Genomic DNA, 57,671 nt, shown 5'->3' with positions numbered 1-57,671 from the left:
TTAAGACAAGTTCAAAAGTTGATATTTTTTTCATTGTTAGACACTCCGTACTTCCAAAGCAGTCAATGCTTTTTCGAGAATCGTTTCTGTTGCTGCTAATGCGCCTCTGCCGAAATCACCGCAAGCCAGTAACGCTTCACGGGGTTCAATCTCTTGGAAGCCGACTTCTTTCAAAATCCCCAAATTTCTTTGAACAATCGGGTTTTCGTACATGACGGTATTCATGGCTGGCGCAATCAAGCGGGGCACGGATAACGGCAACGCTAAGGCAACTGTTGAGATCAAATCATCGGCTATCCCATGCGCCAGCTTGCCAATACTGTTGGCACTGGCTGGGGCGAGCAAGAAAAGATCGGCTTGTTTGGCTAGTTCAATATGATTGATGCGATCTGGTTGACGTTCTTGCATAACATCTACATGGATCGGGCGTTTGGATAATGACTGTAACGTCAAAGGCGTAATAAATTGTGTGCTGTTTTGAGTCATTAAGACATCCACTGCATAGCCCTTTTTGGTTAATTCATTGGTTAGGTCGGCTGCTTTGTATGCAGAGATACTGCCGCTGACGCCAAGCAGAACGTGTTTTTGTTTCATGTTTCTTTCTCCTTTTCTAAAAAACATCTAGCTAAGCACGCAGGTCATTGCGTAATGTGTCAACGATCAAGGTTGCGATCTCAGCTTTTGTGCGGCCAGTCCCGATTTGTCCTTCTTGTGTCAAAAGGTGTCCGACATGCTGGTTTCCAGAAATTTGCGTCAAGTCGTTGGCCAACACATAATCCGCTTGGCTAGCCAGCAGACTTTTTCGTGCGACCGCAAACAACTCGGCTTCCGCTACGTCTACTAATAATTTGAATCCGACTAATAAGGTTGTCGGCTGTAATGCTTTGATGGTTTGGATCACTTTCGGGGTTTTCTTCAACACTAAAAACAAATGATCAGTATTGGAAGAAACTTTGCCTGCCGTTGATTCAGATTGTGAGAGCACGTGTGCCATCAATGCCGGAGTGACCTGGTTGTCATAAGCTGGTAGGGCATCGTTGATTGCTTCATAAAACGCTGCTTCTGAAAAATGAGCAGCAGGGGTGAAATCACTGACTGCCATACTGTGGATCACAGCAGCATACGAATGGGTCGTCAATAAATCGGTCAACTGCGTCAACAAGTCCGTGGTCCCTTCAATGAAATGACAGGTAACGCATGGATCGGTCGGCGGTTGTTTGGCAGTTTTCGTCGTAACGTAATCGATGGCCACCTCAGGGTATTGCAGCCATTCCTTGACAATGGCTTGACCAAGTGAGCCCGTGGAATGATTCGTGATTGCACGGACATCATCGATTTTTTCGGAAGTACCGCCAGCCGTAATCAAAATTCTCATTGCGCTTGTGACACCTCAACGATCGTCCGTCCTTGGTGCGTGCCTGCTAATAAAGCTGCCAACGTTTCTGGCAAGTCTTCCAAAGTGATGGCTTTCGTGTAAAGCTGATCGATCACATTCCACTCACCCGCTAATTTCTCCCATAATGCCGTGCGGATCTCATGGGAAACATTGACCGAATCGATCCCAATTACGCGAATCCCACGCAAAATAAATGGTAAGACAGTCGTTTCGATTTTGATTCCACCAGCATTGCCGCATAAGAAGGCACCGCCCCCATAAGCGATTTGCGGAAGCACTGCCGCAAGCAATGGACCGCCAACTGTATCGATGACCGCTGCAAACGTTTGTTTTGCTAATGGTTTGTCCTTTTCTGGTACCACGTCATCAGGACTGACGATTTTCGCTGCGCCTAGGTCCAACAACCATTGCGCATCGGTTTTCCGAGATAGCGCCACTATATTTGTATAGCCCAGTTTTTTCAATAAAGCAATGCTGACACTGCCGACGCCACCGCTAGCGCCTGTCACCAAAATAGCAGCGTCTTTTGCTAAGTGCAGCTGTTCTAATTCTTGCACCGCTAAAGCTGCTGTGAACCCAGCAGTGCCATAGGTCATACTGTCTTTTGCTGAAAAACCAGCAGAACGTTTCACGAGCCACTCGGCTGGGACCCGTTGAAATTGACTGTAACCGCCTGGGTGAGAAACCCCTAAGCCATAACCTGTCACTAAGACTTGGTCGCCTGGGGCAAAATCAGCAGACTGACTGTCCACGACTTCCCCTGCTAAATCGATTCCCGGCGTCATCGGATACGTGCGGATCACGCCGCCATTTTCTTTTGCTGCCAAGGCATCTTTGTAATTGACATCTGAGTAATCAACACGGACAAGCACATCGCCTGCTGGCAGCTCGTCAAGGGTTGCAGTTGTGAGTGAAGCAGTAAAATTTGGTTCATTCATGACACGAAAGGTAGAGAAATTCGTCATTTCAGACACTCCTTTGATGGTTTGTACTCATAATACCATAAGTTTTATTTTTTTAACCAGTGAAGCAAGAAAAGGCAGGTCTTCTTATCAAAAAATCAGCAAAAACAGATCATTATTAAATCTACCTTTTCTTCGTTAAAATAGAAGTTGTTCTTTTAAACCTTTAAAAAGCGAAAATGCCGGGACCACCAATCGTTTCCTTTATAACACAAGCGTTTAGCGTCACTCCTTTTTTTGATCAGGGAGAAAAGAATTCAAAAAAATGAAGAAAAAAGGCTTGTGTTTTTTGCAATTATTTGTATACTAGAAAAAGTGAAATTAAACATGAAGTTTACTTATAGCAAACTTTTTTATTTGAAGTTGTGTCAATCAAAGGGGGAATGAACATGGAGATTGGCGAGAAGCTGCGCAATTTGCGCGTTCAAAAGAATTTGACCCAAGAAGAATTAGGCGAGCGGACCGATTTGACGAAAGGCTATATCTCACAGTTGGAACGTGATTTGAGTTCGCCTTCTATGGAAACTTTTTTTACGATCTTAGAAGTTTTAGGCGTGACACCAGAGGAATTTTTCCGAGAAGAAAATGCGCAGCATCAAGTGGTTTATCGCGAAGAAGACAGCACGCTTTATTATGATGAAGAAAATGGCTATGAATTGAAGTGGCTGATTCCCGATTCCAATGAAAAAGAAATGGAGCCAGTCTTGCTGACCTTTGATAAAGCGGGCGAATACAAGACCTTTGAACCATCGTTAGCAGAAACATTTATCTATGTCTTAGAGGGCAGTGTGGCCTTGACACTAGGAGAAACGCAGTACAAGGCTCGTAAAGGCCAATCGATTTATTATCAGGCGACTGAGCCGCATCAATTAAAAAATATTGCGGGCAAAAAAAGCCGTGTGCTTGTAGTCGTGACAGATTCTTATTTATAGTACAGGAGGAAAGAGTGTGGGAAAAACAATAATTTCATTCAACAATGTGGTGAAGCGATTTGATGATGATGAAACAGTTTTGAAAAAAGTGAGTTTTGATATTGAAGAAGGTCGCTTTTATACATTGTTAGGTCCTTCAGGTTGTGGAAAAACAACCATCTTACGCATCATTGCGGGTTTTTCGGACGCAACAGAAGGCGACGTTTATTTTGATGGACAAAGAATCAATGACGTTCCTGCCAATCAACGGCAAGTGAATACTGTCTTTCAAGATTACGCCTTATTCCCACATATGAACGTTTTTGAAAATGTGGCATTTGGTCTGCGAATCAAAAAATTACCAAAAGATGAAGTGAATAAAAAAGTCTTAGAAGCGTTGCGGCTAGTACAACTTCCTGGTTATGAGAATCGTGAAATCAGCGAAATGTCAGGAGGCCAACGTCAACGGGTCGCAATCGCACGAGCGATCGTCAATGAGCCCAAAGTATTGCTTCTTGATGAACCATTGTCCGCATTGGACTTGAAATTGCGAACTGACATGCAATACGAGCTGCGGGAATTGCAGCAGCGACTAGGCATCACCTTTATTTTTGTCACCCATGACCAAGAAGAAGCGTTGGCGATGAGTGATGAGATTTTCGTTATGAACAAAGGGAAGATCGTCCAAAGCGGCACACCAGTGGATATTTACGATGAACCAATCAACCATTTCGTGGCGGATTTTGTCGGTGAAAGCAACATCGTCACAGGTACGATGATCGAAGACAACTTAGTGGAGTTTGTCGGCAAGCAATTTGAATGTGTCGATGGCGGGATGCGGCCGAATGAAGCCGTTGAGATCGTGATCCGTCCAGAAGATTTGAATTTGACGACCGTTGAAAAAGGCAAGCTGGTCGTTGAAGTAGACACGCAATTGTTCCGAGGCGTGCATTACGAAATCATTTGTTACGATGAACAAGGCAACGAATGGATGGTTCACTCTACAAGAAAAGCCACTGAAGGAAGCAAGATCGGTCTTTCCTTTGAACCAGAAGATATCCACGTCATGCGTTTCAATGAGTCCGAAGAAGATTTTGATGCTCGTTTAGAGAGCTACGAAGATTAGGAGGGAAAGCTAATGACGAAAATGCGTCGTTTTTATGCGATACCCTATGTCTTTTGGTTATTGCTATTTGTTATTGCACCAGTCCTATTGATCATCTACCAATCCTTTTTTGATATGAACGGCAACTTTTCGCTGGTCAATTATCAAAGCTACTTAGGTTCTGGCAAATATTTGATCATGACCTTAAACTCGGTTTGGTATGCCTTTTTGATCACCGTGATTACCTTAGTGATCAGCTACCCGACAGCCTATTTCTTAACTAAGCTGCGTCACAAAGATTTGTGGCTGCTGTTGATCATCTTACCAACGTGGGTCAACTTATTGTTAAAAGCCTATGCGTTTATTGGGATTTTCGGCATTCATGGCAGTGTCAACAACTTCCTAGAAATCATGGGTGTTGGACCAAAGCAGATTTTGTTTACCGACTTTAGCTTTTTGACGGTTGCCGTCTATATCGAACTGCCCTTTATGATCATGCCGATTTTTAATGCCTTAGAAGAAATGAATCCCTCTTTGATCAGTGCCAGTCGCGATTTAGGGGCAAACAGCTATGATACGTTTCGACGAGTGATTTTCCCTCTGTCGTTAAACGGGGTGAAAAGCGGCGTCCAAGCCGTCTTCATTCCGTCGCTCTCCCTCTTCATGTTGACCCGTTTGATTGGGGGCAATCGCGTGATCACGCTTGGTACGGCGATCGAGCAGCACTTTCTCGTTACCCAAAACTGGGGCATGGGTTCGACCATCGGCGTCATTTTGATCATCGCCATGTTCCTCGTGATGCTGTTTACGGGAGAAAAGAAAAAAGGAGGGCAACGTAAATGAAAAAATTTCGCTGGTCGAATCTTTATCTGATCGTCGTCTTTATTCTTTTGTACGTGCCGATCTTTTATTTGATTTTCTATTCCTTCAATGAAGGAGGCACCATGAATGCTTTTACGGGTTTCACTTTTGAACATTACCAATCCGTCTTTCAAGATACCCGCTTGATGATCATCGTGTTGAACACCTTTATGCTGGCATTTTTATCAGCATTACTGGCAACGATCATCGGCACATTTGGAGCGATGGGCATCTACTATACCCGCAAACGTCGAACGAGAACGGCATTGTTGAGTTTGAATAATATTTTGTTGGTTTCACCAGATGTCATCATTGGTGCCAGCTTCTTGATTTTCTTTACGATGATCGGCAACTTGTTCCGTGGGTTTAGCTTAGGCTTTTTCAGCGTATTGCTTTCGCATATCGCCTTTAGTATCCCGATCGTGGTCTTGATGGTCTTGCCGAAACTGCAAGAGATGAACGATTCAATGATCGATGCTGCCCGTGATTTAGGCGCGAATAATTTTCAAGTCATTAAAAATATCATTTTGCCTTTCTTGACACCGGGCATCATCGCCGGCTATTTCATGGCCTTTACTTATTCACTCGATGATTTTGCCGTGACATTCTTTGTGACAGGCAATGGCTTTAGTACCTTATCGGTAGAGATCTATTCTAGAGCACGTCAAGGAATCAGTTTAGAAATCAATGCATTAAGTACACTTGTCTTCTTATTCTCCATGATCCTGGTGGTAGGCTATTACTTTATCAGTAAAGAAAACGGCGCGAAGAAATTGCGTAAAAACCGCCGTGTGGAGGTGGCAAATCTGCGATGAAACGACTACAATCTCTGATTATCGGTATTGTTGCGATCGTCCTGATCTTGCTCTTTGGTGTCCGTGAATTGGAACGCTCCTCTGGTATAGCAGGCGCTGAGGTCGTCAACATCTACAACTGGGGCGACTACATCGACCCTGATTTGATCAGTAAGTTTGAAGAAGAGACAGGCTACAAAGTCAATTATGAAACCTTTGACTCAAATGAAGCGATGTTCACGAAGATCCAACAAGGCGGTACGTCCTATGACATCGCCATACCGAGTGAATACATGATTGAGAAAATGATGGAACAAAATCTTTTAAAACCATTGGATCACAGTAAAATCAAAGGGTTAGACAATATCGACCCTCGCTTTTTGGACTTGAGTTTTGATCCTGGCAATCAATATTCCATCCCTTATTTCTGGGGAACACTGGGGATCGTCTATAACGATAAATTCTTTGATGAAGGTGAGATCACCCAATGGGACGATCTTTGGAAACCCGAATTAGCAAATAGCATCATGCTGATCGATGGCGCGCGTGAAGTGATGGGATTAGGTTTGGACAGCTTAGGCTATTCTCTAAACAGTAAAGACGACGATCAGCTGCAAGAGGCATTCAATAAGCTACGGACCATGACCCCAAACATCAAAGCCATCGTCGCAGATGAAATCAAGATGTACATGGCAAATGAAGAAGCATCGGTTGCGGTCACATTTTCTGGGGAAGCAGCCGACATGATGTACGAAAACGAGCACATTCATTACGTGATCCCTTCGGAAGGCTCCAACCTGTGGTTTGATAATATGGTCATTCCTAAGACCTCACAAAACGAAGCCGGCGCCTACGCCTTCTTGAACTTTATGCTGGAACCCGAGAACGCTGCACAAAACGCAGAATACATCGGCTATTCCACACCTAACCAAGCAGCCATGGCATTACTGCCTGACGAGATCACCGAAGACGAACAATTCTATCCATCCGATGAATTAATGGAACACCTCGAAGTCTATGAAAACTTAGGTGCTGAGTATCTGGGCATCTATAATGATTTGTTCTTGGAATTGAAGATGTATCGGAAATAAGCAAACTGCCATTAAGCAGGGAATGGATCCTGTTTAATGGCAGTTTTTTTATAATTTACTATGACATATCAAATGAACCTCTAGGAATATGTATTAGAAAAGAAAATTTATAGAGAATAAACCTGCAATTGTTTCAATAATTAGAAAAAATCAACCTCGTTTTATTCAAAATGTTTCAAAAACCACTTGACCTAAAGTCAACTCTAGGTGGTATCTTTTTAGATAGAAGAAATGAGCAGCGATTGTTGAAACTCAGAAAAATTACGATTTCCCTTTAGGATAACTTGCTATTTCACGGTTTGACAGGAATTTAAAAAAGAGCGTCCAGCTCCGATTGCCGCTTTTTTCATTCCAGAAAACGATCCACTCATTTCGACTTCGTGTCTTTTTCCTTGTGAGTAAACACACGAACCATTCAAACATTTTTACAGGAGGTACGTACATGTTATTAGAAAAAATCAAAAGCCCCAAAGCGTTAAAAGAATTGACCAGTGGGCAACTTCAAGAACTGGTAGTAGAAGCACGAACTGCTTTATTGGAAAAAATCAGTCACCATGGGGGGCACAATGGCCCCAATCTGGGGATGGTCGAGATGACGATCGCGTTGCATAAAGTCTTTGATTCCCCCACCGATAAGCTGATTTTTGATGTGTCTCATCAGACCTATATCCACAAAATGCTGACGGGACGCGCCCATGCCTTTCTTGATGCTATGCAGTATGATGCGGTTTCTGGTTACACGAATCCGAAAGAAAGCGAGCACGATCTCTTTACGGTCGGTCATACCTCCACCTCAGTTTCGTTGGCAAATGGTGTGGCGAAAGCCCGTGACCTAAAAAATGAAACGTATAACGTCGTTGCCGTCATTGGCGATGGTTCTCTATCAGGTGGCTTAGCGTTTGAAGGCTTGAACAATATTGTGGAATTAGGCACCAATACTATCGTGATCCTCAACGACAATGACCAATCGATCGCGGAAAACCATGGAGGGATGTATCAGAATTTGCGGGCATTACGGGAAACCAAGGGGCAAGCAGCAGACAATCTGTTCAAAGCGATTGGTTTTGAGTACCACTATTTAGATGAAGGACATGACCTCGCTGCATTGATTGGTTTATTTGAAAAAGTGAAAGACATTGATCATCCTGTTTTATTACACATTCATACGATCAAAGGCAAAGGCTTCAAGTTTGCGGAAGAAAATCGTGAAAAGTTTCATGCAGGCGGTCCCTTTCATTTAGAAACAGGAGAATATATTTCTGCTGGGGGCAATCAAGTAACCTACAACAGCTTAACGACGGATTATTTATTAGAAAAAATGGCGACAGATCCTAAAGTCGTGGCAGTAAACGCTGGTACACCGATGCTGCTTTTTTCTCCAGAACAACGAGAAAAAGCAGGTAAACAATTTGTAGATGTGGGTATTGCAGAAGAACATGCGGTATCGATGGTTGCTGGGTTAGCAAAAAATGGAGCGAAACCTGTCTGGGCCGTTTTTTCTACCTTTATGCAACGTAGTTTTGATCAAATTTCCCATGATTTGGCCTTAAATCATCTGCCTGGAACGATTCTGGTATACGGTGCATCGATTCATGGAATGAATGACGAGAGCCATCTGGGAATTTTTGATATCCCCTTTTTGGCACATATTCCCAACCTTATTTATCTTGCGCCAACCTCTAAAGAAGAATATCTAGCAATGTTGGATTGGTCGTTGGAACAAACCAACGCTCCAGTTGCGATCCGGGTACCGGTTGGACCTGTCAACGAAACGGCAGTGGCAGCCTATACTGACTACAGCGATCAAAAAAATGAGGTGACTCAAGCTGGCACGCAGGTAGCCATCGTCGGTGTCGGAACCTTTTATGCGCTAGCGGAAGAGATCGCAGAACAATTGAAAATGCAACATGGAATTACCCCAACGGTGATCAATCCTAAGTTTATTTCAGGGGTCGACAAAGAGTTGCTGGATGCTGTGGCACGAGCGCATAAACTCGTTGTCACGTTGGAAGACGGCATACGAGAGGGCGGCTATGGACAAATGATTGCCAGCTATCTTGGTGATCGTGAGATTGCCGTCAAAAACTATGGCTTAGAAAAGAAATTTTATGATAACTACCGAGCAGCGGACGTTTTATCCGAACTTGGTATCACTGCTGAGGCAATTACGAAAGATATCATAGAACAGCTGCAGAAATAAGTTCTCTTAGGGTGTCTTGTGTAGCTGATAGGATTGTTAAAAAATGAATGATCGAAGGAAACCTTGCAGAAAAACAGACTGCAAGGTTTTTTCGCAGACAATCGGTGACGGTCTGCAGCAAATGCAGAAGACCAATGCTTTTCAAGCATAAAGCCTCAGCGTAGGAAGCATTGGTCAAATGCTGGCGATCCAGCAAATAATAAAGAGGTAGGGAAAAGATTGCTTTGTTGACTTATTCGGTTGAGCTCAGAGAAACAAAAAAGTATTTTGTAAAAAGAAAAGGGGGAACTATGAAATTTTTTTCAATGAAGTTGCTGGCACTACTGTCGGTGGCAATGGTCGTTTATTCTGCACCAGCGATTTCTGCCAATGTTCCCGCAATTGCGGCAAGCTTTCCAGAAGTAGATGCGGTCTACGTCGGGTTACTGACCACGATTCCGTCATTATTTCTTTTGCTGGGGATTTTTACTACCGGCATGATCGAAAAAAGGATCGGCAAGAAATATACGATGGTCACCGGCTTGGTCATTGTGGCTATTTTTGGCACGCTGCCGGCATGGTATCAAGGGAGCTTTCCCGTCTTGTTTCTTTCGCGCGCGATTCTTGGCTTCGGGATCGGCTTATTCAATCGTTTGGCGATTCAAATGATTAGTTTGTTGTTTCAAAATGAGCTGCAAAAGAAAGCCAAGGCCCTTGGGTTAGAAAGTGCCGTCGGTGGTTTAGGTGGTATCTTTATGACTTTGCTGGTTGGGCAGCTAGTGAAAATCAGTTGGGAAATCTCTTTCTTCGTTTATGGCTTTGCCTTGATCAGTCTCTTTTTTGTTCAGGTATTTATTCCCAACGAAACAAAAACGACCACCGATGCGGCTCTGATAGCGAACGTCACGGTTTCAACAGAACGGAAACAAAAGTCATTTGTTTTGGGTGTGCTCTTGTTTCTAATCGTTGTCTTGTTTATCAACTACAATCTGCAGATCACCCCGTTGTTGTTGGAAAAAGGAATCGGTGATGCGACCGATGGCAGTAACATGATCGCCGCCATTGCGACGGGGGCATTTATCGCCGGCAATGCCTTTGGCTTGATATATAGCCGCCTACATCGCCGGTTGCTGCCCATTGCGGCATTGCTTGCAGGAAGCAGCATCTATTTGACCTATCCCTTGCAGACGGTGGGGCTGCTCTTGGGTTGTTCTTTACTACTAGGCTTTGCCTTTCGCAGCATCATGCCTTTTTTCACCCACTTACTGACGACTGGTGGTGAAGCGGAAGCTAAGTTTGGCACGATCGTCTCGATCGTTGCTTACAATTTAGGGGTCACGTTAGCACCTTATGCATCACGCTTGCTGATACTAGTCAGCGGCAATGAAACAGCAGGAATGCAGATGATCCTATCAGGGGGCTTGTTGTGCTTGATTGGTGTCCTAGCTTTTTTGGGAAATAAATACTTTCTGTATTTTGAACGAGGATAGGCGAAAGCTAGCTTGATCCTCGTTTTCCGTCTTCATTTCATCCTTCTCATCGCTTATAATAAAAAGAAACAATGATGAGTTGAGCGTACTAGACAAACTGCAGGCGTCAATCAGAGGGGAGAACCAGATGTATCTTTTTCAAAAAATTGAAGAAGCAGCGTTTGAACAAAATGATGCGAGACGAACGATCGGTGACTTTTTATTAAGCAATCGAGAAAAAGTTAGTGAGTATAGCATGGAAGAAATCGCAAAACTGACCCATACTTCCAAGCCGACGCTGGTCCGTTTTGCAAAATATTTTGGCTTTTCTGGTTGGAAAGAATTTGTATATACCTTCATGCACGAATTGGCTCATTTTGATGATGGGTCAGCAGCAATCGATGTGAACATTCCTTTTGATGAAGCTGCAGACACATTAGAAATCATTGAAAACTTGGCGAACTTGCGTATGCAAACGATTAAAGAAACAGCGGCACTTATGACCGTAAAAGACCTGAATCAAGCTGCGAGGCTCATCAATGGCGCTCAAACCATCGTCATCTATGGGCGTAGTCCAAATTCTTATTTCGGACAGCTGTTTAAACGCAACTTAAACACGATCCATAAAAAAGCCTTTCTTGCAGATGCGGATGAATCTGGCTTGATTTCTAATACGCTGACCCCACAGGATTGTGCCATTCTGATCTCTTATTCTGGTAATAATTCAGAAACGTATCCTATGAAAAATGTGAAAACATTGTTGAAAAATGGTGTGCCGATTATCAGTATTACGAGTGGTGGAGAGAACTATTTGCGGGACTATTCGACGATCGTCTTGACGATTGCTAGCCGAGAAAAACTGTATTCCAAAATTGGAAATTTTTCCACAGAAGAATCGATTCAGTTCCTTTTGACAGTTTTGTTTGCTAAGATTTTTTCCCTCGATTATCAGGAAAATATCCAGATGAAAATCACCAATGCTCGTTTTTTAGAGACGAGCCGAAAAACGACATTTAAAGAGATGGCAGAAGAATAAAAGGACCGCACCGAATATGGTGTGGTCCTTTTTCCCTATTGTACATTGTTAGGAGTGGTTGATTTCAATTCGATTGGCTCACCGGCAGCGACAAGACGAATCCGCTTTGGATTGACGATCCGATCGTACAAAGCTTCAGGATCCCCATTAAAGGCATCGATATGCGGAGCATCCACTGTTCCCCAATGGGAGAGGATCAATTCAGCATGCGGATAGGTGTTTGCCAGCTTGACGGCATTCTCAAAGCCGATGTGCCACGCGTTGTCGTTAAAGTCAAACAAGATCGCATCTGGCTGAGGCATCTCTAATTGCTCTGGTAAAAGACGAGAATCTCCAGGAATCCACAAGGAGCCATCAGGTGTATCGATCCAAAAGCCACAATAGTCCTCAATTTGGAAGACACGATCAAATTTTGTCGTTTCATTTTGCCAAAGGTGATACGCCTTTGTTAAAGAAATCTCCAAATTTTTAACGGTGAATGAATCATAGATTTCGTGACCTTGGGCAGCAACTTGAAAGTGCTCTTGCATAAGTTCGGCAACATATTTGGGTCCATGGAAGCTATCGGTAACCGGGACTAATTTTTCAATCGTTGGAATGCCGTAGTGATCATTATCTGAATGGGTGATCAATACCGCATCTAAGTGAGGGACTGCCGCCGGTTTGATTGGCAGATCGATCAGTAACGGCAGGTCAAATCCTTCTAAGACCGGATCGACCATGATACATGTATCACGGCTGTTTAGAAGAATACCGGAGTTTCCTAACCAGCGAATGATCGTTTGATCTGTTTTTTGAAAAGCTTCTTCATGAAAGAAAATCGTTTTTGGGGGTATTGCTTGTTTCGCGTTTGTCATGTTTCTTCGTTCCCTTCGCCTGTTTTTTATAAATCCAACGCAGCATCGCCGTTCGTAACAGGCTATGCTGAATCGTTGTTCCATTATGAGGTGCTTCAACGGTTTGGGGGAAAGAAGCTGCAGTTCCAGTAATTTTAAGAGAGTATTGTGCCGCCTTTTTTTACATGATTATTCTATGGCGTGCGCTCATCGATTGTTTTTGATTGCCACAATTCAAAAGTGTCGCATTCATAGAGTAAATTATACCATTGTTTCTCCTGGCTTCGTCAAGGCAATGCGGGGGCTTTTCGTGGAATAAATTTCGAAAAAAGAGCGGTATTTAATGAAAAGGTGAAATCCATTTCGACTTTAGGAAAATGTATTGGAACCGCTCTCTAAAAATGGTACATTGCTGGCAGAAAGAACAGTATGTTTTACCGGTGAGCACATACAACATAGATTTTCTTTGAAATTTATCTAGGGGTGGAATGTATGAGTGAAAATTATCAATCATTAGCAAAAAAAATCGTCCAGTATCTGGGGGGACAAGAAAATATCACGGATGCCTATCATTGTCAAACACGATTACGCTTTAAAGTCAAAGATGAAAAGCGTATAGATGAAGGAGAACTAGAGGCACTCGATGGGGTTGCCAAATACATCAATAATGCAGGGGTACATCAAGTCGTGATTGGAACCCATGTCAAAGATGTCTATGAAGAAGTCACAAAATTGGTTTCGCTTCAATCATCAGGGACGTCAGATCCTGGGGAGAAAAAAGGACCGGCAGCTGCAGTGATCGATTTTGTGGCAGGAACGTTTCAACCAATTATTCCGGCATTGTCCGGTGCTGGAATGGTTAAGGCAGTTTTGGCTTTGTTGATCGTCTTTGATGTGATCACCGCTGATTCGCAAACCTATTACATGCTGAATCTTTTTGCAGATGGTGTTTTCTTCTTCTTACCAATGATCCTGGCCTTCACTGTGGCACAAAAATTGCGATGCAATCCGATTTTAGCGGCTTCAGTGGCTGCTATGATGATGCATCCTAATTGGGGTGCCTTGGTCACAGCAGGCGAACCCGTTCACTTTTTTGGGGTTATTCCTTTTACATTAGCAAACTATACGGGATCAGTTATTCCGATTCTGATCGTGATTTTTTTCCAATCGTATGTCGAAAAGTTTTTGAACAAAGTGATTCCAAAATCAGTAGAACTGGTTTTTGTTCCAATGCTAACATTCTTGATAATGGGTACATTAGCCTTCTCGCTATTTGGACCGATCGGTAGTATCTTGGGGGGCTATTTGGCAACTTTCTTTACCTTCTTAAGTGTCCATGCTAGCTGGGTTCCAGCGGTTTTGATTGGGGGCTTTTTACCAATCATGGTGATGTTTGGTTTGCACAATGGGATTGCTCCTTTAGGGGTGATGCAAATGGCAGAACTTGGGTATGACAGTATTTTTGGTCCAGGGGCATTAGTCTCAAACATTGCTCAAGCAACCGCAGTAGCAGTTGTCGCATTGCGTACGAAAGAGAAAAAGACTAAGCAGTTGGCGGTATCAGGGGCGATCACTGCCTACATGGGGATTACTGAACCTGCTTTATATGGCATCAATTTGCCAAAAAAATATCCGTTAGTTGCGGCAATGATCGGTGGGGCTTCTGGTGGTTTGTATGCTGGCTTGACCAATACGCATCGCTTTGCGACCGGTTCGTCTGGTCTCCCAGCAGTCTTACTATATATCGGTGATGATACGATGCGCTATTTTTGGAACATCATTATCGCATTGGTGATTGCAGCTGTGGTGAGTGCGGTCGTTACCTATGTCTTAAGTTTCAAATATGAAACAAAAGTGACAATTGATGTTCCAGATATGAAAGCAGTAGTCTTAGAAGATACCCTATTGATCAATCCTGTACCAGGAACCGTGATGCCACTGAATCAAGTCAAAGATGACGCATTTGCTTCTGAAGCACTCGGAAAAGGATTTGCGGTCGATGAACCCATCGGTGAAGTCATTGCGCCTTTTGATGGGAAAGTCGCTGCTGTTTTTCCTACCAAACACGCGATTGGCTTGGTTTCAGACACGGGAATTGAATTGTTGATCCATGTCGGTTTAGACACAGTGGAACTAAATGGTCAGTATTTTGATGCGTTAGTAGAAGCAGAGCAAAAAGTTACAAAAGGACAGCGACTGCTGACGTTCGATGTACAGCAGATAAAAGCTGCAGGATATGTCACACAAGTACCGATCATCGTTACCAATACACCACAATATACCGCAGTCGAACTTGTGAAGGAAGGATTGGTAGCTAAAGAAGAGGAAGTACTTGTAGTCAAAGTTTAGGAGGAAATAACATGGGATTATCAGATGATTTTTTATGGGGTGGTGCAACGGCTGCCAATCAAGCAGAAGGAGGCGTATTAGCAGGAGGACGTGGCTTATCAAATGTCGACCTCTTACCAACTGGTCCTGATCGCGCAAAGGTCGCTGCTGGTGAACTGGAAATGTTGGAATGGCAGGAAGATTCTTTTTATCCAGCCCAAACGGCCATTGATATGTACCACCATTATATGGAAGATATTGCCCTTTTTGCCGAAATGGGCTTTAACGTGTATCGGATGTAACTTTCTTGGTCACGGATTTTTCCGAATGGCAATGACGAAGCGCCCAACGAAGAAGGACTGCTTTTTTATGAGAAAATCTTCAAAGAATTGAGAAAACATCAAATCGAGCCATTAGTTACGATTGCCCACTTCGATGTTCCGCTGCGTTTGATCAAGGAATTTGGTGGCTGGAAAAATCGCCGACTCATTGATTTCTATGTGACTTATGCGGAAACCGTCTTCCAACGCTATCGCGGGTTGGTCAAATATTGGCTGACGATCAATGAAATCAATATTTTGCTACATCAGCCCTTTGTAGGTGGCGGGATCGTCTTTAAAGAAGGGGACAATCGTCAAGAAATCAAATACCAAGCAGCGCATCATCAGTTAGTCGCCAGTGCCTTAGCAACCCAAAAGGCTCATGAAATCGATCCGACCAATCAAGTTGGTTGTATGCTGGCTGGTGGCAGTCATTATCCTTATACTTGCCGACCTGAAGATTACCAAGAAGCAATCAATCGTGATCGCGAAGGCTATTTCTTTATCGATGTGCAAGCCCGAGGCAAATACCCCAATTATGCCTTGAAAAAATTTGAGCGAGAAGGCTTAACAATCAAAATAACACCTGAGGACGAGGCGATTTTAGCGGCTTCTCCTGTTGATTTTGTCAGTTTTTCTTATTACTGTTCTCGAACGGTCAGTGCCCACCCAGAAGACTATGCGCAAGCGACAGGGAATCTCTTTCCATCAATTAAAAATGAACATCTATCATCGACTGAGTGGGGGTGGCAGATTGATCCGTTAGGACTGAGAAATTCATTGAATCAATTGTATGATCGCTATCAAAAACCGTTGTTTATCGTAGAAAATGGGTTAGGGGCGATCGATACCCCTGATGAGAATGGGTTTGTCGCAGACGATTATCGGATCGACTATTTAAAAAAACATATTCAAGCCTTCAAAGATGCAGTGATGATCGATGGCGTGGAACTACTTGGTTATACTACTTGGGGTTGTATTGATCTTGTAGCAGCCAGCACCGGTCAAATGAGTAAACGCTACGGCTTTATCTACGTGGATCAAGACGATCAAGGCAACGGCACCTTGAAACGAACCAAGAAAAAATCCTTTGAGTGGTATAAAAAAGTGATCGCTTCAAATGGGGAAGTTTTATAATATACAAAAAGAATGACACGTTTCCTCGTGTCATTCTTTTTGTATTGTGTCATCTAACATCAGCAAAGGGAAGCAGCAACTCTTTTTTCACGAGCCAATGATTGGCGCTTTGCAACGGCTTGCTATTTCTTCCCTGCAAAATGCGTAAAACGGACAAACTGATTTTGGGCTTCTTCTTGTAAAAATTCTTTTGGTGTCAGCTGAAATTCTTGTTTGAAGCAGCGTAAAAAATGGGTATAGGAGTTGAAGCCGCAAGCTTCAAAGGTGGCGGTGGCGCTTCTGGTTTTACGTAAAATTTCTTTGCTCTTTAAGAGTCGTTTCTTGACGACATAGGCATGAAAGGCGACGCCAGTTTCTTTTTTGAAGGTCCTTGAAAGCGAGTATGGGCTCATGAAAAGGGCTCTGGCGACGGTCTCTAAGGAGAGATCAGCGGTCAAATGCTGATTGATATAGGTAATGGCAGCCAAAATGTCTTTATTTTTGTAAAGTGAGTCGGATAAAAACAGCGGTTCTTTTTCCTGATAGGCAATCGTATTGATGGAAATCAAAAACGCGATCAAATGATTTTGATAAAGTAAGTCGGTGCCATAATTGCTATCCGTTTTTTTGCGCAAAGGACGCAACAGCTGGTCTAGTTGGTCGGCATCGATCGATAAAATACGACTGTTGATGCCGCCGTTGCTACGAAAACAGGCAGTGAGATCTGTTTGGGTAGTGGAGAGGGCAGCGAGATAACTAGGATTGATATACAGGTAGGTTCGCTCGAAAAAATCAGAAGTTTGATGGACGATTCGATGCAAGACATTCGGAGGAATCAAGATGATCGTACCAGGTTCTAGAGGGAATTCTCCGCCATCGATAAAGAAGACCGCTGATCCTTTTAAGGTACAGTGAATCTCATAAAAACTATGGTAATGATAAAGGGTATTGTTTTCTTCTACGATGTCTTTGATATGAAAGGCCTCAAAACGATCGTTGATCATCGTGTCCGCACTTTGCTTCTCCATGATTGGCTCCTTTCGTGCTCGTTTGATTTTATCATACAAGAATAGATAGTAAAGTGTCAATAACTGCTATTTTTGTGTAAATGTAAGCGTGTTACGATCAATCTATCAAAGAGAAATGAGAGGATGAACCAATGGTGATTTTAGAACAGTTATTTGTGGAAAAACGTGTCGTGGAAGAAAAAATTGATCGCATGATCGAAAATTTAACGACGATCAAGGATGATAATGGTGAATTTCTATTAGACTTTGACGGCTTGATCGTTGATGATAAAAGCTGGGGGATTTGGAACTGGCCGCAAGGGGTGGGACTATACGGCATTTATAAAAACTACCAAATCACCAAAAATCCCAAAGCGCTCCAAGTTGTGGAAGAATGGTTTGAGCAGCGGATGTTAGAAGGCGCGCCGCCTAAAAATGTCAACACGATGGCGCCGCTTTTGGCAATGGCGTATCTTTATGAAGACACCAAAGATTCTCGTTACTTGCCTTACCTTGAACAATGGGCGGAATGGGTCATACATGATATGCCACGAACCGATGAAAATGGTCTGCAGCATGCGACCTATGGACCAGAAAATCGCAACCAGCTTTGGGACGATACCTTGATGATGACCGCTTTGCCTTTGGCGAAAATTGGCATGTTGCTGAATCGTCCGGCTTATATCGAAGAAGCAAAACAACAATTTATGATCCATATCAAATACTTAGTGGATAAAAAAACTGGGCTTTGGTTCCACGGCTGGACCTTTGAAGAACGCCACAATTATGCGCAAGCGCTTTGGGCTAGAGGCAACTGCTGGATCACCATTGCGATTCCTGAGATCATTGAAATTCTCGACTTGCAAGAAGGAGATGCGTTATGTGGCTTCTTGATCAATACCCTCTTAGACCAACTAACTGCCTTGCAAGAAATGCAAGATGAAAGTGGCCTGTGGCACACCTTGTTAGACGATCCTAGCTCGTATGTGGAGGCTTCCGCGACGGCTGGTTTTGCCTATGGGATTTTAAAAGCCGTTCATAAGCGTTACATTGACAAAGCTTGGGAAGATGTTGCCTATAAAGCTTTAGCCGGTTTGATCGAACAAGTCGCAGAAGATGGAGAAGTCCAAAATGTTTCCATCGGTACTGGAATGGGAGAAGACTTGGCGTACTACAAAAACATTGCGATTACGGCGATGCCTTATGGGCAATCACTGACAGTCTTAGCATTTACTGAACTATTGGTTTCATTTTGTTAAGTTAAACACCTTACGCAATAAAGAGAGGAGCAGACAAAGATGATCAAAAAAGCGATTCGGATGAAGCTACATCCTGGTTATGAAGCAGAATATGAAAAACGGCATCGTGAACTATGGCCAGAACTAAAAGAGCAGCTCATAGCACACGGGGCGAAAAGCTACCAGATTTTCTTAGATCCAGAAACCCTTGCGTTGTTTGGCTACCTTGAGATTGAAGATGAAACCCGCTGGCAGCAGTTAGCGGCAACCGAGATCAACCAAAAATGGTGGCATTACATGGCAGAACTCATGGAAACAAATCCTGATGATTCGCCAGTGACACAGGAGTTAAAGGAAGTCTTTACGCTGTAAGCTAGACAAAAATGTTCATTTCTTAAAACGAACACGGACGCATCAGTTGTTTGAAATCAATCACTCGTTAGTCAAAGAGGTAGTTCGCTCACATTCGTGAGCGGACTACCTCTTTTGTTGAAATAGCAAAACAATGCTTTCGTTATAGAAGAAACGTTAAGAGAGAAGGGCTTTTTCTTGCTGCTTCAAAAATTTCTTTGGTGTCATACCAGTAATCTTTTTGAACGTTTGAACAAAATATTCGGGCGCATTGCTAAAGCCCGTCATCGCTGCCACTTCGTAGACTTTGTAGTTTTTCTTCAGCAGTTCTTGTGCTTTTTGGATGCGGTATTCGGCTAATTTTTGATTGAAGCGAATCCCGGTTTCTTTGTAATAGGTTTTTCCTAAGTATTCAGGATTTAAGTACAAAAGATGGGCTGCGATCCATTTCAATGACAATGCTTCATGGTCATAATATTCTTCGATGATCAGGTTGACTTTTTGGGACAGCTGCATGTTCTCGCTATCATCTAAGCTGCCCCGCATCAAATCGATACAGTGAAGCAGCATAAACTGGAGTTCGTGCCAATTATTCAAGAGCATGATCTTTGGGGAATAGTCATCAAAGTAAATGTCTTTTTTGATGCGATGGTTTTCAAAAATTGCCGATAACAAATCGTTGACCTGCAGCCGCAATAGTTGGACAGGGTAAAGCTCCATGCGACAGGTAGAAAAAAAGTTTTCCGTAAGAACTTGGGCTAAAGTCAGTTCGCCTTTGTCGATCAATGCCAAAAGTTTTTCACGGTATTCCATATAGAGACTATTTTCATAGACATTTTCTTGTGAGATTTGGGCTTCTTGGATGACTTCAAAGGTATCAAAATAAAACTCCTTATCCAAGTTCCGCTTGCCTAAATGATAACTGAGTAAAAATTTTTCGGGAGTTTCGACCCAGCAATTGATGGCGATCCCTTTTCCTAGATGCGCAGCCTGTACCTTCGTTTTAAAAAAGAGATTAAAGGTATTTTCCGTACTGAAGTTCAGGATATAGCCAACTTTGTTTTGATGACCGATCACCAACTCGTGATGGTTCTCATAGCTTTCGATCCGCTTAGCGATGGCGTGATAGAATTTCGAATCAAATAAGTACATACAAAATGGAAAAACGAACGATTCAGGCAGCGGTTCTTCTCCGCAGCTATTGATGTATTGTTCAATTTGTTGTTTTAAATAGAGGGTAGATTCCATTTGGCGACGTTCAGAGCGTTCGATCGTCTCAGCCAACGCTTCTGAAAGCTTGCTCGGAAAAACAGGTTTTTCAAGGAAAAATTTGACCCCTAAAGCCATCGCTTCTTTGGCAAAGGAGAAGCTGCCAAAGCCTGTCAAAATAATGATTTGAATCGCAGGATTGATGGCTTTTAATTTTTTGATCAAGGCAAGTCCATTGACTTTAGGCATATTGATGTCGGTAATCACGATGTCGATGGTGTTTTGCTGACAAAATGCCAAGGCTTCTTCACTGTCTGTGTAAATTCCTTTGACCACTAATGGGAAATCAAAAGAAGCAACGAGGTTAGCGACACCATTTGCTATCAAGGGTTCATCGTCAACAACGAGGATATTTTTCATGTTTCACTCACTCCTTTTAAGGGGATCACAAAGCGCACCGTCGTCTTTTTGAAGGGAATCGAGGAGACGATGGCTAACGACGCTTGATCACCATAATGCAGTTGCAATCGTTTTTGAATATTGGTCAATCCGATGCCGCCTTCTTTTTCAATCGAGAAGTTGGCTTTAAAACCAGGGCCATTGTCAGCGACACTGACTTGGAGAAAGGTTGCTTGTTGTTCAATTGTAAGGACGAGGCGACACGTCTCCTTCATATCATTGACGGCGTATTTAAAGACATTTTCAATCAATGGTTGAATCAGTAACTTAGGAATCTTAAAGGACAAGTCATTCACCAAAATTACTTCGATATACTCGATCCGTTTCCCGAAGCGAACGTTTTGAATATTGATATAAGCATGCACGATATCTAACTCATCTTGCAGCGTCGTGAAGTCAGACTTGGTATCGATTTTTTTACGAAACAAATAGGCAAGGGAGGTGACCATCTCTGAGATCTGCCACTGCTGATTTTCAATGGCGATCCAGTTGATCGAGTCTAACGTGTTGTAGAGAAAATGTGGATCTAATTGTGCTTGCAATCCCTTAAATTCGATTTCTTGGGACAAAATACGCATTTCATAATTGTCCTTGATCAAGGCATTTAATTCATCGATCATCGTATTGTAGCTTTCGTAAAGGACCATGATCTCTTCTTGACTATTTTCTGGGACAGCGAGGGTTTTTAAAGAGGCCAGTTTTTTCGTTTTCCGCAGAACGGCCATTTGCGAAGCCAAGTCAGCTAAAGGACGGGTCAGCTGATTGCTTATTTTCCGAATCACAACAATAATCAAACATAAAAAAGGCAAACTCACAGCGATGGAAAGGCCTTGTAGTTTATAAAGATCCGCTAAGACTTGGTTTTCAGGCAGTAAATAAATGAAGGTCATATTCGGCATCGTCTTCCGATCCATTGCATAGTAGTACTGGCGATTATCAAACGTCATGGAGCCGATCGATCGCTGGAAGGTTCCCATTTTCTGCTGCAAGGTATTTTGATCCGCAGCGAGGGTTTGCTCGTCATTTGCGGTACTATAAAATTGGTTCTGATACGCCATGAAAAATTGGTTTTGTTCAGAGACAATGGGAAGACTTTCGATCTCGTTACGAAAGAAGGACGTATTGACTAGAAATATCACCGTACCAATATAGGTTAAAGAAAGATCGGCTGTTGAATAGATTTTTCGCAGGTAGACACCTTGAGAAAGGTCCTTTGCAAAAAACCAACTCCCTTTGGCAGGCTTATCGGGCAAAGTCTCGATCATATCTTTGATGGTTTGGCCATTAAAGATATGGTCGGTCTCGGCTAGAAAGTTGATCATGTTTTCGTTCGTTGGGGTAAAGAGATAGACGTTTTGAATCGTTGATTCATTGCGTACGAGGGCGTTGATTTCTGCACTTAAGGCATTCTTTTGGTCGATCGCCTCTAAGGATTGCAAGGAATCTTGTGCCAAGATCCTTTGTAGGCCATTTTGGATCGGTGCACTATCGATAATGCGAAAAGAGAGGGTTTCGACGGCAGTTAAACGTTTGGCGATATTTGTTGAAATGATCGAGACATCTTTATACGCGGCTTCTTTCAGCTGCGCCATGTAGACTTGTCGCCAAACTAAGGTCAGGAGAACAGCCAATGAGACGATAATTGCCACCGTCGCAAAAAAGACAAAATGTAACTGTCGCTCAAAAGGCTGCTTTTTAAAGTGATTGATCAGCTTCTGGGACTTCATGGACACTGCCTCGCTTTGCTTGCAATTGTTTGGTTTTTTCAATCATCTGACCATGAAAAAATTCAGCGAAAAACAAGAAAATCACCAGTCCAAAGACGAGTAACAAGGAGGTTTTGGCAGTCAATAAGAGAAACAATAAATACCAGGTAAACAACAAGGCAAGGGCTTGCAGTGGGTAGCGAAAGACTAGAAAGATACTGACGTACAAGGTCTGTTTCCAAGCGTGTTGTTCGGCTTTGGCATAGGTCATAAAGCTGATGAATGCAGTGTAAAGGAGGAGAATCGTTAAAAGTAAATAGACAGGACGCAGCCAAGCCATTTCAGTCGGGAAAAAATGAGTAATCCGTAAGTTAAACAACAACAGAAGTACTGTACTTAATAGTCCAATGCCAAAAAGGGAAAAGGTGCGAAAGGCTTGCTTGTAGGCTTGCCAGAAGGCAACAGCTGAATAGTCATGGCCAGTTTTACGAAAATCATGTAAACATTTGATCGTGACAGCGGTGGCAGGACCGAAGCCAAAAATCCCCAACCCTAAAAGGGTAAAGAAAAGCCATAAAAGGTTTAATTTAGCAAAATAAGCTGTTACCGTAAAAAGACGAAACAGTCCGGTTTGTATTTTTTTCATTGTTTCCACCTACCTTGTTTTTTGAAAAGTAAGCCTTTTCAACACTAGTATAGCATAGTATATTGGAAAAAATAGAGCATGTCTGTTTTTTTACATTTTTCATCTGTTTTTCTATTTTTTTCTAGCTATTGCCGGTGAAGGCTTAGCCTTCAGCAAAAACGGCAGTCTAGTTTTTCACATATTTGCTCTTGTTTTTTCATTTTTATTAACGAGGATTTCCATTACAATCACCTTGTAAGCGCAAACAAAAAGGAGTGTAGAAGAATGAAGAAAACTTTTTTAAAAGCAGCGAGCTTGTTGTTTCTTGGTGCGACCTTAGCAGCTTGTGGCAACAACGGCAATAGTAGCGGAAGCTCAGAAGCTGATGCAGATGGGAAAACGACGATTTCCTTTACCTGGTGGGGCTCAGAAGTCAGACACGAGAAGTATATCGAATCGATCAAAGAATTTGAGAAGCAAAATCCTGACATCAAAGTTGAATATGAGTATGGTTCTTGGGATGACCATTGGAAAAAACTAGCAACAAAAGCGGCTTCTGGAGAATTACCTGATGTGATCCAGATGGATGTGCAGTACATTGCGCAATATGGAACGAAAAATCAATTAGCAGATATGTCGGAATTTATCGGCAATGAGATTCAAACCGATGATATCAAAGAATCAATTTTAGCAACTGGCGAGTTAGATGGAAAAGTTTTTGGCATACCAACTTCTGTCAATACTATGGCGATGCTCTACAATCCATCATTGGTAGAACAAGGGGGCACTGGGATCGACTTTAGCAATTATACCTTCGATGACCTTGTAGAAAGTACGGCAGCGATCGCTGAAGCAACCGGTGATTATGGTTGGAATGATAACAATGACAACAGTACGATTTTGCAATACTTTTTACGTACTAAAGGCGAAGATCTATACCAATACGATGCAGACGGCAAACCAGAGATCGGTTTTTCCAAAGAAAACTGGGTTGAATTTATGGGGGCTATCGCGGACCTTACGGAAGCCAAAGCAATGCCAACCGCAGAAGTGACTAGCAATGCCAACAGTATGGATCAATATCCGTTTTCACAAGGAAAAGCAGCCTATATGATGACTTGGTCCAATCAATACTTGACCTATAAGGCCTCCGCCGCAGAAGATGTCGAAATCAACTTGGCTCGTCCATTCGACTCAGAAAACGGGGCGATGGCGTATCGACCAGGGTTCTTTTATTCGATCGCGAATGCTTCTGAATCAAAAGAAGCAGCTGCGAAGTTTGTTGACTTTTTAGTAAATAGTGAAGAAGCCAATAAGATCATCGGTACTGAGCGGGGGATTCCTTCCAATGATGCCATCAAAGAATTGCTTTATGCCGACATGACACCAGAAGAACAAGAGTCCTCTGATTTCTTAGATGATATTGCAGACATCGTTGGTGATCCATCCCCAATCCCACCAATTGGGTTTGCTGAAATCAACACGTACTTTAAAGAGCTGTACGCAGAGATCACTTATGGCACGATGACACCAGAAGAAACTTATGATGCCTTTACGCAACGCTGCGAAGAAATTTTTGCAGAAAACTATCAATAAGCATAGCTGCGGCGCCTTTACTGACTTTTTCAGTAAAGGCGTTTTTTTAGGAGAAACAATGGAGGCAAAAAATATAGGTCCTCTAGTTTTTCACATTTCTGTGCTTTTTTTTCTATTCATTCTTAAGAAGCACTTCGTTAAAATCAACTTGTAAGCGTAATCAACTATAGGAGGTAGGAAGTGAAAATTATGGAACTACAATCAAAATCACCCACGGCAAAAGAGCCTGGGAAACTCAAAAGCTGGTTTAATCGATTACCAGAATCAAAACAGAATATGGTTACAGGCTACTTATTTATCTCACCCTTCATCATTGGCTTTTTTGCTTTTATTATCGTCCCGATGGGGATTTCTCTTTTTATGTCTTTTCATGACTATGATCTATTGACAGAGGCGCAATTTGTTGGCTGGAATAACTTTAAGACGATTTTTACGAATGATCCCAAGTTTGTTCAGTCACTGACTGTTACGCTGAAATATGTTGTGTTGGCAGTCCCTTTACGGCTGATCGTCGCATTAGCAGTGGCGATGCTGATCAATCGCCCATCGAAATTAAGCGGTGCTTATCGGGTATTATTTTATATCCCTTCGATTTTAGGTGGGAGCGTGGCGGTCTCGATCATGTGGCGGAATCTTTTTGGCGATTCAGGGTTGATCAATGGCGTGCTAGCGGCGATCGGCTTAGACCCGATCTACTTCTTTAAAAGTCCTGGCTTAGCGTTGATGACCTTGATTTTATTAGCAGCGTGGCAATTTGGCTCGTCGATGTTGATTTTCTTATCCGGTTTGAAAAATATTCCGAAAGATTATTACGAAGCTGCGGAAATTGATGGGGCAGGAAAAATCAGACAGTTTTTCAATATCACGGTTCCAGTCCTGACGCCAATCATCTTTTTCAATCTGATCTATCAAACGATCATGGCCTTTTTGACGTTTACACCTGCGTTTATCATTTCGAATGGGACGGGTTCACCTCGTAACGGCACGTTAGTCTATTCCTTGTACATGTATCAACGAGCCTTTACCGATTTCAAAATGGGCTATGCTTCAGCCTTAGCGTGGATTTTACTGGTCATCGTTGGGGTGATTACGATTCTGTTGTTCGCAACATCGAAATTTTGGGTGTTTAAAGAAAACGAGGAGGTTTGATTGATGCGTGAACAAAAACAAAATTATTTTTTTGATGCCGTGATCTTAGTTGCTGCATTACTGATGCTTTATCCGATTTTCTGGCTGCTGTTTAGTGCCTTTAAACCTAGTAGTGACATTTTTCGAACGGCAACGGAGTTGATCCCCCGAAGCTGGACGTTAGAAAATTTTACCAAGGGGTTTGAAGGGATCGCAGGGATTCCCTTCATTCGCTATATTTTCAACTCGTTGCAAATCGCGTTGATTTCAATGGTAGGGGCGGTCTGTTCTTCGGCTGTCATTTCTTATGGATTTGGTCGAATTCCTTTCAAAGGAAAAGGCTTTTGGTTTGCTTGTATCTTGGTCACGATGATGCTGCCGCAAGAGATCATCATGGTGCCTCAGTATCTTTGGTTCAATCAATTAGGCTGGCTTAACTCGATTCGTCCGGTAACCGTTCCTTCATACTTCGGACAAGCTTTCTTTATTTTCATGATGGTTCAATTCGTCTCTGCGATCCCGACAGATTTAGATGAAGCAGCAAAAATGGACGGCTGTGGACGGGTCGGTATTTTCTTCCGTGTGATTCTACCGTTGATGAAGCCTTCCTTGGCAAACGCTGCGATCTTCTCTTTCTATTGGAAATGGGAAGAACTGATCGGGCCAATGCTGTACCTTACACGTCCGCAAAACTACACGGTATCGATTGCCTTAAAGCAGTTCCTAGATGCTAGCAGCACCTCCAATTGGGGAGCGATGTTCGCGATGTCTGTCGTCTCCTTGCTGCCTGTGTTGATCATCTTCTTTATTTTCCAAAAATACATTGTTGAAGGCATCAGCACGACTGGTCTTAAATAAGTGTGGAAAAAGATATTCGCTGTTTTGGAATATCTTTTTTCTATTGAATGAATTCGTTGAAGAAAGGACAAACCGATGCAACCATTTCAAGTAATTGATTTTCATGTCGTACCAAGCACGATCGGCGATCATCAAGCGACCCTTATTTGGGAGAAGCCGCTGCACGCCCAAGCTATTTTGGGTTATCAATTGTTTTTAGACAACGATTTGATCCAAACCAGACCAACAAACAAGACGCATTGGACATTGACAAACTTATCTGCCGATCAAACGTATCAAGTAACGATCATCTGCCTCGATCATCAGGGGTGCCTGCTTACAAATACCGCAGTCACGACGACCTTTCGTACAAAGAAAAAAAGTGTTGTGTTAGATGTTACGCAAGCACCCTACCATGCTGATAGCGCAGGCAAAGAAGATAGTACCGCCATTCTCCAGCAAGCGATCAACGATTGCCCTAGCAATGGCACTGTCTGGATCCCAACAGGGGCGGTGATTCTTTCTGGTGCTTTGGAGCTAAAAAGCAATATGATTTTTCAGGTAGATGGCACATTGCAAGCAAGCCTCGACATAGAAACGTATCGGGTTGCCCCTCACGAGTATTTAGGAAGCGTGAATCAAGAGGGCTTACCATTAAGCCGTTATGAAGGCTGGGAATTGTTTTGCTTCCGTTCATTGATCAACATTGGGTATATCGATCGGGGCGATCGAGGGCGTATCGTTTGTGAAAATGTCCGTCTTTGTGGCAAAGGGACGATCATTGGTGGCGGGAATCCATTAGGACTAGCGATGCGAAACTCTTATGCAGACCGTGAACAGTATCCAGAATATGTTTCTGATGGAAAACCTGGAAGACGAGTAAGGGGACGTTTGATCTGTATGATGCAGGCCAAAAACATCCATTTGACAGAGCTGACGTTGATTGATCCACCATGCTGGACTATCCATATGATTTACTGTGACACCGTTGTGACCCATGGGGTGACTATTCAGTCCAAAGGCATCGACAATGGCGATGGATGGGATCCAGATTCTTCGCAAAACTTGCTGATTTTTGACACCGTTTTTGATACGGGTGATGATTGTATCGCAATCAAATCTGGCAAAAATCCAGAAGGAAATCAGATCAATAGACCAGCGAAAAATATTCGGCTGTTTGATTTGGCTATTCGTGGGGGACATGGCATCGCGATTGGTAGTGAGCAATCTGGTGGTGTCGAAAATATCACTTTTCGAGATTGTCAACTGACCAATACGCTTTATGGGCTAGAATTGAAAGCTCAGAATGATCGTGGTGGCTATATTCGTCAAGTGACGATCATCGATTGCCTGTTGGATCGTTTCATGGCTCATCCTGTTGCTTACAATGCCGATGGTCAGGCAGCCCAACAGTTACCAATCATTTCGGATATTTTGGTCAAGAATACCTGTATCGTAGGGCAGAACCCTTTGGTCGAGCTAAAAGGGTTTGTCGATGAACAAGCACAGCAGGTTTCACCGATCCAACGCGTTACTTTTGAGTCAGTTGCCTTTGAATCAGCTAAAGGGCAAAAGAAAATGATTTTTGAACAGTGTCAGGAGGTCAGTTTTAAAGAAGCAGTGATCATTGATCGAGCGGCCATAAGTGACGCAATAAGTTGCCAAGAAACCGTCGAACTATCCATGGTGGGGCAAAAGAAACTCACGTAGAACAAGCTTTTGAAAATGACATGCGTTGTTTCTCCCAATGAGAAACAGTTAGTTAAGCACCTTATTTCCTCCCTTGACAGGTTGCGCCTTTTTGCTTTTGTAGACAAAAAGGCGCATTTTTCTAACAAGAAAGGACGATGCAAAAAAAGACGATCCCCAGAAAACAAAAAGGACTTTCTTTTCCCGCTAAGGGGACTATAGTAAAGAATGTAGGAAAAAAGGACGCCAGAAAGCACATGGGAAAGGACAACGAGATGTGCCACGAGGATCACTTTACTTGATGGCCAGCGCCAGTAAGCACCACTCAGTTCTATCCAACGAAATGATAGATGAAAAAAAGGTTGGCAATGCGCAAAGTTTAAAAGTCATGGGTATCGACAAACCTATTTGCAGCTTAAAACAAAAACATAGGAGGCAAGCAAGAATGGAAGACATCACGCAATTATTGCAACGAGAAATTGACCAAGCATCAACTGTGCAGGGAACAGTGATTACACCACCCGGCGCCTATCAAATCGGCGCATTGTTTTTAAAAAGCAATGTGCACTTGATTGTCTCAGAGGATACGATTCTGTATGGTAGTCAAGAACTGGCCGATTATCCCGAAGTAGATAATCGGGTCGCAGGGATCAATATGAAGTGGCCTGCAGCGATGATCAATGTTTTTCACGCAGAAAATGTCATGATCTCTGGAAAAGGAAAACTTGATGGTCGTGGAGAAACATGGTGGCAAACGTTTTGGGGAACAGATGAAGCCAGCGGGATGATGGCGGATTATGCAAAGAAAGGCTTACGCTGGGCAGCAGATTATGATTGCAAGCGCCCACGAAATATCCTTGTTTATGAAAGTCAGCAAGTAACCATCAAAGATATTTCGTCTGTACAGTCGGGTTTTTGGAATACCCAAATCACGTATTCTCACCACATATTGATCGACGGCATCACGATAGACAATGGAAAAGGGCCTAGTACTGATGGCATCGATATTGATTCCTGTGAAGAAGTCACGATTCAAAATGCCCACATTTCCTGCAACGATGACAATATCTCGATCAAGGCGGGACGTGGGGCAGAAGCCATAGCCCAGCAAAGAAGCTGTCGGAAAATCACGATCAAAGACTGTCAGTTAGGGTATGGTTCAGGAATTGCTATTGGTAGTGAAACTTCGGGTGGGATCGAAGAGATCAAAATCCAAAAAGTCGTCTTTGAGCAAACTGGCGCAGGGTTTCGGATCAAATCCGCCAACAATCGAGGTGGATTTATACGCAAGGTCACTGCTTCGGATTTAACGATGAAGGATGTTGGCTTTCCTTTTCTCTTACAAACAAATTGGTACCCAGATTATAGTTACCCAGAACTGCCAGCTGATTATGAGGAAGAGATTCCCGACTATTGGCACAAATTGATGGCACAACCAGCTATTCCAGTAGGTCCAGCAAAGGTCTGCGACATTACTATTGAAAATGTGCAAGCCACCAAAACAGGACAACAAAGCGTGCGTGCTTTTTTCATCGAGGCCAGCCCAGCAGAACCGATCCGCAATCTAACATTAAAAAATCTTTCCATCCATGCCGACGAGTTCGGCAAGATTGCAGGGGTTGAGAACTTAAAGATGGTGGAAACGATCGTCACTGCGTTAGCGCCAACATTGGATCAAAATGATGTGTATGAGCGGTAGTACTCTTTCTGTCAAATATGAATGAGTGTTGATCCGCTTAGTACTAAAAAACTGATGAATTATCAAAGAAGACCAATGAGTTGGTCTTTTTTCATGATAAGATGTTCCCAAAGCTCTAACGAATAAGAACTTCAGTACGTAGGCTATGCTTTCTATAACTAGAATTTAAGAATGATAGGAATCAGAAAAACTGCGATAATAAGATTGATTGAGCGAACTAAGAACACGAAGAACTATTTATTCTTTTTCCTATAATTTACGATACCTGCAAATGTAAAGCAAAACTCCCTATCTAGCCATATATCAACGATTAACAAAAAATGTCAATTGCTGGAAATCCTGCTTTTCGTTATGCTTTTGGTATTGAAAGCGGTTTATTTAATCGGGCTCAACAACAAAATCTAAGGAGGAAAAGTAGTGAAAAAATTAAGTACGATTCTTGGTTTGGGGTTACTATCAGTCGCCTTTTTGTCGGCATGCGGGAAGGAGGAAGCAGGCTCCACAACAGATTATGATACGATTTCGATTTTATCGCCGTACATTGAAACTGAACCACCTGCAAGTGACAACGAGATTTTGAAGCAATTAGAAGCTTACACTGGCAAAAACATTGATATTACCTGGGCACCCAATACATCCTACGAGGATAAAATGAATATTACGTTAGCTTCAGATGATATTCCAGAAGTGATGGTCATTCAAGGAAAATCAGGAGGGTTTATCAAGTCAGCAGAAAATGGCGCTTTTTGGGATTTGACCGACTATTTAGCTGATTATCCTAATCTCTCTCAATCTAACGAGGATGTTTTGCGTAATTCTTCTGTGAATGGCAAAGTGTACGGAATTTATCGGAAACGTGATGCGATGCGGACGGCGGTGATCATCCGAAAAGATTGGTTAGAAAACTTAAACTTAGATGTACCAGAAACGATCGATGATCTCTATGAGGTTGCCAAAGCATTTACTGAGAACGATCCCGATGGGAATGGTGAAAATGATACGTTTGGTTTGATTATTCCCCAATGGCCTGGCTCGATCAATTCAAATAGTCCTTACGATGTGTTAGCTACTTGGTTTGGGGCAGGAAATGCTTGGAAAGAAATAGACGGCACTTTAGAGCCATCCTTTATGCAACCAGAATACCTAGAATCAATGCAATTTGTTAAAGATATGGTGGAACAAGGCTATGTCAATCGTGATTTTGCAACCATGGCAGCAGATAAATGGGATGAGCCGTTTATCAATGGACGTGGTGGGATCATTATTGATACGTATTCACGAGCAGCACAAATCAGTAATAAATTATTGCAAGCTGGAGAAGAAGACCTCGTCGTCTTTACAGGGAATTTAAAAGATAATAGCGGTACGATGAATGCGTTACCGACAGATGGCTATTCTGGTTTCTTGGCGATTCCTAAGTCGAGTGTCCAGACAGAGGAACATCTAAAAGAGGTGTTGACGTTCCTTGATAAATTAAATGATAAAGAAGTACAGGTATTGCTGAACAACGGAATCGAAGGAATCAATTTTGAAGTAGTGGATGGAATGTCCGTCGCATTAGAAGGATCAGAAGCTGAAGCGTTAGCCAATGCGGTCAAAGGGTACTCACAAATTGGGATGAATGTAACGGAAGATACCCTGTACTATATTGCTAAGCCTGATACAGAAGCGGCTACTGAAAGCTATGAAAAACGATTGTCATTGATGGAAGCTGATTTAGAGCACGCTGTTTTTAACCCAGCAGCCTCCTATAATACAGATACGTATGTAACAAAAGGGGCACAGCTTGATCAGATCATTAGTGACGCGCGGGTTCAATTTATTGCAGGACAAATCGATGAAGGGGGTTGGGAAGCTGCGATCGAACTTTGGAAGAATCAAGGAGGCACGCAGCTGATGGAAGAAACGAATGCCCTTCATCAAGCACAATAACGACAGTCGAAGAAGGTTGAGTGGATCTTGCTCTCAACCTTTTTCTTTTTCAATGATTTTTTTCAGCTAATAAAATGGAGTACTATTCAGGTGAGACGAGACAGGTAGTAAGAAATCAGAAAAGAAAAAATGGAAAAAGACAAGTGAAAAACCTAATCTAACGCTTGATATCAAGGAATTCAAAAAAAGTCAATTGTTAGAAATGTAGGTCAAGTTTACTATGAAAAGAGAAAAGTAGCTCATATACGCATAAAAGGAGAAGAAGAAATGGTAGCGAAATTGATCTATGAAAATCCGCTGAATCAAGCAGCAGATATTCAACACTTTATTGCTGAAGGAGAGCCCAAAATTACTTTCCAAGACGGGATGATTCTGGCGAATACGTATTCTGAAGAATCAAACAAACAACCACATTTTGTTTTATGGCTGCCTCAACAATTTCCAGCGGACCTACGAATCACCTGGCAGTTTCAACCACTGGCTGAACCAGGCTTATGTATGCTCTTTTTTGCAGCAACCAATCGCAAGGGTGGCTCGATCTTCGATTCTGGAGTACCCAAACGAACCGGAGCATATCCCGAGTATCATTCTGGAGGGATCGATGCTTACCACCTTTCTTATTTTCGAAGAAAGTATGAGGAGGAACGGGCGTTTGAAACGTGTAATTTGCGCAAAAGCCATGGGTTTCATCTGGTCGCCCAAGGCGCAGATCCACTTCCGAGTGTAGCAGATGCCCGAGGGTTTTATCACCTAAGAATCGATAAGGTAGGTGCAACGATTTCCTTTTGGATCAACGACTTATTGGTGTTAAGGTACCTTGATGAGGAACAGTTTGGTCCCGTATTAACCAAAGGAGCGATCGGATTTCGGCAAATGGCGCCACTGAAGGCCCGCTATAAAGACTTAAAGGTATATTCCTTAGAGGAGGAACGGTGATGAATTGGCAGAAAGCATATCAAGCAGCAGATTTTGTCTTTTATTGTTTGCTGATAAATGTAACCGTTATTATAGGTGCACTAGTAGGTGGGATCATCTTTGGACTGGCGCCTAGCGTACAAGCAGGATTCCACGTAGCAAAGAAAACCCTTAAACAGGAATCGCCGCCTTTTTTTCAAACGTTCTTTGGGTATTACCGCAGGAACTTTTGGCGATCGAATCGCTTGGGCTTACCGATCATTCTCTTTTATTTGTGCCCCATGGTGGTGATCCAGCAAGGATTTTTAGCGGCATTGACTCAAACAGGCTTGATCCTATTGATCGTTAGCCAATGCGTCGCGATCGCTGTGATCAATACATTGCATAGCATGTACGAATATTATGTGCTCCCAACGAAGAAGTACCTAGGCGCTTCGCTACGCTTTCTTTTTTTTCAACCTATTGGCACCTTTTTAGGCGTCCTTTGGTTTGGGATTTGTAGTACGATCAGCTTTTTTCTCCCCGGTCTCCTTCCTTTTTTAAGTATTGGGATGTGGATCATTGGCACAATGGGGATTTACTTGAAATTATTTGATGAAAATGAACAAAAGCTAAAGCAACAAAACGATGCAGTTCAACCTGCAGAGAGGGAAGAGGAGGAGATCGAACATGGCATTGAAATGGCTCAAAAATAAACCTAAGGGAAAACGTGGGCTGAGTTTTGGGTATCCATGGGAAAAAGGGGCTTTACAACCTGAGGTTCTAAGGGAGGAACTGTTTTTGCTGGGGGAGGAGCCGCTGCAAACGAAAGTACTGGCTTACTGGCCAGATGGCAGTGTGAAATGGACAGGACACAGTGGTCTGGTGGCAGAAACGACGCAGTTACTTTTTCAAAGAAAACAGCGTGTCCAGAAGAAACAGGCGATTGCTAGGGAAGCTTACAACGGTATTTATTTTGACAACGGTACGATCAAAGGCTTCTTCCCGAAACATGGGGAAGGGAAAAATGTATTGGACTGGGTAGCGGTCAATGGGCAGAAAAAATTGCAAGATCTTCACGCAATCCTGCAATACCAAAACAAAAAGGTGCAGTCCAAAGTAACGGACTTGATGTTGGAAGAAAATGGTTCCGAGAAAGCCGTTATCAAAGTATCGGGCGTCATTGAGATCAATCAAGAAGTGGTGCAAGAGTTTATTTTACGGTTCCGTATCTTTCGCGAAATCAGCAAATTGGAAATCATTCATACGGTCATTATCATCAAACCACTTGTTTATGAAGGCATGGGGATAGCATTTGATTATGCGTTCACAGGTGAAAATTGGAATCGACAAGTCAAATTTATTGCAGATGCTGTGTATCATGAAGCGGCGCAATTGTTACTTTCACGGCGACACTATCAGCAAAACATTCCCTATCAAGAACAAGCCAGTGGCCAGCTCGTTTCATTGACCCCAGCGGACGAGCCGATGCTGTCTCATGCGGTGGAAAATGCTATTTGGGACAATTTTCGGGTCAATCAAATCAATCATCGGTCATTTGAATTAGAAAAACAGACCGAAGCTGGGTACTGTTGGTTGCCCATTGGGGATGGCGAGCATTATTCAGGTACCTTTTACGCTGGGGGAGAAACCGGCGGCGTTGCTTGCAGCATGGAGAAATTTTGGGAAAAAGCACCATCTGCGATCGAGGTGACAGGCATCACCCAAAAAGAAACCCAAATCACGATGTGGCAGTGGTCACCGAATGCCAAGCCAATGGATTTTCAGCACTATTCCAAACGGGATCATATGCTTAGCGGATACGAAGGAATGGAAGAGATTCGTTCGACCGCAGTTGGTGTAGCAAATACGACGCGTTGTTGGTTGGATCTATATGAAGAAGCCCCGTCAGAAGAAGTGTTGCTGGGCTTAGCTCAAGAAAACCAAGAACCTGCCCAGATCGTTTCATTGCCAGAGCGTTATCAAGAGACGAAGGTTTTTGGCAGGATCAGTTTACCAGATGAATCAACGAAAACGAAACAGTTGCTGGAGCAACAATTGGCTGAGATGCGTCAATTCTATTTAGCAGAAGTCCAACAAAGAAGTTGGTATGGCTATTGGAACTATGGTGATGTCATGCATACCTATGATCAGTTTCGACACCAATGGCGCTACGATCTTGGTGGGTACGCTTGGCAAAACACTGAATTGGTCCCTAACATGTGGCTTTGGCTAGATTTCTTACGGACTGGTGATCCAAGCGTCTACTATCTGGCTGAAAGCATGACGAGACATACTTCAGAAGTCGATCAGTATCATGCTGGTGAATACAAAGGATTAGGGTCACGGCATAATGTCGTTCATTGGGGCTGCCAAGCAAAAGAAGTTCGAATTTCAATGGCGGGTCTCCATCGCTACTACTACTATTTGACAGCGGATGAACGCATTGGGGAGATTATGGAACAAGTCAAAGACAATGAAACCTATGCTTTTGATGCGTTACCACCGATGCGCGAGTTTTATGAACGAGAAACGAAGCGGATACCGATTCGCATCGGACCAGATTGGGCTGCGCTAGTCTCGAACTGGTTTACCCAGTGGGAACGGACGAATGATCCTGTTTACCTTGAAAAAATTCGCACGGGCATCACCTGCATCAAAGCCATGCCCCAGCGCCTATTGTCTGGTCCCACAGTGTTATTTGATCCACAAGACAAAACCTTATCTTATATGGGAACTGGGAATTTTGGCGGCTATCACATGGTCATCTCCTTTGGGGCGCCGCAAGTTTGGTTAGAACTTGCTCAAGTGCTGGAAGACCCCGAGTGGACAGAGATGTTAGGGGAGTTTGGCTGGTTTTATAGCTTGAGTCCTGAGAGAAAAGCAGAAGAATCAAACGGGGGACTGACGGAACCTCATTTTGCCTGGCCAATGTTTGCGTCGACGATGATGGCCTTTGCTGGGCGAGTGCGTAACGATCAAGCAATCAGTCAAAGGGCTTGGCAGTTATTGCTTGATAATGACAAATCGGGTGTTCCATTGCCGATCGAAGCGACCATTGAAGCAGCGACAACGTGGAAAAAAATAAAAGAAATGCCGTGGGTATCGACCAATGTGTTGTCACAGTGGGGTCTAAATACGATTTGTTGTTTAGCACTGATCGGAGCGGAGTTAGAGGAGGAGAATGAATGGAAACAACAATAAAAAAAGTGCCGAAAACGAAAGAGCAATGGGGGAGTTTTCTCAACCATTTTAAACAAAATAAATGGCTCTATATTTTGACGATTCCCGGGATCATCTATTTTGCAGTATTTCGTTATGCACCGATGTATGGGTTGATCATTGCTTTCAAAGATTATGTGCCTTTTTTAGGAATCGCAGATAGTCCATGGGTCGGAACACAAAATTTTATGGATTTCTTCAATAATCCTGATTTCTTTCGGATCTTGTGGAACACGTTGATGATTGCCTTTTTAAACATCTTCTTTTCGTTTCCAGCACCCATCTTTTTGGCACTGTTACTGAATGAATTGCGCAACAAGCTGTTTCAGCGGACCATTCAAACCTTCGTCTATGTACCACATTTTCTTTCATGGACGATCGTCGTTAGTCTTTGGCATATCTTATTCAACATCGATCATGGAGCGATCACTCAATTTATCGCTTCGTTGACAGGCGTTGAAATCGACTTTCTCTCAGACCCGCAATGGTTCCGCCCCATGATCGTAATGCAATCGATTTGGAAAGAGATCGGTTGGGGGACCATTATTTATTTAGCTGCCTTATCAGGTGTGGATCAGGAACAATACGAAGCCGCGATCATGGATGGTGCAGGACGTTTTCGTCGTGTGTGGCACATCACTTTGCCTGCGATTCGTTCGACGATCATCATTATGCTGATCATGCGGATCGGGTCGATTTTGTCTACTGGGTTTGATCAGATTTTCTTGATGACCAATCAGTTGAACCGAACAGTAGCAGATGTTTTTGATACGTATGTGTATATGATGGGGATCACCAATGGCGCTTACAGTTACTCAACAGCCGTCGGATTATTTAAATCGATCGTTGGGATCATCCTCGTACTTTGTACCAATAAATTAGCGAAACGCTTTGGCGAAAGCGGCTTATACTAAGGAGGAAAAAGATGGATACTTTACACAATACGAAGGCAGGGAAAATATTTGACATTTTTAATGCGCTATTTTTGGCATTGATTGGGTTATTCATGGTGATTCCTTTTATTTATGTGATCGCCGGTTCATTTGCTACGGAGTTAGAATTGACCACACGTTCGTTTTTCTTATGGCCAAATGAGATCAGTCTCGACTCCTATCGCTTTATTTTTTCAACCAACACCTTTATCCGTAGTTTGCTTGTAACGGTCGGCGTTACCATCGTTGGCACGCTGGTGCAGCTTTTCTGTACCTTCACCTTTGCCTATCCTTTATCACGCAAGCACCTAAAAGGACGGAACACCTTGTTGAATCTCGTGATTTTTGCAATGCTCTTTTCAGGTGGGATGATCCCAACGTTTATCGTGGTGAAAAATTTAGGACTGATCAATTCTTATTGGGCATTGATTTTGCCAATCGCGATCAATCCGTTCAACTTAATGATCATCAAAAACTTTTTCCAAGAAATGCCGATCGAGTTGGAAGAATCCGCCAAGATGGACGGCTGTACGGAACTAGGGATCTTATGGAAAATCATTTTGCCTTTATCAAAACCAGTGATCGCGACCTTCACCCTTTTTTACGCCGTTGGTATCTGGAACGACTTCATGAGTGGATTGCTCTATATCAACGATTCAGCAAAATGGCCGATTCAGTTATTGTTAAGACAGATCACGATGGCCTCCAGTGGTGCCAATGCGTTAGCAAGTATGGACCCAAACTATGTGCCGCCTGAACAAGGAATCAAATTTGCAGTCATCATTGTGGCGACTTTGCCAATTTTGATCTTCTATCCGTTTTTGCAAAAACATTTTGCCAAAGGAATGCTGATTGGATCCGTCAAAGGATGATACACTTCAATAGTTGTGGATAGGTTGTCATGCGTTTTTTCGCATGACAATTTGTTACATAAAATCTATTACAAGGGTGTTTGGGAATGAAGTACTTTAAAACAGGCGGTTTTCATCGAAAACTGCAGCTAGCCAGTCTATGGATCGTCGTGCCGCTATTAGCCGTTGCAATCTTTTTGCATGCCTATTTGATCGGACCATTACAACGATCGTATCAAGAACTAAATAATCGCCAAGTCGAAGGAATCGTTAGTAACATCAACCAACAGTTCTCGCAGCTGGAAGTGACTTTAAGCGTTTGGGGGCAATCGTTTCAAAGGCGCTACCAAGAAGATTTATTGGAAACGACAAATTATCAGACGCTGATCCAGCTGTCGGAAGAATTGTTTTATTTAACAAATAGCTCCAATTATGTCAATCGAATCGGTATTTATTCACTAGGCGAGACGCCTTTTGGGATTGAAAGTGGCGGCACGTATGAATTAACGCTCGAGCAAACCAAAACAGCATTTGAACGCTATCGGATCGATAATGGTAGGCAGTACCAGTGGAAGATCATTGAAGAAGAGGATGAATTGATTTTTGTACAAAACATTGATAGCCAAGGCGAAGATCAGCCTAAAATTTTTTTAGTTGCAACGATCGACGAGCAATCATTATTAAAGTATTTTTATGATACCCAAATTGAAAATGGACTCGCAGCGATTTCCTTTAATCATGAGAGTTTTCGTTTTATTGGCGATCAGAACTTAGCAAATGTTATCCAACCACTGAGTGAAGAGCATCAAGGAACCTGGGTCGAATCGATCAATGGCAATGATTATAGCATGATCGCCGTAAACAGTACGCGGCTCAACCAAATATGGACCTTTTATACCGTTGTTCCCTTAGCATTGATTACCGAGCCAGTCACTCATTTGGCTAGAGTGCTGATCGTCGTAAGTATTCTTTTTATTGCTTGTGTGGCAGTCATGAGTCTCTTTTTAGCCAAAAAACAATACCAACCTTTTGAAAAAACAATGGATCAGCTCTTTGGTAATACCCAATGGAAAAAAGAAAACGATCTGGAGTTTTTGGTGGACCGTTGGCAACAATTAAGTCGTGAAAAAGGATTGTTACAAAATCAGGCGGAACGCTTTCAAGATTCGCTGAAGCGACAAGTGATCCAACATTTGATGGAAGGGTATTATGGCTATTTGTCAGAGGAAGAATCGCAACAATTACTGCAGCAAAAAAACTGGCGCTTAAGTGACCCAGGGTATCGCTTGTTTTATTTCCAACTCAATGATCTATTAAGCAATCAAGCAAATTCCCAAGATGAAACCCATATTTTGTTTGCGCTAGAAAACATTATAACGGATGTCACAGCCATGTTTTTCCCTGAATCAACCATCGTTTCTTCAAATGAAGGACGGATTTTGGTTTTTGTGGTCAATCAAGAGCAACAACTGACAGATTACTTCACGATGGTCACCAAGCAAATCAATTTGATCGTCTGCCGTTATGTCACCATCGTTAGTTCGCAACAAGAAACAGAGATTCGCAAGTTGCCTGAAGTTGCCCAACGTCTCAAAAAGCAAATCCATCTGCAACGGTTGATTTCCGAAAATCAAGTGCTTCAAGGAGAGAAAATGCGCCCACTGCCGAAGTATTCTCTTTCGCAAGAAAATTTGATTTTAACAGCGCTGAAAAGTGGCTATCATGAAGAATTGCAACGAAGTCTCCAGCGGTTTTTAGAACAGGTCGTGGCAGAAAACAATCAACAGGCTGCGGTGATCTATGTGGTCAATCGACTGTACGATCAAGTCGATTACCTTTTAAATGAAAATGGGGTCTCACGAACGGATTATGTATCGAAAACGGTTGTGTTAGAGCGAATCGAACGACTTTTAGCCATCAATCAGATCCAAGCCTTTTTGTACCATCATTTCTTAAAACCCGTCTCCATCCTCTGGCAAGAAAATGTCGCTAATTCTTATAGTGAAATGATCCAAAAAGTAGCGGAGTACATCCATTCTGATTTTCGCAATGAACAAATTTCGTTAGAATACGTTGCGGATCGTTTCGAAGTAGACCCAATCTTTTTGAGTAAGGAGTTCAAGCGTGCCAAGCAGGTCAACTTTATTGATTATTTAACCAATGTTCGCATCGTAGAAGCAAAACGGCAGTTGCTCGAAACTGATCACCAAATCAATGAAATTGCAGAAAACCTTGGGTATAATCCCAGTTACTTCAATCGTTTATTTAAAAAGTGCACGGGAATGACCCCAGGACAATATCGAAAAGGTCAGAGCTGATCACTGTTGGTTGCTGCGGAAAAGCTCGTATTTTCGCAGCTTTTGCTCTGATTTTTCCATGTTTTCGTCAGCAAATGTTTTGTATAATAGAAAAGAAAGCGATTTCCAATGCAGCTTATGTTCAGCAAGAAAACCAGTGGACTTGTCGAAGCTGTTGGAAATCTGATAGTAAATAGATGGAGGAAGAAAAGAAATGAAAATCGTTCTAGGCGGAGATTCAACCGTGGCGGATTATCCCCTTGATCAACAGCCAATGATGGGCTGGGGACAAGCTTTACCAAGCTATCTGTCCCCAGAAGTAGACGTACACAATTTTGCGAAAAACGGCAGTACGACTCGTTCGTTTATCGAAGAAGGGTTGTTTAAGCAGCTCCTGCAAGAAGTCGAACCGAATACAGTCGTCCTACTGCAATTTGGACATAATGACCAAAAAGAGAAAAATCATGTCACGATGGAGGCGTACATTGCTCATTTGACAGACATGATCCGTCAAATCAAAGAAAAAGCAGGAATCCCGATCCTGTGTACACCTGTTGAACGACGTGTAGGGGAAGAGGGACGACTGGCGCATACGTTGTCAGCGTTTTTATCGGTCTTAAGAGAACTTAGTCGAACGGAAGAAGTGGATTTGTTTGATTTAAATCGCTATACCTATCATTATTATGACACATTAGGACTAGAAGCTTCCAAAGCGCTCTTTGTTTGGTTAGCACCGGATGAGCACCCCAATTATCCTGCAGGTCTCGCAGATGATACCCACTTTTCAAAGGTCGGGGCGCATATGATCGCTCGCTATGTAGCGATTCGTTTACAGGCGTTTTTCCATGAGCAACCACTGTTTCCTGATATTTATTACGGCGCCTGCATGTATCCAGAAGTCTGGTCGGAAGAAATCATGCAAAGTGATAGTCAAACGATGAAAACGTTGGGCATGAATTTTGCTAGAATTGGGGAATTCATGTGGCGTGACTTGGAGCCTCAACCTGGAGAATATGATTTTGCGTTGTTGGAACGTGCGCTAGAACAGTACCAAGCAAATGGCATCGATGTTTGCTTATGTATTCCAACGCCAACTCCGCCCCGCTGGTTTACAAAACAGTACCCAGAAGCTTTAATCACTAATCAAGATGGGACGAAGATGCATCATGGCTCAAGACAGCATGTCTGTACCAACAACGAGGACTTTCGCCGCTATGCCTATCGTTTGACGAGAAAAATCGCTGAGATTGCCGAAAAACATGAAAATGTCGTTATGTTGCAATTGGACAATGAGTTTAAATGTCATGTCGATCTATGTTACTGTACGACGTGCCAAACGCGTTGGCATACGTATTTAAAAGACAACTATCAATCCGTGACCAACCTCAACGAGTGTTGGGGCACGAAGGTGTGGAGTGAGTGGTATGACGCATTTGAGGATGTCGTCTTGCCACTAACGACCCCGTTTTTGCATAATTCTTCCCTGATGAATGCCTTTCGCCGCTTTACCACCGATACGTTGAATGAGTTTGCGCATGATCTTTGTCATTTTATCCGAATGGAGACCGCGTTACCCATTACCCATAACTCCGCTTTTGGTTTTAACTTGCAAAATGATGAGCTATTTGCTGATTTAGATATTGCCGGTTTTGATACGTATGCACCGGCAGACAACTACCCAGCGTATACGATGAACTTGGATCGTTGGCGGAATGTCAAACCGCGCAACAAAGAAATGTTATTGTTAGAAACTTGTACTGCCAATGCTGGTCATATTGAAAATTATGCGACTCCTCGTCCTCATGGGTTTGTCACAAGTGAAGCGTTCATTGGCTATGCTGGTCATTTGAAATCCTTCTGCTTTTGGCATTTTCGTGGACATCGCTATGGTGTGGAGCAACCCCATAGTGCCGTGTTAACTGCTTGGGGAGAGCCAGATTGTGGGTATGAAGAGGTAGTTCGGATTGGCGAACTAAGACAACAGATCGCACCACTTTTAGCGGAAACGAAGTATGTATCGGCAAAAATAGCCATTATCTACTCGGATTACTCGAAACGTTTTTACACGATCGATCATGGGGGTGTTTATGATTATCGCAGCCTGTTTACCGAATTTTACGGCAGTCTGATTCGCCAAGGGATTCGTGTAGAAATCATTCAAGAAAATAGTCCGTTAGAAGAGTATGATGTTGTTCTTGCCCCATTTGTTCGTTGGATCAGTCCTACCTTGTTGAAAAAATTTGCCGCCTTTACTGAAGCAGGAGGTAAGCTGATTTTAGGCCCGATGACGGGGGATCGGACCAAAGAGCTGGCGTGGCCAGCGACAAATGGCTTAGATCGTTTAGGAGAATGGCTCGGGTTTGACGAAATCCAGCAATTTACGGTGAAAGGACTGACTTATCAGCTAACCTATGACGGCCTAAAAGAACCTTTGGATCATTTGGTCACAGTTTTTCATTGCCCAGAAGATTGGGAAACGATCGGACGAGGGAATGACCAAACGCTACTAGCTAAGAAACAACTGGCTCAAGGAGAGATCATCTATTTAGGTGCGCTACCTAGCAATTTAACAGACAGTTTGATATGGCAGTCGTTTTGTCACAAAGAACTTTTCCCTTATGAATCAGAGCGCCTGTTGATCAAATGTTCGGAAGGTGTGATGAAGTATCGCCGAGAGTCAGCGACCCATGTCCAACTCTGGATCAGTAACTTAGGGATGACGACAGCTGACTTTACCTTACATCTCCCCGGTTTCGAACGCTTATCAGGTGAAGCGCTGGCGCGGGGTAACCATAGGTTAGAACCTTATGAAAATTTGATTATTGAATGGGAAAAAACAGTAGAAAGCGAGGAGTCAGATGATTCATTTAGCCATCCGAGGGCATGACCTCTCAGGAGAATATACACCCAAGCAGCTAGCACAAGCGGTAGGAGCAAAGAAAATAAGAAACGTTCAGTTTGCCTTGAATGCGTCTTTTCCAGACCTAAGTGCTCCTGAAAAAATGAGTCCAGGTATGGGGACCTTCTTCAAGAATGAATTCCAAGAACAAGGCGTTCAAATCGCTTTGTTAAGTTGTTATAGTAACTTGATTCATCCCGAACCAGAGGAACGAGAGAAAATCTTACAGAAATTTGAGCGCTACTTATTCCATGCCCGTTATTTTGGTGCCAGCATGGTGGCTTCAGAAACAGGCTCAGTCATTGCCGCGCTGGGATATAGCGAAGAGAATTTTTCGGATGAGGTTTTTGAAGACTTGATCCATGTGATCCAGCGACTCGTTCGAGTAGGAGAAAAACATAAAACCATGGTAGGGATCGAAGCAGGAATGAATCATCCGTTGTATTCGAATCAGCGCATCGCCGAGCTGATTGAACGTGTTCCTTCTGATTATCTAGGGATCATTTACGATCCAACGAATTTGATCACCGCAAAAACGGCTGCTGATCAAGTTGCATTGGTAGAAGAAGCGTTTACTCTTTTTGGCGAGAAAATCGTCTGCTTGCACCTAAAGGATTTTCAACTCTCGAGAGAAGAAGTGATCCCTGTCCCGTTAGGTGAAGGACAAATACGGTATCCAGAAATTTTACAGCTTCTGATCAAACACAAGCCATACTGTTACGTGGTGTTAGAAGAAACAAAAGACGCTGGGATCGATCGTGCGGTGGCGTTGATTGAAGGCTTAGATTTAAAAAATTAGCTGGGTGCTTTTGTAAATGATTGTTTAAGAGAACACGGGAGTGATTTTCTTGTTTTCTTCAAAGACGCTGACATTAATGCAAACTTTTATCGAGCATAGAAAAGTTGTTTATGGTGAGATTTCATCTAAACAGCTTTTTTATTTTCATAAAAACAGAAAATATGATGCAAGGTTTGTTATTATAGAATAAAAAGAAAGCATTTTAGAGTGTTGCATTCGGATAATAGATCAAATGGAAAAGGATTTAACAATTACGAGACATGAAAAAGAGAGAAAGGAGGGACCAATGGCAAACATGCAAGATGTGGCAAAACTTGCCAATGTATCCGTGACTACCGTCTCACGAGTGATCAACAATAAAAAATACGTGAATGAAGAAACAAAGCGGGTTGTGCTAGAAGCAATTCAAGCACTTGATTATGTACCAAATGAATTAGCACGATCCTTTTATTACAATTCTTCAAAGATGATCGGCTTGCTGATCTATGATTTGAAAAATGATTTTTATAATCAATTTATTACCCGAATCGAGTCGCAACTGATTGAGAAAGGCTATAGTTTGATGATTGGTACCACACAAGGAAATCCTGAAAGAGAAGCCTATTTTTTGAACTTGTTTCTCGCAAATAATATTGATGGGGTAATTTTATGTACCAACCTTTGTACGCAAGGTCCGTTGTTGCAAAAGGTTCTCAAATTACCTCTAGTGAGTGTGGGTAGAGTCCTTAGCGATGAAGTATCCTCCGTTTCTGCGGATAATACCTCAGGTGGACAGTTGGCAGCACAGATCTTAATCCAAAATCGTTGTCGCGAGATCCTCTTCGTTAATGGACCAAAGACATTACATTCCGTTCAAGAAAAATCAGCTGGTTTTTATCAAGTGATGGACCAATACCCAGAGATCCATGTTCACGAGGTCATACTCGATTTTGTAAATGTCACGCAAACATCCTTTGATCAACTTTTTCGTCAATGGCCTTCTATCGATGGCATTTTTGAGGCAAGCGATTTTTTGGCAGCCTGCGCTTTAAGTTCCCTTCATTCAGTGGATAAAAAGGTTGGTGAAGCGATTCAAGTGATTGGTTATGAAAACACCAATGTTTGTCTTTGTACTAGCCCTTTGCTTTCGTCCATCGCACGACCTTTAGAGGAGATGGTGGATTGGACGACCCAGCTACTTTTTCAAGAGGTACAAGGAGACAAAACCGCACCAAGACACGTCCTCTTGAAAAATTCATTTGTCCCAAGAGAAACGACTCAATGGAAGTGATGGGAAAAGAAGCAACCGTTTGCAGCTTTCTTTTGATTGTCTTGGGATAGCCGCAATTCTATAATGAAATGGACTGGAATAAATCCAGATTGATGAAGTTGCTAAGTGATAGGTGTTGATAGCTAGGAATATTTTTAAAAAAATGGTTCCGCTTACAAAATGTTCTGTAAAATAGCGAACGGCTTGAAGGATAACGCCTCAAGAAGAGCGTACCTAAAATGCGATCACAAGAACAAATTAACCTAAATGTAATATGAAGGAGTGATTAACCATGTGGAAAGCAAACTATCATACCCACACAACTCGATGCAAACATGCACGGGATTCTGATGAAGACTATGTAATCAAAGCCATCCAAGCTGGCTTTAAGGAAATTGGCTTCGCTGATCATTGTCCCTGGCCCTTTGAGGCTGGGTATGTCTCCCTCATGCGGATGGATGTTGCGCAATTGGAAGATTACGTTTCATCGGTGAGAAGCTTACAGGAAAAGTACCAAGGACAAATCGATGTGAAATTAGGATTAGAGTGTGAATATTTTGAAACAATGATCCCTTGGCTAGTTGCAGAGAAAGAAAGGCTGTCGATCGACTATTTGATTTTTGGCAATCACTTTCCTGAAATCGAAAGCAATCACTATTACGACCATACACCCGGGGATTCGGTAAAAGCGATCAAAGATTATCTCCGTGTTTCTTTACAGGGAATTGAATCAGAAATTTTTGCTTATATGGCACACCCAGATGTGTTCATGCGGGGCTATAAAACCTTCGATTCTCATTGTGAAGAAGTTGCCTACCGCCTATGTGAAAAAGCCAAAGAGTATCAGCTGCCGTTGGAGTATAATTTGGCAGGCTATACGAACGGTGGCTATCCGCATCCTGAATTTTGGAAGATCGCCAAGGAAGTCGGCTGCTCTTGTATTATTGGGATCGATGCCCACGAGAGTGCTGCTTTAACGAATACAGAAATTTACGAAAGAGCTCTTTTAGAAATCGATGCCTTGGGGTTAACACGGATCGATCGGCTCTTCTTTGCGTGAAGGAAAGAAAGTTGATCGTTTTGGAAATAAAACATGGACGCCAGTGGGGATCACTAGCGTCCATGTTTATTAGAATTGCCATTCTTGAATTTTTTTCAAGAGTACCGCTTTGTCGGCAGCTTCCGCAAAGGAATGCTGAGCGGCAGTTACGTTTAAGAAGCGCATCTCTGACTCGGTCATGTCGCAATGATGAGCCATTTGCAGGTATTCATTGGTCAATGTCGTATTTGAGACCGTTCGGTTATCGGTGTTCAAACAAAAAGGGACCTTGGCCTCCAGCCATTCTCTTAATGGGTATGCCGAGTATGTGGGAATTGCACGCGTATGAACATTGCTGGTAGGGCAGCCTTCGATACAGCGATTTTGTTCTCGAACAAACGCTTGAGCAGTAGGATCTCCTTTTAAGGCGATGCCGTGGCCAATCCGCTGCGCACCGCTTTCGATAGCTTGATAAATGTTTTGCACACAGCCGCATTCGCCTGCATGTAAGGTCAGCTGGACACTTTGGTTATTGAGGAACACTTGATAGCTGGCAGCTAAATCAGGGACGTACCCGTCTTCTTCTGGACCTGCCAGATCAATGCCGACGACTTTTTCATCGGTAAGAGCGATCGCTTCATCAAAAATCGCCGTAATAGCTGGTAGGTCTTCTTGACGCATCCCAATGATCAAAATATTGCCTTTGATTGGGTAGCGTTCTTCTGCTCGTGCGATGCCTTCGATCACGGCTTGGATGGTCTGGCTGCAAGTGAGTCCTTTGTCCATCGATAAGCTGGGAGCAAAGCGGATCTCAATATAAGCGACCCCATCTTGAGCGGCTTGTTCCATCACATCATAGGCGGCAGCTGCTAACGCTTCTTGTGTTTGCAAATACGGCCGAACGAAATCAAAGCAGCGAAGATAATCCCTCAGGTCATGACAATCTTTGGGGGCTTGCATCTGTGCTTTCACAGCTTCTATGTCTTGCTCGATCGGTAGTTCTTGCTGATTGGCGATGGCGATCAATGTTTCTGGACGAATGGAACCGTCGAGATGGCAGTGAAGTTCTACTTTGGGAAATGCTTGGATTTGTTGTTGAGTAAGCACAGTGTTCCTCCTGTCTAGGTCGAATTTTTTTAAGTATGAATATAGCATACTTCCAAAGCCCATGCTACCCAAAAAAGGAAATTCTCATAGAAAGCAAAACAGCAGCCGCGAATTACTTGTGCGGCTGCTGGTTTTATTGTGGGAGAGTGGCTCAAATCAATTCCGATAGATCGGTAAAAGGCAATGACAGATCGTGAGCGGCTTCTTTTGAAGTAAATGCGCCCTCATAGGCGATGACCCCTTTGGCAAGTGCCTGATTTTCTCGCAACGCTGTTAAAGGATCGTTCGCTAGCTGCTGGGCATACGGTAAGGTGGCAATGCTCAATGCGATGGTTGCCGTTTGCGGCACAGCACCTGGCATATTCGCCACTGCATAGTGAATAACTTCTTCCCGGATATAGGTTGGCTCGTCGTGGGTGGTGACTTTGTCTTCGGTCTCAAAAATTCCGCCTTGGTCAATGGCAATATCGACGATCACGGATTTTTCAGGCATCTGTTTCACCATGTCGCGGGTCACTAAGCACGGAGCTTTTTGTCCTGGCAATAAGACGGCTCCTACCACCAAGTCTGCGGATTGGATCGTTCGTTCGATATTCAAGCGATTGGAATACAAGGTTTGGACTTGACCAGAAAATTGTCGATCCAGCTCTTGTAAGCGTGGGATCGAAACGTCTAAAATCGTCACTTGTGCGCCTAAACCTACGGCGACTCTCGCGGCATTCTCACCGGCAACGCCACCACCAATGATCGTTACCCGACCTTGACGGACGCCGGGAACACCTGAAAGTAGGATCCCTTTTCCACCATAAATTTTTTCGAGAAATTGCGCGCCGATTTGAACAGACATTCTTCCAGCGATCTCACTCATAGGCGATAGCAGAGGCAGGGTGCCGTTCGCCAGCTGGACGTTCTCATAAGCTACAGCGATCACTTTGCTGTCGATCAACGCTTGAGCAAGCTGTTGATTGGCGGCTACGTGGAAATAGGTGAATAAAACCAGTCCCTCATGCAAAAAGGGGTATTCTTCTGGTAAAGGTTCTTTGACTTTCATAACCAATTCAGAGGCCCAAACCTCTTCAACGGTAGTAATCGTAGCACCGACTTCCTGATACGCTTGATCAGAAAAGGTTGATCCTGCACCAGCGCCTTGTTCAACGAAGACTTCGTGTCCGTCTTGGACTAACTCATAGACTCCCGAGGGCGGCAATGCCACACGATTTTCATTGTTCTTGATTTCTTTGGGGATACCGATTTTCATAGACTTCACACCTTTCTTTCTTCCATTATAATAGAAAGCGGATTCCTAAGGGGAGAAAGAATGGTTTTTTTATTAAAAAAGTAAGATCCAGTTGCTGCCTACGCCACGACAAAGAAAAAAGCCCCGAAAGGGGACTTTTTTCGATCAATCAGCTGAAGGTCCAAAAGCGTAAGCTTTGATTAGCGATTTCATCTAGTGTGTAATAGATAGCGTAATGGGATTTTTCTGGATCATCATTGGGATCTAAGACAAACACTTGATCGTCCATCATTCCACCTAAGACCATAATATGGCCGCCATCTGTAAATTCCCCTGGAGTCACAGAAACGATGACGGGATGATTTTGTTGCAAGTAAGCTTCAACGCTGGCTAGATCTGTGCCGAGATCATAGTAGTTGTAGCCGTTTGCATCGGCAAAGTCAGAAAAAATCCGCCAGTCCGTTCCTTGGCCGTCAACGTAATAATGATCTCCTGCCCAGTCGAGGACTTCTAGTGGCGAAATGGGATAGCCTTCAAGATAGGATTGAACCATCGCAAGAGAAGCAATCGCACAGCCGTTTTCTGCTAAGGTTTGGCTGCCGTCATTGCCATAGGATCTATCGGCCCAATCTTCGTTCGTCTGCAAGAAAATCGGTGTTGTGATGTCCATTTCCCATAAATAAGCATTGATGTCATCACTAAAGATAGCCTGAGAATAAACATATTCGTCGTCATAACTCTCATCATAGGCAACGACGGTATGCACGTGTTCGGACAACTCTCCGTACAATACGTGATGAGAGATTCGATTGAACCCTATCCAAATCAACACCAATCCTGCCAAAACAACCATTGGCCGACGCTTTCGATAAACATCTGTCTGTTTTTGCATTTTTCCCTCCTTGTTTTACGAATCGTACGTATTCATCCTGTTCTTTTAAGTAAAACAAAGGAGGGGGCGCTTGTCATCGGCCTACAGACCGATTCCACGATCAACTTTCAAATGCCTCTAGTTCTAAGCTAGTATTTTCCCATGCTTCTAGTAGAGCTTCTTGTTCAGTGCGGGCTTGTTCTAATGCTTGATTCAACGCGGTCAATTTGACATGATCATTCAACGCATCTGGTGCGGTCATGTCTTGTTCCAGTTGTTGGATCGTTTCTTCTATTGCGGCAAGTTCTTCTTCGATTTGGGTGACTTTTCGCTGTAAGGTTCTAACGGCTTTTTGCTGTTCCTTGCTTTGGACAAAGTTTTGCTTGCCCGCTGAGAGGGTGGTTTCGGTTGTTTTTGCTTCCAACATTGCTGCGATCTCAGCTTCTTCTTGTTTCTTTTCTAAATAATAATCGTAATCGCCTAGATAGAGCTTGCTGCCGTTTTCAGACAGTTCCACGACCTTGGTGGCGATTCGATTGATAAAGTAGCGGTCGTGAGATACGAAGAACAAAGTGCCTTCATAATCGATCAGAGCATTTTCTAAGACTTCTTTGCTGTCGATGTCTAAATGGTTGGTTGGCTCATCCAAAATCAAGAAATTGTCATGGTCCATGGCTAATTTTGCCAAAGCGACACGGGCTTTTTCGCCACCGCTTAACAGCGTGATCGGCTTTTCAACATCTTCTCCCGAAAATAAGAAGCTGCCTAATATATTGCGAATCTCGACTTCAGGTGTGGTACTGTGGTCATCCCAAAGCTCATGGAGGATCGTTTTGGTTGAGTGCAGATCGGATTGGGTTTGGTCATAGTACCCGATTGAGACATTGGCGCCAAAATGGACCTTTCCTTGAATAAAGGGGATTTTATGAATCAGCGATTTCAGTAAGGTTGATTTGCCGATCCCATTCGGTCCCACTAAAGCGATCGCATCTTTGCGCCGAACATCTAAGTCGATGGGCGCCGATAAGACTTCTTCTTCAGAATAACCGATAGCGGCATTTTCTACTTGCATCACAACATTTCCTGAAGGCTTTTCAATGGAAAAAAGGAAGTGGGCGGATTTTTCATCTCCTTGCGGGCGATCCAGCCGGTCCATTTTCTCTAATTGCTTACGGCGACTTTGCGCGCGTTTGGTGGTAGACGCACGGACAAGGTTGCGGGCAACAAAGTCTTCCAGTTTATTGATTTCTTCTTGCTGCTTTTCAAAGGCTTTCCATTCACTTTGCAGCTGTTCCGCTTTCAGGGTCAAATAGCGGCTGTAATTGCCTTTGTAGTGGCGCATTTTTTGGCGACTCAGTTCGTAGACTTCGTTGACGACTTTGTCTAAGAAGTAACGGTCATGGGAAACGATCAGCAACGCACCGGCATATCCTTGCAGATAGTTTTCCAACCAAGATAACGTTTCGATGTCTAAATGGTTGGTCGGTTCATCGAGGATCAAGATATCAGGTTTTTGCAGCAGCATTTTTGCTAATGCCAAGCGGGTTTTTTGACCACCAGAAAGGGTATTGATGGCTTGCGTGTAAAAAGAAGGATCAAACTGAAAACCGTGCAAGACGGAGCGAATCTCATTTTCATAGCCATAGCCGTTTTTTTCTGCAAATTCATGCTGCAATTGGTCGTATTCTTTCAGGAGATTGCCAGAGTCAGCAGCAGGATCTGCTTCGGAGATGGCGATCTCTAAGGTACGCATGCGCTGCTCCATCTGCCGAACCGTTGCAAAAGCTCCTAGCATTTCTTCCCAAACGGTGGCCTGACTAGCAAGTCCGGTATCTTGAGCTAAGTAGCCCATCGTAGCGGTCTTGTTTTTAGCGATCGTTCCTTTATCAGGACTTTCGAGTCCAGCAATAATTTTCAGTAGCGTTGATTTACCAGCACCGTTGCGCCCAACAAGCGCGATTCGGGAATTGCTGGCAATCTCTAATTGGATATTTTCAAATAAAACCTCGGCTCCGAAAAGACGGGCGATTTGGTTGGCTTGTAATAAAATCATGTGTATGTCATTCCTATCTTTAAGAAACTTGTCTGTATCAAGGTTGCAATACTACAAGTCTATCATATTTTAAGGGAAACGGCGATTGGGAAAAAGTTTGATTTTACCATTATAAAATTTATATTTCAAATTATGAGCATTCAAATTGATTTTTGAACAATGTATTTGTTATGATAGCTTCATCACAAGTGAATTTTTCACAATGGGGGAGTATTCTTTGAAAGATCATCAAATTCCAAAGGCAACAGCGAAGCGATTGCCTTTATATTATCGTTACTTGCGTATTTTGCACCAAGCTGGCAAATTAAAAGTTTCTTCGACCGAACTAAGTGAAGCTGTTCAAGTTGATAGTGCGACGATCCGCCGCGACTTTTCCTACTTTGGTGAATTAGGAAAACGCGGCTATGGCTATGACGTTGAAAGCTTGATGCAGTTCTTTGCGAAGACATTGAACGAAGACCACATGACGAATGTAGCTTTAGTCGGTGTCGGAAACTTGGGGAGCGCCTTGTTGAAATACAAATTTCACCAAAGCAACAGCATTCGGATCAGTGCCGCATTTGATGTCAACGAAGATCTAGTTGGTCGAATCGTAGATGGTGTGCCGGTCTATCCAATGGATGACATGAAGGAACAAGTGAAGATCCAGCAGATCGATGTGGCTATTTTGACGGTTCCCGCACAACATTCACAAGATTTAGTGAACGAGCTTGTGAAAGCTGGCATTAAAGGAATCTTGAACTTTACACCTGCACGGATCACTGCACCAAAAGGCGTGCTGATTCAAAACGTTGACTTAACCAATGAATTGCAAACATTGATTTATTTCTTGCATTCAGGCAACGTCTTGTCCCATGAAGAACCAGTAGAAGAACCATCACTAAGCGAATAATCGCATCACATAAATAGGAACCAACAAAACAGCTGCCAGATCGTAGTATATACAACGATCTGACAGCTGTTTTTTGCTTTTTCATCACTGATCTTACTCGTCTAACTGGTCAAAAAGTGATTCGTAGGAATCTTGCTCTTCAACGCTTGTGAGCGCTTCTTGATATCGCAAGATTTGTTGAGTCAAACGTGTGAAATCGATGATGCGGGCTTCACGATGCACTTCTTTCCCATTCGCGAACAAGAGGACGACGGGAACCGTCAAGACCGAAAATAAACTGGCTGCTTCTGGCTCTGCCAGCGTGTTGATGGTAAATAGAGGGAGTTGCTGGGTTTGTGCCAGTTTTTGGATGCGTGGTTTGTCCGCAACACAAATACTGCAATTCGGTTGAGAGAGATAGAGTAGTGCCAACGGTTGTTGGGCGAGCTGCTCTTGGATCGGTTGATTTTTTTGCATAAGTCATTCCTCCATGGAAAATGTACGCTGTTCTTGAGGAAAAGTCAAAATATCTGCTAGCAGCTGATCGCTTAGGTGAGTAAGAAGGATTCAAAGATAAGGGAAATCTAAAGCAACGATTAAAAAAATAGGCTGCTTTAAAAAAAACGTTGTATAAAAAAAGGAAAAAACGTATAGTAATTCCAGCGTTTCGAATTTATTGATAAAGAAGGTTAAAGTTATGTTTCAGGCATTACCGAATTCTGTCCTGCAAATGAGTGTTATTTTTTTATCTATCGTCATTGAAGCCTTGCCGTTTGTTCTATTGGGCTGCTTGATCTCAGGTGCCTTACAAGTCTTCTTGACGCCAGAAAGAGTCACGAGGCTCTTACCAAAAAACAAATTGGCATCGATCACAGTTGGTTGTGGTCTGGGGGTCTTTTTTCCTTCCTGCGAATGTGGGATCGTACCGATCGTTAATCAGTTCGTAAAAAAAGAGGTGCCAGTGTATACGGCGTTTGCCTTTATGCTGACTGCACCGATCATCAATCCTATCGTGATTTTTTCTACATTCATTGCCTTTGGAAATTCCGCGAAGTTCGCCTTTTTGCGTGTACTGGGCAGCTTATTGGTCGCAATGGTCGTGGGGATCTGGCTGGCGTATTTTAACAAACAAGAGATCTTAAAAACACGGCTTGCCAATCAATTAAGTGGCGGGAATGAGCAGGCAGCTCACCCACACCATCAGGGGCATGATCACGCCCACCATCAAACGGAAAAGAGCAGTCATCCGCTCCTTCGGAAGATTCGTCATTTGCTGCAGCATAGTTTGGATGAGTTTTTCGATACTGGGCGTTATTTGATCATTGGTGCGTTGATCGCCTCAGCGATGCAGACCTATCTGCCAACTGGCTTGATGCTGACATTAGGCTCCACGAAGCTGTTAGCGGTCTTCGTCATGCTGCTGTTAGCATTAACGTTATCCCTATGTTCCGAAGCAGATGCCTTTATCGGCTCTTCGTTGTTGAGTTTATTCGGCACTGGACCAGTCGTCGGTTTCCTGGTTTTTGGTCCAATGGTAGATATTAAAAACCTGTTGATGATGAAGCGGTACTTTTCGGGGCGTTTTATCGCTTCTTTAGTTGGTTTAGTCGCAATCGTCGTTTCAATTTATGCATGGGTGGTGTAAAGAATGGTTCGTTTTTTGATCTTATCAGGCTATTTTGAATTGATGATGTATTTGCAAGTGACGGGTAAACTCAATCAGTTTATCAACATTCATTATCGCTATCTCGCTATTTTATCCATGATCATTTCTTTATTATTGGCTTTGGTCCAGCTGTATTTTTGGGTCAAACAAGAGCCCGAGCATCATCATGACGATGAGCACCAGCATGGATTAGAGAAAAAACACCAACGAGTGATTGCGTATTTTCTATTAGCCTTACCGATCATCGTGGGTCTCTTTTTCCCCACCGTTAGCTTGGATACGACGATCGTTGAAGCAAAAGGGTTTAATTTCCCCCTAAGTGAAGAATCTGTGGGGGATCCAGAAATGACGACCCAATATCTGAAACCCGATACAAGTCTTTATTTTAACAAAGAAGATTATGACACTCAGATGGATGCAGCGTTGGCACGTTACGCCAAAGATGAGACAATTGCGGTAACGGAAGAAAATTACTTGGAAGTCATGGAGTTGATCTATACGTACCCGAGCGAATTTATTGGCAAGAAAATCACCTATGATGGATTTGTGTACCATGCAGATCAAGATGATGCCAATGAAATCTTTTTGTTTCGTTTTGGCATTATCCATTGTGTGGCTGATTCAGGCGTTTTTGGCTTGCGAGTGGAATTACCGCAACAAACAACGGCAGAAAATAACCAGTGGCTCCACGTGGAAGGGACGATCCAATCGAAGTACTATCAACCCTTCAAACGGGACTTGCCGATGGTGGTTGCAGACCAAGAGAAGACGATTGAAGCACCAGAAAACCAGTATGTCTATCGCGCTTTCTAGCTTTTTTTAAGAAAGTTCATAAAAACATCATAAACCTTTGTTATAATGGAGAAAATCTAAGCATATGTTTGTAGTTTTATCAAACGTTTAGTACAATATAGTAGGAACATATGCTAAAATCTATACAAAAGAGAGGTGTCGTGAAATGGGTTTTACAGATGAAACAGTTCGCTTTGATTTTGATGATAGCCGTAAAAAAGAAGTCAGCGAAACATTAGCTATCGTCTACCGAGCATTAGAGGAAAAAGGATACAATCCGATCAATCAAATCGTCGGTTATCTCCTTTCTGGCGACCCGGCTTACATTCCTCGTTATCGGGATGCCCGGAATTTGATTCGTCGTCACGAACGGGATGAGATCATGGAAGTTCTGATCCGTTATTATTTAGGCAATCACGGGATCAACCTATAATGAGAATCATGGGATTGGATGTTGGTTCGCGGACAGTCGGCGTGGCGGTCAGTGACCCAATGGGCTGGACAGCACAAGGGATCGAGATCATTCGCATCAATGAAGATGAAGGCAATTTCGGTTATGATCGACTTGCTGAATTGGTGAAAGAATATGAAGTCTCACGTTTTGTGGTAGGACTACCTAAAAATATGAATAATACGATCGGACCTAGAGCGGAAGCTTCTATGGCTTACGGCGCAGCGATCGAACAGCAATTCGGTTTGCCGGTCGTTTACCAAGACGAACGTCTGACGACCGTTCAAGCAGAACGAATGCTGGTAGAACAGGCGAATACATCGCGTGCCAAACGAAAAAAAGTGATTGATAAATTAGCAGCAGTCATGATTTTGCAGAATTATTTAGATGGTGCTGGGAAACAGCTGTTTTAATTTACAGAAAAGAGGAAAATAAATGTCAGGACATACACACGATCATAACCACGATCACGATCATGAAGGACATGAACACATTACTTTAATCGATGATCAAGGAAATGAAACCTTATACGAAATTCTATTAACGGTTGACGGTACGGAAGAATTCGGCCGCAACTACGTCTTGCTTTATCCAGCAGGCGTACCAGAAGAAGAAGACGTTGAATTACAAGCGTACGCTTATATTGAAAACGAAGACGGTTCTGAAGGTGAATTAGAACAGATCGAAACAGAAGCAGAATGGGATATGATTGAAGAAGTCTTCAACACATTCATGGCGGAAGAAGAAGAGTAATAAGTTGCAAGTGCTGACCCTTTCCATAAGGGATCAGCACTTTTTTTGATTTAACGACTGTTTATTTTAGAAGCATGTCTGCTTTTTTGAAAGGAATGAGAAAAATGAGTAACGTAACGATATTCGAGCTTGAAAAGATCGCAGAAGAGCAGCTAGTTTTTGCCGTGATCATCAGCAAGTACCAAGAAAAGTTCGTCTATGTCAAACACAAAGAACGAGACACCTTGGAGATTCCTGGAGGCAAGCGAGAACTAGGAGAAAGCATCACAGAGTGTGCTGCCCGTGAATTAAAAGAAGAAACAGGCGCCAAGCACTTTACCCTAGAACCGTTATTTATCTATGGTTTAGAAAAAAACGGGGAGGCCGATTACGGCTTGGTGTTTGAAGCCCAGATCACGGACTTGCAGGATGAATTGACCTCAGAGATCGAAGCAATCTATGTAATGGCAGAGCCGCCTGCCAACTGGACATATCCAACGATTCAGCCGTTGTTATTGGCAGAATATTTCGTACGAACAAAAAAATAATTCAGCCCACTCAAATGGAGGGCTGTCTTGAGTGGGAAAGTAAAAGAAGCCTATTTGACAGGAGTGAGCGAATGAGTTGCGTGATCCTGCAATCAGGGGTAGGATGAAAATGTAAACGTTATCTTATTGGAGAGTAGGGAAAGGCATGGAAAAAATTTATCAAGCAAGTACCGCAGAAGGAGCAATCGATTTTATCAATATGCGCGATTTGGAGATCGCGGCAGAGGAAGTGATTCCTAAAGGTGGGTATGGCTATATCAGCAGTGGTGCGGGGGATATTTTTACCTATCAAGAAAATGAACGCGCCTTCAATCACAAATTGATCATTCCTCATGTCTTAAAGGACATTGAATTACCGGACACAACGTTGTCCTTTGGCGGCGATACGTTGTCAGCGCCAATCATTATGGCGCCTGTTGCCGCCCACGGCTTAGCAAATGTTGCGGCAGAACAAGCGTCAGCCAAAGGTGTTTCACGTTTTGGCACGATCTATACGGCGAGTTCGTATGCCTCTTGTACGTTGGAAGAAATCCGAGCAGCTGGTGGTCAAGAAGCGCCGCAGTGGTTCCAATTTTATATGAGTAAAGACGATGGCATCAATAAAGACATCTTGGCGATGGCAAAACGCAATGGCGCCAAAGCGATCGTTTTGACCGCAGATGCAACTGTTGGGGGCAATCGAGAAACGGATCGCCGCAATGGCTTCACCTTTCCGTTGGCAATGCCGATCGTTCAGGCCTATCAATCAGGGATCGGACAAACGATGGATGCCGTTTACGGCTCCTCAAAACAAAAATTAAGTCCCCAGGATGTCGCTTTTATCGCCAAAGAATCTGACTTGCCAGTTTATGTCAAAGGGGTGCAATCAGAAGAAGATGTGGAACGAGCTTTAGGGGCAGGTGCACAAGGGATTTGGGTCTCAAATCACGGGGGACGCCAATTGGATGGTGGTCCAGCTTCCTTTGATTCCTTACAGATCGTGGCTGAAGCAGTGGCAGGTCGGGCGCCGATCGTCTTTGATAGCGGGGTACGGCGAGGACAGCATGTCTTTAAAGCGATTGCTTGCGGAGCAGATCTAGTGGCGATCGGCCGCCCAGTGATCTATGGGTTGGCTCTAGGTGGTGCTACCGGTGTTCAACAAGTCTTTGATTTCTTCAAAAAAGAATTGGAGATGGTCATGCAGCTTGCGGGGACGCAAACGGTGGCAGATATTAAAAAAGCCGTTTTACGGGACAATCGCTATTTATAAGTAATCCCTCAAAAAGGCGCTAGAATCGCTGA

49 protein-coding genes and 1 pseudogene (1 of these 50 running past the window's edge) are annotated in these 57,671 nt (G+C 43.1%); 36 read left to right on the top strand and 14 right to left on the bottom strand.

Features of this window, described 5'->3' with window-relative positions:
- The 4 genes in view from ECA1_RS00255 to ECA1_RS00240 are tightly spaced (at most 31 nt apart) and all read right to left on the bottom strand, a layout consistent with a single transcriptional unit that may run on beyond the window.
- Window positions 1–34, bottom strand: the 5' end (the start) of a protein-coding gene (locus ECA1_RS00255; RefSeq protein ID WP_060791400.1) for an ECF transporter S component. Its footprint begins 611 nt before the window's first position; only the first 34 of its 645 coding nucleotides appear in the window; the start codon lies at window positions 32–34; its stop codon lies beyond the left edge, outside the window.
- A 2-nt stretch (window positions 35–36) separates the two neighbouring features.
- Window positions 37–594: a phosphopantothenoylcysteine decarboxylase gene (coaC, locus tag ECA1_RS00250; RefSeq protein WP_005228528.1), complete on the bottom strand. Its 558-nt coding sequence runs from the start codon at window positions 592–594 to the stop codon at window positions 37–39.
- A gap of 31 nt (window positions 595–625) precedes the next feature.
- The gene (gene coaB / locus ECA1_RS00245) at window positions 626–1,375 is read right to left on the bottom strand and encodes a phosphopantothenate--cysteine ligase (RefSeq protein ID WP_060791399.1); all 750 of its coding nucleotides are present in this window, start codon (window positions 1,373–1,375) and stop codon (window positions 626–628) included.
- Window positions 1,372–2,361, bottom strand: coding sequence for an acrylyl-CoA reductase family protein (locus tag ECA1_RS00240; protein ID WP_060791398.1), 990 nt, complete (start codon window positions 2,359–2,361; stop codon window positions 1,372–1,374). Before ECA1_RS00240 ends, coaB begins: the two co-directional genes overlap by 4 nt.
- Before the next feature lie 386 nt (window positions 2,362–2,747).
- Between ECA1_RS00240 and ECA1_RS00235 the strand changes: the two genes are divergently transcribed.
- The 8 genes from ECA1_RS00235 to ECA1_RS00200 all read left to right on the top strand — a co-directional run bounded on the left by ECA1_RS00235 (window position 2,748) and on the right by ECA1_RS00200 (window position 11,804).
- On the top strand, window positions 2,748–3,290 hold the full coding sequence (locus ECA1_RS00235; RefSeq protein WP_015510239.1) for a helix-turn-helix domain-containing protein: 543 nt from the start codon (window positions 2,748–2,750) through the stop codon (window positions 3,288–3,290).
- Between the two features lie 16 nt (window positions 3,291–3,306).
- On the top strand, window positions 3,307–4,395 hold the full coding sequence (locus ECA1_RS00230) for an ABC transporter ATP-binding protein (RefSeq protein WP_005234156.1): 1,089 nt from the start codon (window positions 3,307–3,309) through the stop codon (window positions 4,393–4,395).
- Between the two features lie 12 nt (window positions 4,396–4,407).
- The gene (locus ECA1_RS00225) at window positions 4,408–5,217 is read left to right on the top strand and encodes an ABC transporter permease (RefSeq protein WP_010749878.1); all 810 of its coding nucleotides are present in this window, start codon (window positions 4,408–4,410) and stop codon (window positions 5,215–5,217) included.
- Complete coding sequence (locus ECA1_RS00220) at window positions 5,214–6,050, top strand: ABC transporter permease (RefSeq protein ID WP_005228535.1); 837 nt, start codon at window positions 5,214–5,216, stop codon at window positions 6,048–6,050. Before ECA1_RS00225 ends, ECA1_RS00220 begins: the two co-directional genes overlap by 4 nt.
- Window positions 6,047–7,120: an ABC transporter substrate-binding protein gene (locus ECA1_RS00215; RefSeq protein ID WP_060791397.1), complete on the top strand. Its 1,074-nt coding sequence runs from the start codon at window positions 6,047–6,049 to the stop codon at window positions 7,118–7,120. The genes ECA1_RS00220 and ECA1_RS00215 overlap by 4 nt, the downstream gene beginning before the upstream one ends.
- A gap of 442 nt (window positions 7,121–7,562) precedes the next feature.
- A complete protein-coding gene (locus tag ECA1_RS00210; RefSeq protein WP_060791396.1) occupies window positions 7,563–9,320 on the top strand; it encodes a 1-deoxy-D-xylulose-5-phosphate synthase in 1,758 nt (585 codons plus the stop codon).
- 290 nt (window positions 9,321–9,610) lie between these two features.
- On the top strand, window positions 9,611–10,789 hold the full coding sequence (locus ECA1_RS00205) for an MFS transporter (RefSeq protein ID WP_060791395.1): 1,179 nt from the start codon (window positions 9,611–9,613) through the stop codon (window positions 10,787–10,789).
- A 127-nt stretch (window positions 10,790–10,916) separates the two neighbouring features.
- A complete protein-coding gene (locus ECA1_RS00200; RefSeq protein WP_060791394.1) occupies window positions 10,917–11,804 on the top strand; it encodes a MurR/RpiR family transcriptional regulator in 888 nt (295 codons plus the stop codon).
- Between the two features lie 35 nt (window positions 11,805–11,839).
- Here ECA1_RS00200 and ECA1_RS00195 read toward each other — a convergent pair whose 3' ends face one another.
- The gene (locus ECA1_RS00195; protein ID WP_060791393.1) at window positions 11,840–12,661 is read right to left on the bottom strand and encodes an MBL fold metallo-hydrolase; all 822 of its coding nucleotides are present in this window, start codon (window positions 12,659–12,661) and stop codon (window positions 11,840–11,842) included.
- 471 nt (window positions 12,662–13,132) lie between these two features.
- Here ECA1_RS00195 and ECA1_RS00190 point away from each other — a divergent pair, with 471 nt between their 5' ends.
- Both ECA1_RS00190 and ECA1_RS00185 read left to right on the top strand, forming a co-directional pair.
- Window positions 13,133–14,989: a beta-glucoside-specific PTS transporter subunit IIABC gene (locus ECA1_RS00190; protein WP_071859226.1), complete on the top strand. Its 1,857-nt coding sequence runs from the start codon at window positions 13,133–13,135 to the stop codon at window positions 14,987–14,989.
- Between the two features lie 11 nt (window positions 14,990–15,000).
- Window positions 15,001–16,425 (top strand): annotated as a pseudogene (locus ECA1_RS00185) (6-phospho-beta-glucosidase).
- A 122-nt stretch (window positions 16,426–16,547) separates the two neighbouring features.
- Here the strand turns inward: ECA1_RS00185 and ECA1_RS00180 are convergent.
- Entirely contained in the window at window positions 16,548–17,432 is an 885-nt protein-coding gene (locus tag ECA1_RS00180; RefSeq protein ID WP_060791392.1) for an AraC family transcriptional regulator, read from the bottom strand.
- Window positions 17,433–17,563: 131 nt separating this feature from the next.
- On the opposite strand from ECA1_RS00180, the gene bglB reads away from it, so the two are divergent.
- Together bglB and rhaM are read left to right on the top strand one after the other, a co-directional pair.
- The gene (gene bglB / locus ECA1_RS00175) at window positions 17,564–18,670 is read left to right on the top strand and encodes a beta-galactosidase BglB (RefSeq protein ID WP_060791391.1); all 1,107 of its coding nucleotides are present in this window, start codon (window positions 17,564–17,566) and stop codon (window positions 18,668–18,670) included.
- 39 nt (window positions 18,671–18,709) lie between these two features.
- Window positions 18,710–19,021: an L-rhamnose mutarotase gene (rhaM, locus tag ECA1_RS00170; RefSeq protein WP_060791390.1), complete on the top strand. Its 312-nt coding sequence runs from the start codon at window positions 18,710–18,712 to the stop codon at window positions 19,019–19,021.
- 156 nt (window positions 19,022–19,177) lie between these two features.
- On the opposite strand, the gene ECA1_RS00165 is transcribed toward rhaM, so the two are convergent.
- From ECA1_RS00165 to ECA1_RS00155, 3 genes are read right to left on the bottom strand one after another with little or no spacing between them, the layout of a single operon-like run.
- Entirely contained in the window at window positions 19,178–20,629 is a 1,452-nt protein-coding gene (locus ECA1_RS00165) for a response regulator (RefSeq protein WP_005234181.1), read from the bottom strand.
- The gene (locus ECA1_RS00160) at window positions 20,626–22,395 is read right to left on the bottom strand and encodes a sensor histidine kinase (protein ID WP_060791389.1); all 1,770 of its coding nucleotides are present in this window, start codon (window positions 22,393–22,395) and stop codon (window positions 20,626–20,628) included. Before ECA1_RS00160 ends, ECA1_RS00165 begins: the two co-directional genes overlap by 4 nt.
- Window positions 22,364–23,020: a DUF624 domain-containing protein gene (locus tag ECA1_RS00155; protein WP_060791388.1), complete on the bottom strand. Its 657-nt coding sequence runs from the start codon at window positions 23,018–23,020 to the stop codon at window positions 22,364–22,366. Before ECA1_RS00155 ends, ECA1_RS00160 begins: the two co-directional genes overlap by 32 nt.
- Before the next feature lie 264 nt (window positions 23,021–23,284).
- Here ECA1_RS00155 and ECA1_RS00150 point away from each other — a divergent pair, with 264 nt between their 5' ends.
- The 16 genes from ECA1_RS00150 to ECA1_RS00070 all read left to right on the top strand — a co-directional run bounded on the left by ECA1_RS00150 (window position 23,285) and on the right by ECA1_RS00070 (window position 46,083).
- Entirely contained in the window at window positions 23,285–24,595 is a 1,311-nt protein-coding gene (locus ECA1_RS00150) for an ABC transporter substrate-binding protein (RefSeq protein WP_060791387.1), read from the top strand.
- Between the two features lie 189 nt (window positions 24,596–24,784).
- Window positions 24,785–25,744 (top strand): carbohydrate ABC transporter permease, encoded by a 960-nt coding sequence (locus tag ECA1_RS00140; protein WP_060791575.1) that lies wholly within the window; start codon window positions 24,785–24,787, stop codon window positions 25,742–25,744.
- Window positions 25,745–25,747: 3 nt separating this feature from the next.
- Window positions 25,748–26,581: a carbohydrate ABC transporter permease gene (locus ECA1_RS00135; protein ID WP_005234188.1), complete on the top strand. Its 834-nt coding sequence runs from the start codon at window positions 25,748–25,750 to the stop codon at window positions 26,579–26,581.
- A gap of 75 nt (window positions 26,582–26,656) precedes the next feature.
- Window positions 26,657–28,270 (top strand): glycosyl hydrolase family 28 protein, encoded by a 1,614-nt coding sequence (locus ECA1_RS00130; protein WP_060791385.1) that lies wholly within the window; start codon window positions 26,657–26,659, stop codon window positions 28,268–28,270.
- Between the two features lie 424 nt (window positions 28,271–28,694).
- Entirely contained in the window at window positions 28,695–29,948 is a 1,254-nt protein-coding gene (locus ECA1_RS00125; RefSeq protein ID WP_060791384.1) for a glycoside hydrolase family 28 protein, read from the top strand.
- Window positions 29,949–30,365: 417 nt separating this feature from the next.
- Window positions 30,366–31,880 (top strand): extracellular solute-binding protein, encoded by a 1,515-nt coding sequence (locus ECA1_RS00120; protein WP_060791383.1) that lies wholly within the window; start codon window positions 30,366–30,368, stop codon window positions 31,878–31,880.
- Window positions 31,881–32,147: 267 nt separating this feature from the next.
- A complete protein-coding gene (locus tag ECA1_RS00115) occupies window positions 32,148–32,816 on the top strand; it encodes a DUF1961 family protein (protein WP_060791382.1) in 669 nt (222 codons plus the stop codon).
- Window positions 32,816–33,490 (top strand): YesL family protein, encoded by a 675-nt coding sequence (locus ECA1_RS00110; RefSeq protein ID WP_060791381.1) that lies wholly within the window; start codon window positions 32,816–32,818, stop codon window positions 33,488–33,490. Before ECA1_RS00115 ends, ECA1_RS00110 begins: the two co-directional genes overlap by 1 nt.
- Entirely contained in the window at window positions 33,465–35,978 is a 2,514-nt protein-coding gene (locus ECA1_RS00105) for an exo-rhamnogalacturonan lyase family protein (RefSeq protein WP_060791380.1), read from the top strand. Before ECA1_RS00110 ends, ECA1_RS00105 begins: the two co-directional genes overlap by 26 nt.
- On the top strand, window positions 35,963–36,910 hold the full coding sequence (locus tag ECA1_RS00100) for an ABC transporter permease (protein ID WP_005234199.1): 948 nt from the start codon (window positions 35,963–35,965) through the stop codon (window positions 36,908–36,910). The genes ECA1_RS00105 and ECA1_RS00100 overlap by 16 nt, the downstream gene beginning before the upstream one ends.
- A gap of 11 nt (window positions 36,911–36,921) precedes the next feature.
- Window positions 36,922–37,800, top strand: a complete 879-nt coding sequence (locus tag ECA1_RS00095) for a carbohydrate ABC transporter permease (protein ID WP_005234200.1) — start codon at window positions 36,922–36,924, stop codon at window positions 37,798–37,800.
- 86 nt (window positions 37,801–37,886) lie between these two features.
- Complete coding sequence (locus ECA1_RS00090) at window positions 37,887–40,097, top strand: helix-turn-helix transcriptional regulator (RefSeq protein WP_060791379.1); 2,211 nt, start codon at window positions 37,887–37,889, stop codon at window positions 40,095–40,097.
- Window positions 40,098–40,290: 193 nt separating this feature from the next.
- Entirely contained in the window at window positions 40,291–42,963 is a 2,673-nt protein-coding gene (locus ECA1_RS00085; protein ID WP_060791378.1) for a beta-galactosidase, read from the top strand.
- Entirely contained in the window at window positions 42,935–43,774 is an 840-nt protein-coding gene (locus tag ECA1_RS00080; protein ID WP_008380772.1) for a sugar phosphate isomerase/epimerase family protein, read from the top strand. Before ECA1_RS00085 ends, ECA1_RS00080 begins: the two co-directional genes overlap by 29 nt.
- 286 nt (window positions 43,775–44,060) lie before the next feature.
- Window positions 44,061–45,044 (top strand): LacI family DNA-binding transcriptional regulator, encoded by a 984-nt coding sequence (locus tag ECA1_RS00075; protein WP_071859228.1) that lies wholly within the window; start codon window positions 44,061–44,063, stop codon window positions 45,042–45,044.
- 271 nt (window positions 45,045–45,315) lie between these two features.
- Window positions 45,316–46,083, top strand: a complete 768-nt coding sequence (locus ECA1_RS00070; RefSeq protein WP_060791376.1) for a histidinol-phosphatase — start codon at window positions 45,316–45,318, stop codon at window positions 46,081–46,083.
- A 69-nt stretch (window positions 46,084–46,152) separates the two neighbouring features.
- Here the strand turns inward: ECA1_RS00070 and add are convergent, their stop codons facing one another.
- From add to ECA1_RS00050, 4 genes are all read right to left on the bottom strand, one after another.
- Entirely contained in the window at window positions 46,153–47,169 is a 1,017-nt protein-coding gene (gene add, locus ECA1_RS00065) for an adenosine deaminase (protein ID WP_060791375.1), read from the bottom strand.
- A gap of 151 nt (window positions 47,170–47,320) precedes the next feature.
- The gene (ald, locus tag ECA1_RS00060) at window positions 47,321–48,427 is read right to left on the bottom strand and encodes an alanine dehydrogenase (protein ID WP_060791374.1); all 1,107 of its coding nucleotides are present in this window, start codon (window positions 48,425–48,427) and stop codon (window positions 47,321–47,323) included.
- A gap of 148 nt (window positions 48,428–48,575) precedes the next feature.
- Window positions 48,576–49,298 (bottom strand): C39 family peptidase, encoded by a 723-nt coding sequence (locus ECA1_RS00055; RefSeq protein ID WP_016608824.1) that lies wholly within the window; start codon window positions 49,296–49,298, stop codon window positions 48,576–48,578.
- 100 nt (window positions 49,299–49,398) lie between these two features.
- Window positions 49,399–51,330: an ABC-F family ATP-binding cassette domain-containing protein gene (locus tag ECA1_RS00050; RefSeq protein ID WP_060791373.1), complete on the bottom strand. Its 1,932-nt coding sequence runs from the start codon at window positions 51,328–51,330 to the stop codon at window positions 49,399–49,401.
- A gap of 217 nt (window positions 51,331–51,547) precedes the next feature.
- Between ECA1_RS00050 and ECA1_RS00045 the strand changes: the two genes are divergently transcribed.
- Window positions 51,548–52,222 (top strand): redox-sensing transcriptional repressor Rex, encoded by a 675-nt coding sequence (locus ECA1_RS00045; protein ID WP_005228549.1) that lies wholly within the window; start codon window positions 51,548–51,550, stop codon window positions 52,220–52,222.
- 93 nt (window positions 52,223–52,315) lie between these two features.
- Here ECA1_RS00045 and ECA1_RS00040 read toward each other — a convergent pair whose 3' ends face one another.
- Window positions 52,316–52,678 carry a thioredoxin family protein gene (locus ECA1_RS00040; protein ID WP_015510225.1) on the bottom strand — a complete coding sequence of 121 codons (363 nt, stop codon included), beginning with the start codon at window positions 52,676–52,678 and terminating at the stop codon, window positions 52,316–52,318.
- Between the two features lie 220 nt (window positions 52,679–52,898).
- On the opposite strand from ECA1_RS00040, the gene ECA1_RS00035 reads away from it, so the two are divergent.
- The 7 genes from ECA1_RS00035 to ECA1_RS00005 all read left to right on the top strand — a co-directional run bounded on the left by ECA1_RS00035 (window position 52,899) and on the right by ECA1_RS00005 (window position 57,639).
- Window positions 52,899–53,846, top strand: a complete 948-nt coding sequence (locus ECA1_RS00035) for a permease (RefSeq protein ID WP_060791372.1) — start codon at window positions 52,899–52,901, stop codon at window positions 53,844–53,846.
- Window positions 53,847–53,849: 3 nt separating this feature from the next.
- The gene (locus ECA1_RS00030) at window positions 53,850–54,680 is read left to right on the top strand and encodes a TIGR03943 family putative permease subunit (protein WP_005228555.1); all 831 of its coding nucleotides are present in this window, start codon (window positions 53,850–53,852) and stop codon (window positions 54,678–54,680) included.
- Between the two features lie 145 nt (window positions 54,681–54,825).
- Window positions 54,826–55,092 (top strand): IreB family regulatory phosphoprotein, encoded by a 267-nt coding sequence (locus ECA1_RS00025; RefSeq protein ID WP_005228556.1) that lies wholly within the window; start codon window positions 54,826–54,828, stop codon window positions 55,090–55,092.
- Entirely contained in the window at window positions 55,092–55,523 is a 432-nt protein-coding gene (ruvX, locus tag ECA1_RS00020) for a Holliday junction resolvase RuvX (protein WP_005234242.1), read from the top strand. Before ECA1_RS00025 ends, ruvX begins: the two co-directional genes overlap by 1 nt.
- A 22-nt stretch (window positions 55,524–55,545) precedes the next feature.
- Window positions 55,546–55,863, top strand: a complete 318-nt coding sequence (locus ECA1_RS00015) for a DUF1292 domain-containing protein (RefSeq protein WP_060791371.1) — start codon at window positions 55,546–55,548, stop codon at window positions 55,861–55,863.
- Window positions 55,864–55,967: 104 nt separating this feature from the next.
- Entirely contained in the window at window positions 55,968–56,390 is a 423-nt protein-coding gene (locus ECA1_RS00010) for an NUDIX hydrolase (RefSeq protein ID WP_060791370.1), read from the top strand.
- A 145-nt stretch (window positions 56,391–56,535) separates the two neighbouring features.
- Complete coding sequence (locus tag ECA1_RS00005; protein ID WP_010749842.1) at window positions 56,536–57,639, top strand: alpha-hydroxy-acid oxidizing protein; 1,104 nt, start codon at window positions 56,536–56,538, stop codon at window positions 57,637–57,639.
- The last annotated feature ends 32 nt before the right edge of the window (window positions 57,640–57,671 follow it).

The organism is Enterococcus casseliflavus NBRC 100478 (assembly GCF_001544095.1).
Classification (GTDB): domain Bacteria; phylum Bacillota; class Bacilli; order Lactobacillales; family Enterococcaceae; genus Enterococcus_D; species Enterococcus_D casseliflavus.
The sequence above is the reverse complement of the archived record's forward strand: the minus strand, read 5'-3'. Positions and strand labels throughout refer to the sequence as shown.

Coding starts and splice junctions, on each gene's coding strand:
- ECA1_RS00160 (WP_060791389.1), bottom strand. CDS start 22,395: ATGAAGTCCCAGAAGCTGATCAATCACTTTAAAAAGCAGCCTTTTGAG.
- ECA1_RS00135 (WP_005234188.1), top strand. CDS start 25,748: ATGCGTGAACAAAAACAAAATTATTTTTTTGATGCCGTGATCTTAGTT.
- ECA1_RS00085 (WP_060791378.1), top strand. CDS start 40,291: ATGAAAATCGTTCTAGGCGGAGATTCAACCGTGGCGGATTATCCCCTT.
- ECA1_RS00080 (WP_008380772.1), top strand. CDS start 42,935: ATGATTCATTTAGCCATCCGAGGGCATGACCTCTCAGGAGAATATACA.
- ECA1_RS00150 (WP_060791387.1), top strand. CDS start 23,285: ATGAAGAAAACTTTTTTAAAAGCAGCGAGCTTGTTGTTTCTTGGTGCG.
- ECA1_RS00140 (WP_060791575.1), top strand. CDS start 24,785: ATGGAACTACAATCAAAATCACCCACGGCAAAAGAGCCTGGGAAACTC.
- ECA1_RS00130 (WP_060791385.1), top strand. CDS start 26,657: ATGCAACCATTTCAAGTAATTGATTTTCATGTCGTACCAAGCACGATC.
- ECA1_RS00225 (WP_010749878.1), top strand. CDS start 4,408: ATGACGAAAATGCGTCGTTTTTATGCGATACCCTATGTCTTTTGGTTA.
- ruvX (WP_005234242.1), top strand. CDS start 55,092: ATGAGAATCATGGGATTGGATGTTGGTTCGCGGACAGTCGGCGTGGCG.
- ECA1_RS00005 (WP_010749842.1), top strand. CDS start 56,536: ATGGAAAAAATTTATCAAGCAAGTACCGCAGAAGGAGCAATCGATTTT.
- ald (WP_060791374.1), bottom strand. CDS start 48,427: ATGAAAATCGGTATCCCCAAAGAAATCAAGAACAATGAAAATCGTGTG.
- coaB (WP_060791399.1), bottom strand. CDS start 1,375: ATGAGAATTTTGATTACGGCTGGCGGTACTTCCGAAAAAATCGATGAT.
- ECA1_RS00110 (WP_060791381.1), top strand. CDS start 32,816: ATGAATTGGCAGAAAGCATATCAAGCAGCAGATTTTGTCTTTTATTGT.
- ECA1_RS00235 (WP_015510239.1), top strand. CDS start 2,748: ATGGAGATTGGCGAGAAGCTGCGCAATTTGCGCGTTCAAAAGAATTTG.
- ECA1_RS00025 (WP_005228556.1), top strand. CDS start 54,826: ATGGGTTTTACAGATGAAACAGTTCGCTTTGATTTTGATGATAGCCGT.
- ECA1_RS00220 (WP_005228535.1), top strand. CDS start 5,214: ATGAAAAAATTTCGCTGGTCGAATCTTTATCTGATCGTCGTCTTTATT.
- rhaM (WP_060791390.1), top strand. CDS start 18,710: ATGATCAAAAAAGCGATTCGGATGAAGCTACATCCTGGTTATGAAGCA.
- ECA1_RS00200 (WP_060791394.1), top strand. CDS start 10,917: ATGTATCTTTTTCAAAAAATTGAAGAAGCAGCGTTTGAACAAAATGAT.
- ECA1_RS00050 (WP_060791373.1), bottom strand. CDS start 51,330: ATGATTTTATTACAAGCCAACCAAATCGCCCGTCTTTTCGGAGCCGAG.
- ECA1_RS00075 (WP_071859228.1), top strand. CDS start 44,061: ATGGCAAACATGCAAGATGTGGCAAAACTTGCCAATGTATCCGTGACT.
- ECA1_RS00090 (WP_060791379.1), top strand. CDS start 37,887: ATGAAGTACTTTAAAACAGGCGGTTTTCATCGAAAACTGCAGCTAGCC.
- ECA1_RS00165 (WP_005234181.1), bottom strand. CDS start 20,629: ATGAAAAATATCCTCGTTGTTGACGATGAACCCTTGATAGCAAATGGT.
- ECA1_RS00180 (WP_060791392.1), bottom strand. CDS start 17,432: ATGGAGAAGCAAAGTGCGGACACGATGATCAACGATCGTTTTGAGGCC.
- ECA1_RS00040 (WP_015510225.1), bottom strand. CDS start 52,678: ATGCAAAAAAATCAACCGATCCAAGAGCAGCTCGCCCAACAACCGTTG.
- ECA1_RS00015 (WP_060791371.1), top strand. CDS start 55,546: ATGTCAGGACATACACACGATCATAACCACGATCACGATCATGAAGGA.
- ECA1_RS00070 (WP_060791376.1), top strand. CDS start 45,316: ATGTGGAAAGCAAACTATCATACCCACACAACTCGATGCAAACATGCA.
- ECA1_RS00095 (WP_005234200.1), top strand. CDS start 36,922: ATGGATACTTTACACAATACGAAGGCAGGGAAAATATTTGACATTTTT.
- ECA1_RS00035 (WP_060791372.1), top strand. CDS start 52,899: ATGTTTCAGGCATTACCGAATTCTGTCCTGCAAATGAGTGTTATTTTT.
- ECA1_RS00055 (WP_016608824.1), bottom strand. CDS start 49,298: ATGCAAAAACAGACAGATGTTTATCGAAAGCGTCGGCCAATGGTTGTT.
- ECA1_RS00190 (WP_071859226.1), top strand. CDS start 13,133: ATGAGTGAAAATTATCAATCATTAGCAAAAAAAATCGTCCAGTATCTG.
- ECA1_RS00205 (WP_060791395.1), top strand. CDS start 9,611: ATGAAATTTTTTTCAATGAAGTTGCTGGCACTACTGTCGGTGGCAATG.
- bglB (WP_060791391.1), top strand. CDS start 17,564: ATGGTGATTTTAGAACAGTTATTTGTGGAAAAACGTGTCGTGGAAGAA.
- ECA1_RS00215 (WP_060791397.1), top strand. CDS start 6,047: ATGAAACGACTACAATCTCTGATTATCGGTATTGTTGCGATCGTCCTG.
- ECA1_RS00210 (WP_060791396.1), top strand. CDS start 7,563: ATGTTATTAGAAAAAATCAAAAGCCCCAAAGCGTTAAAAGAATTGACC.
- ECA1_RS00125 (WP_060791384.1), top strand. CDS start 28,695: ATGGAAGACATCACGCAATTATTGCAACGAGAAATTGACCAAGCATCA.
- ECA1_RS00195 (WP_060791393.1), bottom strand. CDS start 12,661: ATGACAAACGCGAAACAAGCAATACCCCCAAAAACGATTTTCTTTCAT.
- ECA1_RS00105 (WP_060791380.1), top strand. CDS start 33,465: ATGGCATTGAAATGGCTCAAAAATAAACCTAAGGGAAAACGTGGGCTG.
- ECA1_RS00100 (WP_005234199.1), top strand. CDS start 35,963: ATGGAAACAACAATAAAAAAAGTGCCGAAAACGAAAGAGCAATGGGGG.
- ECA1_RS00155 (WP_060791388.1), bottom strand. CDS start 23,020: ATGAAAAAAATACAAACCGGACTGTTTCGTCTTTTTACGGTAACAGCT.
- ECA1_RS00010 (WP_060791370.1), top strand. CDS start 55,968: ATGAGTAACGTAACGATATTCGAGCTTGAAAAGATCGCAGAAGAGCAG.
- ECA1_RS00240 (WP_060791398.1), bottom strand. CDS start 2,361: ATGACGAATTTCTCTACCTTTCGTGTCATGAATGAACCAAATTTTACT.
- coaC (WP_005228528.1), bottom strand. CDS start 594: ATGAAACAAAAACACGTTCTGCTTGGCGTCAGCGGCAGTATCTCTGCA.
- ECA1_RS00030 (WP_005228555.1), top strand. CDS start 53,850: ATGGTTCGTTTTTTGATCTTATCAGGCTATTTTGAATTGATGATGTAT.
- ECA1_RS00115 (WP_060791382.1), top strand. CDS start 32,148: ATGGTAGCGAAATTGATCTATGAAAATCCGCTGAATCAAGCAGCAGAT.